This is a genomic window from Hyphomicrobium sp., assembly GCF_036780825.1.
In the GTDB taxonomy this organism is placed as follows: Bacteria; Pseudomonadota; Alphaproteobacteria; order Rhizobiales; family Hyphomicrobiaceae; genus Hyphomicrobium_C.
Map to the genome: position 1 here is coordinate 220,001 of NZ_DAIQCD010000001.1, position 55,797 is coordinate 275,797.

General features: G+C 61.7%; 55 protein-coding genes and 1 tRNA gene. 20 read left to right on the top strand and 36 right to left on the bottom strand.

The genetic code is table 11. The features are described 5' to 3' along the window. The coding region (locus V7P99_RS00910; RefSeq protein ID WP_333792932.1) for an OmpA family protein at positions 1-1,147 on the top strand (1,147 nt) is incomplete at its 5' end. A 122-nt stretch (positions 1,148-1,269) separates the two neighbouring features. Here the strand turns inward: V7P99_RS00910 and V7P99_RS00915 are convergent. From V7P99_RS00915 to ccoN, 13 genes are all read right to left on the bottom strand, one after another. After that, entirely contained in the window at positions 1,270-2,202 is a 933-nt protein-coding gene (locus V7P99_RS00915; RefSeq protein ID WP_333792933.1) for a ketopantoate reductase family protein, read from the bottom strand. Positions 2,203-2,277: 75 nt separating this feature from the next. After that, positions 2,278-3,003, bottom strand: a complete 726-nt coding sequence (locus V7P99_RS00920; RefSeq protein WP_333792934.1) for an SDR family NAD(P)-dependent oxidoreductase — start codon at positions 3,001-3,003, stop codon at positions 2,278-2,280. After that, positions 3,000-3,524: a DUF2478 domain-containing protein gene (locus tag V7P99_RS00925; RefSeq protein WP_333792935.1), complete on the bottom strand. Its 525-nt coding sequence runs from the start codon at positions 3,522-3,524 to the stop codon at positions 3,000-3,002. The genes V7P99_RS00920 and V7P99_RS00925 overlap by 4 nt, the downstream gene beginning before the upstream one ends. Before the next feature lie 112 nt (positions 3,525-3,636). Beyond that, positions 3,637-3,924 (bottom strand): DUF6522 family protein, encoded by a 288-nt coding sequence (locus tag V7P99_RS00930; protein ID WP_333792936.1) that lies wholly within the window; start codon positions 3,922-3,924, stop codon positions 3,637-3,639. A 1-nt stretch (position 3,925) separates the two neighbouring features. Further along, on the bottom strand, positions 3,926-4,096 hold the full coding sequence (locus V7P99_RS00935; RefSeq protein WP_333792937.1) for a hypothetical protein: 171 nt from the start codon (positions 4,094-4,096) through the stop codon (positions 3,926-3,928). Between the two features lie 123 nt (positions 4,097-4,219). Then, positions 4,220-4,423 carry a cbb3-type cytochrome oxidase assembly protein CcoS gene (gene ccoS, locus V7P99_RS00940; RefSeq protein WP_333792938.1) on the bottom strand — a complete coding sequence of 68 codons (204 nt, stop codon included), beginning with the start codon at positions 4,421-4,423 and terminating at the stop codon, positions 4,220-4,222. After that, positions 4,420-6,720, bottom strand: a complete 2,301-nt coding sequence (locus tag V7P99_RS00945) for a heavy metal translocating P-type ATPase (protein WP_333792939.1) — start codon at positions 6,718-6,720, stop codon at positions 4,420-4,422. The genes ccoS and V7P99_RS00945 overlap by 4 nt, the downstream gene beginning before the upstream one ends. Beyond that, the gene (locus V7P99_RS00950; RefSeq protein ID WP_333792940.1) at positions 6,693-7,478 is read right to left on the bottom strand and encodes a DUF2189 domain-containing protein; all 786 of its coding nucleotides are present in this window, start codon (positions 7,476-7,478) and stop codon (positions 6,693-6,695) included. Before V7P99_RS00950 ends, V7P99_RS00945 begins: the two co-directional genes overlap by 28 nt. Positions 7,479-7,492: 14 nt before the next feature. Then, positions 7,493-7,699: a hypothetical protein gene (locus V7P99_RS00955; protein ID WP_333792941.1), complete on the bottom strand. Its 207-nt coding sequence runs from the start codon at positions 7,697-7,699 to the stop codon at positions 7,493-7,495. Further along, complete coding sequence (gene ccoP / locus V7P99_RS00960; RefSeq protein WP_333792942.1) at positions 7,696-8,574, bottom strand: cytochrome-c oxidase, cbb3-type subunit III; 879 nt, start codon at positions 8,572-8,574, stop codon at positions 7,696-7,698. The genes V7P99_RS00955 and ccoP overlap by 4 nt, the downstream gene beginning before the upstream one ends. A gap of 1 nt (position 8,575) precedes the next feature. Continuing rightward, positions 8,576-8,746, bottom strand: coding sequence for a cbb3-type cytochrome c oxidase subunit 3 (locus V7P99_RS00965; protein ID WP_333792943.1), 171 nt, complete (start codon positions 8,744-8,746; stop codon positions 8,576-8,578). A 4-nt stretch (positions 8,747-8,750) separates the two neighbouring features. Beyond that, positions 8,751-9,482: a cytochrome-c oxidase, cbb3-type subunit II gene (ccoO, locus tag V7P99_RS00970; RefSeq protein ID WP_333792944.1), complete on the bottom strand. Its 732-nt coding sequence runs from the start codon at positions 9,480-9,482 to the stop codon at positions 8,751-8,753. Between the two features lie 3 nt (positions 9,483-9,485). Next, complete coding sequence (gene ccoN / locus V7P99_RS00975) at positions 9,486-11,147, bottom strand: cytochrome-c oxidase, cbb3-type subunit I (protein ID WP_333792945.1); 1,662 nt, start codon at positions 11,145-11,147, stop codon at positions 9,486-9,488. A 368-nt stretch (positions 11,148-11,515) separates the two neighbouring features. On the opposite strand from ccoN, the gene V7P99_RS00980 reads away from it, so the two are divergent. Together V7P99_RS00980 and V7P99_RS00985 are read left to right on the top strand one after the other, a co-directional pair. Then, positions 11,516-12,109: a glutathione binding-like protein gene (locus V7P99_RS00980; protein WP_333792946.1), complete on the top strand. Its 594-nt coding sequence runs from the start codon at positions 11,516-11,518 to the stop codon at positions 12,107-12,109. Between the two features lie 51 nt (positions 12,110-12,160). Beyond that, positions 12,161-12,340, top strand: a complete 180-nt coding sequence (locus V7P99_RS00985; RefSeq protein WP_333792947.1) for a hypothetical protein — start codon at positions 12,161-12,163, stop codon at positions 12,338-12,340. Between the two features lie 61 nt (positions 12,341-12,401). Here V7P99_RS00985 and V7P99_RS00990 read toward each other — a convergent pair whose 3' ends face one another. Next, a complete protein-coding gene (locus tag V7P99_RS00990; protein ID WP_333792948.1) occupies positions 12,402-14,177 on the bottom strand; it encodes an ABC transporter ATP-binding protein in 1,776 nt (591 codons plus the stop codon). 192 nt (positions 14,178-14,369) lie between these two features. Here V7P99_RS00990 and V7P99_RS00995 point away from each other — a divergent pair, with 192 nt between their 5' ends. Further along, positions 14,370-15,467 (top strand): glycosyltransferase family 4 protein, encoded by a 1,098-nt coding sequence (locus tag V7P99_RS00995; RefSeq protein WP_333792949.1) that lies wholly within the window; start codon positions 14,370-14,372, stop codon positions 15,465-15,467. 218 nt (positions 15,468-15,685) lie between these two features. Continuing rightward, positions 15,686-17,890: an amylo-alpha-1,6-glucosidase gene (locus V7P99_RS01000; RefSeq protein ID WP_442909842.1), complete on the top strand. Its 2,205-nt coding sequence runs from the start codon at positions 15,686-15,688 to the stop codon at positions 17,888-17,890. Positions 17,891-17,939: 49 nt separating this feature from the next. Here the strand turns inward: V7P99_RS01000 and V7P99_RS01005 are convergent, their stop codons facing one another. Next, positions 17,940-18,071: an aa3-type cytochrome c oxidase subunit IV gene (locus V7P99_RS01005; protein ID WP_333792951.1), complete on the bottom strand. Its 132-nt coding sequence runs from the start codon at positions 18,069-18,071 to the stop codon at positions 17,940-17,942. Between the two features lie 270 nt (positions 18,072-18,341). On the opposite strand from V7P99_RS01005, the gene V7P99_RS01010 reads away from it, so the two are divergent. The 8 genes from V7P99_RS01010 (at position 18,342) to V7P99_RS01045 (ending at position 25,673) form a co-directional block, all read left to right on the top strand. Then, positions 18,342-19,517 (top strand): zinc-dependent alcohol dehydrogenase, encoded by a 1,176-nt coding sequence (locus tag V7P99_RS01010; RefSeq protein WP_333792952.1) that lies wholly within the window; start codon positions 18,342-18,344, stop codon positions 19,515-19,517. A 15-nt stretch (positions 19,518-19,532) separates the two neighbouring features. Then, the gene (locus V7P99_RS01015; protein ID WP_333792953.1) at positions 19,533-20,057 is read left to right on the top strand and encodes a hypothetical protein; all 525 of its coding nucleotides are present in this window, start codon (positions 19,533-19,535) and stop codon (positions 20,055-20,057) included. 202 nt (positions 20,058-20,259) lie between these two features. Further along, complete coding sequence (locus V7P99_RS01020) at positions 20,260-20,757, top strand: c-type cytochrome (RefSeq protein WP_333792954.1); 498 nt, start codon at positions 20,260-20,262, stop codon at positions 20,755-20,757. Between the two features lie 46 nt (positions 20,758-20,803). Then, the gene (gene coxB, locus V7P99_RS01025; protein WP_333792955.1) at positions 20,804-21,781 is read left to right on the top strand and encodes a cytochrome c oxidase subunit II; all 978 of its coding nucleotides are present in this window, start codon (positions 20,804-20,806) and stop codon (positions 21,779-21,781) included. An 8-nt stretch (positions 21,782-21,789) separates the two neighbouring features. Beyond that, positions 21,790-23,736, top strand: coding sequence for a cbb3-type cytochrome c oxidase subunit I (locus V7P99_RS01030; RefSeq protein ID WP_333792956.1), 1,947 nt, complete (start codon positions 21,790-21,792; stop codon positions 23,734-23,736). Continuing rightward, positions 23,733-24,335, top strand: coding sequence for a cytochrome c oxidase subunit 3 (locus V7P99_RS01035; RefSeq protein WP_333792957.1), 603 nt, complete (start codon positions 23,733-23,735; stop codon positions 24,333-24,335). The genes V7P99_RS01030 and V7P99_RS01035 overlap by 4 nt, the downstream gene beginning before the upstream one ends. 4 nt (positions 24,336-24,339) lie before the next feature. After that, the gene (locus V7P99_RS01040) at positions 24,340-24,759 is read left to right on the top strand and encodes a hypothetical protein (RefSeq protein WP_333792958.1); all 420 of its coding nucleotides are present in this window, start codon (positions 24,340-24,342) and stop codon (positions 24,757-24,759) included. Beyond that, positions 24,750-25,673: a cytochrome c oxidase assembly protein gene (locus V7P99_RS01045; RefSeq protein ID WP_333792959.1), complete on the top strand. Its 924-nt coding sequence runs from the start codon at positions 24,750-24,752 to the stop codon at positions 25,671-25,673. Before V7P99_RS01040 ends, V7P99_RS01045 begins: the two co-directional genes overlap by 10 nt. Positions 25,674-25,892: 219 nt before the next feature. Here V7P99_RS01045 and sorU read toward each other — a convergent pair whose 3' ends face one another. From sorU to V7P99_RS01075, 6 genes are all read right to left on the bottom strand, one after another. Continuing rightward, positions 25,893-26,204 (bottom strand): SorU family sulfite dehydrogenase c-type cytochrome subunit, encoded by a 312-nt coding sequence (gene sorU, locus V7P99_RS01050; RefSeq protein ID WP_333792960.1) that lies wholly within the window; start codon positions 26,202-26,204, stop codon positions 25,893-25,895. A gap of 64 nt (positions 26,205-26,268) precedes the next feature. Continuing rightward, positions 26,269-27,468: a SorT family sulfite dehydrogenase catalytic subunit gene (gene sorT / locus V7P99_RS01055; protein ID WP_333792961.1), complete on the bottom strand. Its 1,200-nt coding sequence runs from the start codon at positions 27,466-27,468 to the stop codon at positions 26,269-26,271. A gap of 39 nt (positions 27,469-27,507) precedes the next feature. Continuing rightward, the gene (locus V7P99_RS01060) at positions 27,508-28,617 is read right to left on the bottom strand and encodes a 2Fe-2S iron-sulfur cluster binding domain-containing protein (RefSeq protein ID WP_333792962.1); all 1,110 of its coding nucleotides are present in this window, start codon (positions 28,615-28,617) and stop codon (positions 27,508-27,510) included. Continuing rightward, positions 28,592-28,966, bottom strand: a complete 375-nt coding sequence (locus tag V7P99_RS01065; protein WP_333792963.1) for a Rieske 2Fe-2S domain-containing protein — start codon at positions 28,964-28,966, stop codon at positions 28,592-28,594. The genes V7P99_RS01060 and V7P99_RS01065 overlap by 26 nt, the downstream gene beginning before the upstream one ends. 21 nt (positions 28,967-28,987) lie before the next feature. Further along, positions 28,988-29,470, bottom strand: a complete 483-nt coding sequence (locus tag V7P99_RS01070; RefSeq protein WP_333792964.1) for a hypothetical protein — start codon at positions 29,468-29,470, stop codon at positions 28,988-28,990. A gap of 80 nt (positions 29,471-29,550) precedes the next feature. Next, on the bottom strand, positions 29,551-30,798 hold the full coding sequence (locus tag V7P99_RS01075; protein WP_333792965.1) for an aromatic ring-hydroxylating oxygenase subunit alpha: 1,248 nt from the start codon (positions 30,796-30,798) through the stop codon (positions 29,551-29,553). Between the two features lie 488 nt (positions 30,799-31,286). On the opposite strand from V7P99_RS01075, the gene V7P99_RS01080 reads away from it, so the two are divergent. Continuing rightward, complete coding sequence (locus V7P99_RS01080) at positions 31,287-32,567, top strand: porin (protein WP_333792966.1); 1,281 nt, start codon at positions 31,287-31,289, stop codon at positions 32,565-32,567. A 369-nt stretch (positions 32,568-32,936) separates the two neighbouring features. On the opposite strand, the gene V7P99_RS01085 is transcribed toward V7P99_RS01080, so the two are convergent. Both V7P99_RS01085 and V7P99_RS01090 read right to left on the bottom strand, forming a co-directional pair. Further along, positions 32,937-33,845 (bottom strand): 3-methyl-2-oxobutanoate hydroxymethyltransferase, encoded by a 909-nt coding sequence (locus V7P99_RS01085; protein ID WP_333792967.1) that lies wholly within the window; start codon positions 33,843-33,845, stop codon positions 32,937-32,939. 434 nt (positions 33,846-34,279) lie between these two features. After that, a complete protein-coding gene (locus V7P99_RS01090; protein ID WP_333792968.1) occupies positions 34,280-35,023 on the bottom strand; it encodes a sulfite exporter TauE/SafE family protein in 744 nt (247 codons plus the stop codon). Between the two features lie 298 nt (positions 35,024-35,321). On the opposite strand from V7P99_RS01090, the gene V7P99_RS01095 reads away from it, so the two are divergent. Continuing rightward, entirely contained in the window at positions 35,322-36,425 is a 1,104-nt protein-coding gene (locus tag V7P99_RS01095) for a LysR family transcriptional regulator (RefSeq protein ID WP_333792969.1), read from the top strand. Between the two features lie 148 nt (positions 36,426-36,573). Here V7P99_RS01095 and V7P99_RS01100 read toward each other — a convergent pair whose 3' ends face one another. From V7P99_RS01100 to V7P99_RS01110, 3 genes are all read right to left on the bottom strand, one after another. Then, complete coding sequence (locus V7P99_RS01100) at positions 36,574-36,975, bottom strand: hypothetical protein (RefSeq protein WP_333792970.1); 402 nt, start codon at positions 36,973-36,975, stop codon at positions 36,574-36,576. A 78-nt stretch (positions 36,976-37,053) separates the two neighbouring features. Next, positions 37,054-37,356 carry a hypothetical protein gene (locus V7P99_RS01105; protein WP_333792971.1) on the bottom strand — a complete coding sequence of 101 codons (303 nt, stop codon included), beginning with the start codon at positions 37,354-37,356 and terminating at the stop codon, positions 37,054-37,056. Between the two features lie 205 nt (positions 37,357-37,561). After that, positions 37,562-39,238: a formate--tetrahydrofolate ligase gene (locus tag V7P99_RS01110; RefSeq protein ID WP_333792972.1), complete on the bottom strand. Its 1,677-nt coding sequence runs from the start codon at positions 39,236-39,238 to the stop codon at positions 37,562-37,564. A 477-nt stretch (positions 39,239-39,715) separates the two neighbouring features. On the opposite strand from V7P99_RS01110, the gene V7P99_RS01115 reads away from it, so the two are divergent. Genes V7P99_RS01115 through V7P99_RS01125 form a run of 3 tightly spaced genes read left to right on the top strand, consistent with a single transcriptional unit; the run spans position 39,716 to position 43,149 of the window. Further along, the gene (locus V7P99_RS01115; protein ID WP_333792973.1) at positions 39,716-40,771 is read left to right on the top strand and encodes a YeiH family protein; all 1,056 of its coding nucleotides are present in this window, start codon (positions 39,716-39,718) and stop codon (positions 40,769-40,771) included. A 48-nt stretch (positions 40,772-40,819) separates the two neighbouring features. Then, on the top strand, positions 40,820-41,815 hold the full coding sequence (locus V7P99_RS01120; protein WP_333792974.1) for a bifunctional 5,10-methylenetetrahydrofolate dehydrogenase/5,10-methenyltetrahydrofolate cyclohydrolase: 996 nt from the start codon (positions 40,820-40,822) through the stop codon (positions 41,813-41,815). Between the two features lie 59 nt (positions 41,816-41,874). Further along, positions 41,875-43,149 carry a bifunctional folylpolyglutamate synthase/dihydrofolate synthase gene (locus tag V7P99_RS01125; protein WP_333792975.1) on the top strand — a complete coding sequence of 425 codons (1,275 nt, stop codon included), beginning with the start codon at positions 41,875-41,877 and terminating at the stop codon, positions 43,147-43,149. Here the strand turns inward: V7P99_RS01125 and V7P99_RS01130 are convergent. The 8 genes from V7P99_RS01130 to V7P99_RS01165 all read right to left on the bottom strand — a co-directional run bounded on the left by V7P99_RS01130 (position 43,087) and on the right by V7P99_RS01165 (position 52,330). After that, the gene (locus tag V7P99_RS01130; RefSeq protein ID WP_333792976.1) at positions 43,087-45,666 is read right to left on the bottom strand and encodes a Gldg family protein; all 2,580 of its coding nucleotides are present in this window, start codon (positions 45,664-45,666) and stop codon (positions 43,087-43,089) included. The genes V7P99_RS01125 and V7P99_RS01130 overlap by 63 nt on opposite strands. Positions 45,667-45,677: 11 nt before the next feature. After that, a complete protein-coding gene (locus V7P99_RS01135; protein WP_333792977.1) occupies positions 45,678-46,406 on the bottom strand; it encodes an ABC transporter ATP-binding protein in 729 nt (242 codons plus the stop codon). Positions 46,407-46,445: 39 nt separating this feature from the next. Beyond that, positions 46,446-47,231 (bottom strand): ABC transporter ATP-binding protein, encoded by a 786-nt coding sequence (locus V7P99_RS01140; RefSeq protein ID WP_333792978.1) that lies wholly within the window; start codon positions 47,229-47,231, stop codon positions 46,446-46,448. Between the two features lie 110 nt (positions 47,232-47,341). Next, the gene (locus V7P99_RS01145; RefSeq protein ID WP_333792979.1) at positions 47,342-48,184 is read right to left on the bottom strand and encodes an ABC transporter permease; all 843 of its coding nucleotides are present in this window, start codon (positions 48,182-48,184) and stop codon (positions 47,342-47,344) included. A gap of 14 nt (positions 48,185-48,198) precedes the next feature. Then, on the bottom strand, positions 48,199-48,993 hold the full coding sequence (locus tag V7P99_RS01150) for an ABC transporter ATP-binding protein (protein ID WP_333792980.1): 795 nt from the start codon (positions 48,991-48,993) through the stop codon (positions 48,199-48,201). An 89-nt stretch (positions 48,994-49,082) separates the two neighbouring features. Then, positions 49,083-49,967 carry an ABC transporter permease gene (locus V7P99_RS01155; RefSeq protein ID WP_333792981.1) on the bottom strand — a complete coding sequence of 295 codons (885 nt, stop codon included), beginning with the start codon at positions 49,965-49,967 and terminating at the stop codon, positions 49,083-49,085. A 65-nt stretch (positions 49,968-50,032) separates the two neighbouring features. Then, positions 50,033-51,172, bottom strand: a complete 1,140-nt coding sequence (locus V7P99_RS01160) for a nitrate ABC transporter substrate-binding protein (RefSeq protein ID WP_333792982.1) — start codon at positions 51,170-51,172, stop codon at positions 50,033-50,035. 1,073 nt (positions 51,173-52,245) lie between these two features. Further along, a tRNA-Tyr gene (locus V7P99_RS01165) sits at positions 52,246-52,330 on the bottom strand. 241 nt (positions 52,331-52,571) lie between these two features. Between V7P99_RS01165 and rlmB the strand changes: the two genes are divergently transcribed. Further along, positions 52,572-53,435 (top strand): 23S rRNA (guanosine(2251)-2'-O)-methyltransferase RlmB, encoded by an 864-nt coding sequence (gene rlmB / locus V7P99_RS01170; RefSeq protein WP_333792983.1) that lies wholly within the window; start codon positions 52,572-52,574, stop codon positions 53,433-53,435. A 148-nt stretch (positions 53,436-53,583) separates the two neighbouring features. Here rlmB and V7P99_RS01175 read toward each other — a convergent pair whose 3' ends face one another. Next, entirely contained in the window at positions 53,584-53,901 is a 318-nt protein-coding gene (locus V7P99_RS01175; protein ID WP_333792984.1) for a hypothetical protein, read from the bottom strand. A 198-nt stretch (positions 53,902-54,099) separates the two neighbouring features. After that, entirely contained in the window at positions 54,100-54,474 is a 375-nt protein-coding gene (locus V7P99_RS01180; RefSeq protein ID WP_333792985.1) for a hypothetical protein, read from the bottom strand. A gap of 163 nt (positions 54,475-54,637) precedes the next feature. Here V7P99_RS01180 and galE point away from each other — a divergent pair, with 163 nt between their 5' ends. Further along, positions 54,638-55,618, top strand: a complete 981-nt coding sequence (gene galE, locus V7P99_RS01185; RefSeq protein WP_333792986.1) for a UDP-glucose 4-epimerase GalE — start codon at positions 54,638-54,640, stop codon at positions 55,616-55,618. Positions 55,619-55,797: the final 179 nt, after the last annotated feature.

Sequence of the window (55,797 nt, forward strand, 5' to 3'; positions counted from 1 at the left end):
AAAGAAGCAGGAGGCCGAGGCCGCCGCCCGCAAGGACGCCGAGCGCCAGAAGCAGCAGGCGAAAGAGCGTGATCCGAAGCGAAAGCAGGACGCGGATGCTGCACGGAAGGAGCCGCGCGCCCCAAGGACGTTCGATCGCACAAAAGCCGATCAGGAGTTCGAGCGGGCGCGCAAGGAGGCGCAGCAGAAGGGCGGCAACGGGCCGGCCGAAGCCTGGCGCCCCCAGGCCGTGAACAAGTTCGAGGAACTTCGCAAGGGACGCAAGACTCGGGAAGAAGGCTCGCGCAACATCATCACCGAGCCGGATAAGCGTGTCATCATTCGCGACGAGAAGCGCACGTTCATTCGCCATGACGAGACGGCGCGGCTTGCCGGCAAGGGACGCGAAGTCCGCCGCGAGAGGCAGAAAGACGGCACTTGGCTCGTCGTCACCGCCGGCCTCGCGGGCGCCTTGATCTATTCGCTCCAGGACGACGACGGTCGCGTGATGCGCCGCAGCCGCAGGGACAAGGACGGCCGCGAGCACGTGCTGTTCGACGATCGGCATTCTCGGCGCGGCGGCCATGGCCACGGACACGGCTACAGCTCCGTCTACATCGACCTGCCTGCCCCTGTGATCAGCATTCCGCGCGATCGCTACATCGTGGACTACGATCGCGCCTCGCCAGACGATCTTTACGACGCGCTGAATGCACCGCCCGTCGAGCGCCTTCAGCGCCATTACTCGCTCAACGAGGTACGGCAGAATTACTCCGTCCTCGAGCGCATGCGGCGGGTTGACCTCGATGCCATCAACTTCGCGTTTGCGTCCTGGGATGTCGGCGAGGATCAGTATCCCAAGCTCGAGCGTATCGCGCGTGCCATGCATCGGGTGCTGGACCGCTCGCCCAACGAGCTGTTCCTGATCGAAGGGCATACGGATGCGGTGGGCAACGAGATCGATAACCTCTCGCTCTCTGACCGGCGGGCGGAAATGGTCGCGACGATCCTCACCGACGTTTTCGACGTTCCGCCGGAGAACCTCGTAACGCAGGGCTATGGCGAAGGCTATCTCAAGGAGATGACCGAGGCACCGTCGCGGATCAACCGGCGCGTGGCCGTCCGCCGCATCACGCCACTCCTCGCCCGCGACGGCTGGGACGATTGATCAGGCTCTGGAGCCGTTCCGATTTCCGGGGCGGCTCCAGGCTTTTGTTTGATCGTGCTTCTTCTCGGACACTTTAAGTTGCACGGCTCCGCCATGAGCGGCTTCCCACATTTCCGGAAGTGTTACGCAATCGCCGCCGCCGAACGGCGCTGCTCGTAGGCCTGCAGATGCGTGAGAGCCGTGCGCAAAAGAGGGGCAGAAACGCCGTGCTTTTGCGCACGCGCCAGCATGTCGCCCAGAATATGCTCCGCCTCGGTCGGGCGGCCGGCCTCCACGTCCCTCAGCATCGATGAGGTGAAAGACGAGCCTCCGCGCGTCAGAAGATCCCGGTAGCCTTGCATGGCCGCCGCGCCCGGCTCTTGGCCTTCGTGCCGTGCAACCGTGCGGCACTCGTCCAAAAGCTGGAGAACGTGATCGGGACCGGCAGCAGTGGCCATGATGGCGCCGATGCTGGCGCGCATCAGGCAGGTGATCCCGGCGAACGTGGTCAGGAAAACGAACTTGTCCCAGAGATCCTGCTCAATGACCGGGCTCGCGCGCGCATCGACGGCGGTGGACTTGAGCCTTTCGGCAAATGCCTCCACACGCGGATCGGGTTCATCCGAAAGAGCGCCCACGATCACGGTCAGAAACGGAGTGAGATGCGCGATCGTCCCGTCATCGCGAAGATCGAGCGCGCCGTGCACGATGCCGGGCGTGATCACGCCCTTCTCCATGCAGCGGCCTAACGTCTCGAGGTGCGCAACCCCGTTGAGCAGCGGCACGACGCGCGTTCCGTCGTGAACCAGCGGCGCAGCCGATGCGAGCGCACCGTCGAGGCTGTGGGCCTTACAGGCGATAACGACGAAATCGGCGGGAGCGCACTCCGAAACGCTGGTGACGACAGTTACCGGGGCCTGGAAGTCGCCCAGTGGGCTTTTGACGACGAGGCCATTGGCGGCGAGTTGCGCAGCACGGCGCTCACGCACTAGGAACACGACCTCCGCGCCCGCCGAGAGCAACCTCGCACCGAGATATCCGCCGACTCCGCCGGCACCGACGATCACAACCCGCATGGCATCCGTCCCTTCCATGGCGCATGAACGCAGGCGCCTCCAAGAGAGCGCAAAAAAGAGGATTGTCTCCAGCGCTCAGAACGTCTCGCTGAAAGGCCTCAGGTCGAGCTCATGCGTCCAGGCGCTTCGTCCCTGGCGGTGCAGGCCCCAGTAAGTCTCGGCGATCTCGTCGAGCTCGAGCAATCCGCCCTCGCCTCTCGTCTTCACAAATTCCGGGAATGTTTGCTTCGCAAAGTCGCCGCTGATGATGCCGTCGATGACGACGTGCGCGACGTGGATACCCTCGGGACCGAACTCGCGCGCCAGCCCCTGGGCCACGGCGCGAAGCGCGGCTTTCGCCGCTGCGAAAGCAACAAAGGGCGATCTCGAGCGAAGCGACGCGGTGGCGCCGGTGAAGATCAGCGTTCCCTTTTTGCGCGGGCGCATGGCGCGGATCGCCTGCTGCCCGACGAGGAGCCCACCGAGCGCGTTCTGCCGCCACATCCTTTCGAAGTCTGTGGCGGTGATCTCTAGCGATGGGATTCGTGCATTGCTGCCTGCGTTGTAGACGACAAGCTCGAGCGTTTCAGCCACGCCGGGGCTGGCAAACAGAGACGCGACATCGTCAGGCTGCGTGATGTCCGCGACGATGGTTTCGGCGTTCCCTCCCGCGGCACGAATATCGTCTGCCACCAACCGCAAGCGCGCAGCGGTACGACCGACGATCACGACCTTGAGACCTTCGCGGGCGAAGCGGGCGGCCAGGGCCGCACCAAGGCCGTTGCGGGCGCCGACGCCAATGACGACAGCTGTACCGCTCACGGGGCTCGCGCTCCGACCGTTTCCCACCATGCCTCGATCGCCGCGGCGCTCGGCGGCAGGATTGCTGCATGCGGGGCGAAGCGGCGCCAGGCCGCACGATGGCGTTCCGAGACGGCAGTGAGAAGCGGCTTGCCGGCATCCATCGCGATCTCAAACGCGTGGCGCAAGCCGCCACCGCGTTCCGTCTCGAGCTTGCCGAACTTGCTCAGCACGACGACGTCGGCGGCCGCGATCTGAGCGAGCAAGCCCGCCCCTGCCTCCTCCGCGCCGGCTGCATCGATATGGCAAATGCGACCGGCCGGCAGGGTATCCAGGTAGATCGAATGGCTTTGCCCCGAAGCGATATCCCGCAGCTTGCCGGCGCTGCAGGTGCGGCCGGCAGCCCCGTGCGTTTCCTCGAGGAGCCCCGCAACGCGAACGCCGGCCAGACGCCACCGGTCGATAGCGATGGCAAACAGGTGCTGTGCGGCGGCGCTACCCAAACCTTCGACAGCAGCGATACGGGCGACGGTGGCCCCCATGATGTCTCTCGGCTTTTGATGTGATGCTTCGTGCGGAAGCTTACAGATATCGTTCTGCGATTGACCGGTGCCCTCACGTTCATGCGATCCGCGTTAAGGCTTGCACGCCCCTCTAGCCTCCCGACTGCTGTCGCTGGCGCGGCAGCGGCCTATCTCCAAAATCAACGGTCGAGTGCTGAAGGACATGGCCGGCCTTGTCGACTTTCAAACGGAGCCGGCGGTTGCGGTAGAAGAAGCTCAAGCGATACTTTCCTTCATCCTCGCCTTCTCCGCGCTCGCAGATACTGGTGAGCGTTTTCGTGCGCATCAACTCCTGCAAGTCGGATGCCGGGACGTTCAACAGACGGCCAAGAAGCTCGGCATCGATGACGATGTCGCCGTCGGCGATTTCAACTTGCATGTCAGCCTCGCCCGGAGTTGATCCAGCCCGGCGGATCGCTGGCGGGAAAGGACTCCCATGACGCTTCCGCTACGGCGTCCCAGTCCTCATCAGGCTCGCTCGCCGGCGCGGCGTCCGGCGTCTCGACGGCCTCGGTGAGCTCGGCGGGTGGATTTTTATGCGGCGATCCCATGGCAGTCTCCTGCAAGCTCCGCAAAGATACCTTGATAGTGGATCTTATCTGATCGCATTTCAATGGAAGGGCTCAAATCAATGGAGGCCTAACCGCGCGCTCTTTCCTGGCTGGCTCCATCGATCACGATCGCTCATCGCGCTCATCATCGGCCTCCGCGGGCATTGGGGCGGCACCGGCCCGGTCCCCATCCTCATCGACGAATATGCGCTGCGCTGCTCCCTCGAGATCGTCGTATTGCCCGCTCTTGAGCGACCAGAAGAAGGCCGCGAGCGCGGCTCCGCCCAGAAGAAGCGCCAAGGGCACGAGAAAAACGAGGCTGCTCATTCACCGGCTCCAACGCATGCGGGCGCGGCTGTGCTCTTGCCTTGAGAGTTGCCTGCGAGACGTGAGGCTGCTCTTCCCGGTTGCAGGCGCAGCGCGTTGGCGACCACGAGGACGGACGAAAGCGACATGGCGAGCGCCGCGATCAATGGCGTGACATAACCCGCCATAGCGATGGGCAGGGCGATGGCGTTGTAGGCCGCTGCCAGAGCAAAGTTCTGCCGGACCAGCCGACCGGCCTCGCGGGAGATGGCCAGTGCGGTCGGCACGGCGTCGAGGCCCTCGCGCAGGAACACGAAATCGGCTGCGTTGCGGCCGATGTCGGCGGCGGTGGCCGGCGCCATCGACACGTACGCTGCCGCGAGGGCCGGCGCATCGTTGATGCCGTCTCCAACCATCAGCACTTTGTGTCCCTCGGACGCAAATTCCTCAATCCGCCTAACCTTTTCCTGGGGCAGAAGTCCCGCCGCGAAGTCGCCGATACCGAGGCCGGCCGCTACCGCGGAAACGGCAGGGCGCACGTCGCCCGAGAGAACGGCCATGCGCAGACCAGATCTGCGCAGCGTCGCCACGGCCTCGCGCGCACCGGGACGCGGCGCATCCTCGAACGTAAAGCGCGCAACGAGCCGCCCGTTTCGAGTGAGCACGGTGCCGCTTTCCTCCGCCGGAGCACTATCGGCTCTCACGAGATCGTTGAGCGCCCATTCGGCGCGTCCCAGACGATAGAGACTGTCCCCGCTGAGGGCCTCGATACCGAAGCCCGGCTTCTCGGCCACATCCGCAAGGGCGATCTCTGACGCCGTATCGCGTTCCGCGGCGATGGCTTTCGAAAGCGGGTGGTTGGAGCGTGCTGCTAAGCTTGCAGCGAGAGACAGGTCATCTCCCGCAATCGCATCTCGGTTGACGAGCCTGGGCTTGCCGAGGGTCAGCGTTCCCGTCTTGTCGAACGCCACCATGTCGATGTCCGCCATCCGCTCGATGGCGGAGCCATCCTTCACCATGATGCCGCTCTCGAACAGGCGACGCGCGGCCACGACCTGCACGATCGGCACCGCGAGACCAAGCGCACACGGACAGGTGATGATCAGAACGGCGATGGCAATGGCGATGGCGCGATGCCAGTCTCCGGTGGCGAGCATCCACCCGGCCAGCGTCAGCAAGGCCATAGTGTGGACGACCGGCGCGTAAAGGGCCGCGGCCCGATCGGCGAGGCGGCGATAGCGGGCGCGTCCGCCTTCGGCAGCCTCCATCAGCCGCACCATCTCAGCCAGGAACGAGCTTTCGGCGCGCGCGGAGACGACGATCGTCAGCGGGCCCGTGAGGTTCAGCGTTCCCGCTTGCACAGGCGCCCCGGGCTCGACCTTTCTCGGCACGCTCTCGCCCGTTGCGATAGCGCAATCGAGATCCGAGACGCCCTCCTCGACGATACCGTCAGCGGGAATGCGGTCGCCGGCCGCGAGGGCGACCCGCATGCCAGGCTCGAGATGCTCGACAGGAATATGCTCGCGGCGGCCATCCTCGCGCAGCACGGTGGCGCCGCGCGGAGCCAAGCGCATCAGGCCACGCACGGCCACCCGCGCCCGCTCGCGCATCACGTGATCGAGCGTGCGGCCGATCAGAAGGAAGAAGAGCAGCGCGGTGGAGGCATCGAAATAGGCATGCGGGCCGTTATGGATCGTGTCGTAGAGGCTCAGCCCAAAGGCGAGCGACACACCGATCGAGATCGGCACGTCCATGTTGGTGCGCCCGCGCCTCAGGGCTGACCAGGCGGATTTGAAGAAGACCTGTCCGGAATAGAGGAGACACGGCAACGCCAGCGCGGCTGAGATCCAGTGAAACGCCTGCCGGGTCACTGGGTCGGCGCCAGACCAGACCGAGACCGAGAGCAGCATGATGTTCATGGCCGAGAAGCCGGCGACGGCCAGCGCGCGGATGAGCCGGCGAAGCTCGATGTCCTGCTCGCCGGCATCGGCCTCCATCAGGTGGCCGGGAAAGCCAAGGGTGTCCAGCGCGGCCAGGAGATCCGGAGCCTCGTCGCCGTGCCATTTCACGCGGACACGCTTACTCGACAGGTTGACGCGCGCCTGCTGGACGCCGGGGATCTTTGCGAGCCCTGCTTCGACCGTGCGGATGCAGCCGGCGCAATGGACGGCCGGGACCGAGAGCTCCACCTCGCGCACGCCCTGCCCCAGGTCGCGGCTCGCGATGCGGATCTCCTCGCGGGCAGCCGAGCCGCCGGCGCCCGAATGCAGGGCTCCGGCAGGGGCGCCGCTCACCTGATGGCTCTGTAGCTGTGCCATGTGGCATGACCCAGCAGCGGGAAGATGACGATCAGCCCGAGCAGCCCCGTGGCCAGCGCGACGACGGAGAGCACGAGCACGATGGCGCCCCAGGCCAGCATCACGGGCAGGTTGTTCCAGACCAGCGAGATGCTTGTGCCCATGGCGGTAAAGGCGTCGGTTTTCTCGGCGAGCAGCATCGGTATGCCGAACGTGCTGATGGCGAAGGAGAGAGCGGCGAACAGGCCGCCTACAGCCGTTCCGACCACGAGCATGGCCCAGCCTTCTGGCGTGGAGACCAGCATCGGGACGATGTCGTGGAGACCGGGGAACGGCCTCAGCCCGAAGAACAACGCATAAATGATCACCGCAGCGCGCATCCAGACAAGCATCAGCAGGCACAGGATCGCGCCAGTGTACCAGACCTGGGCGCCGGATGCGGCACGGACGAACACCATGCGCGCGAACCTGACGGAATGCCCCTCCTCGATGTCGCGGCTCTTCTGGTAGAGGCCGATCGCAACCAACGGCCCGACGACCATGAAGCCCGCGAGCGCGGGGAGCAGGATGTAATCGAGCTGGAGCACGAACAGGCCCCAGACGATGGCAAGCGATACCGCGAAAACCAGAAGCCCGTAGGCAAAGCTCGACAGCGGGTGTTGCCAAAGGTCTCGCCAGCCGGCCGCCAGCCATCCGAGCGCAGCCGACGCGGGCAGGTTGCGCCGCCTTTGCATCGCCAAAGGAAGCGGAGCGCTTGCAGTATTCTCGAGAGCTGCCATGGCCATTTTTCCTCTCAGCACGCAGACCGGGCGGCGCGGAACGTGCCGTCGTTGCCCATCGCCTTCGCGTGCGGCACGCAATCCGGCTGAGACACGAACGCAACATAGACGAGATGCACGTTGGCGGCGGCGAAGACAACCGCACTGGCGCCGGCGAGGAGGAACGCGGCGAGCCGCCAGTTGATGCGCAGCGGGCGCTTATCGCCGGCTCGAGCGCTCATCGTCCGTCGCCTCCGAGCGTGCCCACGTAGAGCGCGAGCAACTTGATATCGACCGGCGAGAGGCGCCCTTCCCAATGGGGCATGTGCCCCTGGCGTCCGCCGTAAATGGACGCGTACACGGACTGCGCCTCGCCGCCATAGATCCAGTTCGCGTCGGCAAGGCTCGGCGCACCCATCTCGTGCGTGCCGCCGCCATCCGCTCCGTGGCACGCTGCGCAGTTCTCCGCGAAAACGGCATCACCAGCCGAGACGCGTGCCTGCTCGGCCTCGCTGAGCGTCTGGCCGGACAGGGAGCGGACATAGGCCACAACGTCGAGGATCGCCTTACGGTCGAGCATTCCGCCCTGGCCAAAGGCCATCATCTGCGACGCGCGCGTCTCTGGATGGGTCGAATTGATGCCGACCCGGATCGTCTCGGCGATGGTGGCGGCATCACCGCCCCACAGCCAGGCTCCCGCCGCAAGGCTCGGAAAGCCCGGCCCGCCCGTTCCGCTGGTACCATGGCACACGGCGCAGTTGTCCGTGAAAAGCGTGCGCCCGGTCTCGCGCACGTGGTGCATCAGCGTGTCGTCGAACGCAATCTCCTCGAAGCTTGCGTTGGCGATGCGGTCGGTCCAGGCGGCGCGCGCCGCAGCAGCGTCGTTGACCTGCTGCGTGACAATCTGGCGTTGATCAATCCCGAGCAGGCCCTTGGTGTAGGTCACGCCGAGCGGCCAGGCCGGCATGAGAACCCAATAGACGATCGCGAACAGCGTCGTCGCTGCCAGGAAAAACAGCACCACGCGGGGTATCGGCGTATCCAGCTCCTGGATGCCATTCCAGTCATGGCCGGTCGTCATCCGGCCCGTGACAGGATCTCGCTTCTCGGTTCCCATCCTACGTCCTCGGCCGGTCGTCTTTATCCAGGATGCTCTTCTTCGCGCGATCGAAACGCTTCCGATTTCCAGGCCAGAGCGCATAAATCAGAACAATCACGAAAATCGCGATCAGATAAATCAAGCCCCAGCTCTTGGCGAAGGCAACAATCGTTTCATGATCGAAACTCATCGCCTCACTCCTCTGCGCTGGCGGCCTGTTGATGCGCCGCATCGGTCAGCCGCCCCAAGACCTGCAGATAGGCTACGAGCGCGTCCATCTCCGTGAGCCGCGCGGGATCGCCGTCGAAGGCGCGCACGTTCGTCGCCTCACCATAGCGCTCCGCGACACCAGCGGCACCGGGGCTATCAGGGCTCGCCTGTGCTGCGGCGTCGGCGGCGGCATTGGCGACCATCTCATCGGTATAGGGCACCCCGAGGGAGCGCTGTGCCGCGAGATGGCGGTCGAGGTCATCGACCCTCAGCCGGTTGCGCTGCAGCCAGCCGTAACGCGGCATCACGGATTCAGGCACCACGTCGCGCGGGTTGATCAGGTGGGCGACGTGCCAGGCATCGGAGTATTTCCCGCCGAGCCGAGCAATATCCGGGCCGGTGCGCTTCGAGCCCCACAGCATGGGGTGATCGTATTGCGACTCGACGGCGAGCGAATAGGGCCCATAGCGCTCCACCTCGTCGCGGAGCGTGCGGATCATCTGTGAGTGGCAAGCATAACAGCCTTCGCGCATGTAGATATGACGACCGGCAATCTCGAGCGGCGTGTAGACGCGCATGTCCGGCGCCTTCTCGACGGTCTCGTGAATCGTGAAGAGCGGCGCGATCTCCACGAGACCACCGATCGCCGACACGCCGATGATGGCGAGTACGAAGCCGATGGCGTTGCGTTCGAGCCTGCGGTGGAAGGTGGGCACGAGCTACTCCCCCGGTTGGACGGCGACGTCGGCCGCATGCGGCAGGGGCGCTTCAGCTCCGATCTCTTCCGGCGCAGCGCCCACGCGCGCCATGCGGATCGTCATTGCGATGTTGTAGGCGGCCACCGCTGCACCCGAGAGGAAGAGCAGACCGCCGACGGTACGGGCGATGTAATAGGGATGCATCGCCACGAGGCTGTCGATGAACGAGTAGGCGAGCGTGCCGCTGTCATTATAGGTGCGCCACATCAGGCCCTGGATGATGCCCGAGTTCCACATCGCGAAGACGTAGATGATGGTGCCGGCGAGGGCGAGCCAGAAGTGAACTTCCACCAGACGCGGCGAGTACATGCGCTCCTGCTTCCACATCCAGGGAACGAGCGCATAAAGCGAGCCGAACGTGATCATCGCCACCCAGCCAAGGGCACCGGCATGGACGTGGCCTACGGTCCAGTCCGTATAGTGGGAGAGCGAGTTGACAGCGCGGATGGCCATGAAGGAGCCCTCGAACGTCGAGAGCCCGTAGAAGACGGCGGCGACCATCATGAAGCGCAGGGTCGCGTCGTCGCGCACCTTGTGCCAGGCGCCGTTGAGCGTCGCCAGCGCGTTACCGGCCGACGCCCAGGAGGGCACCAGGAGCACGATCGAGAACGTCATGCCGAGCGTCTGCACCCAATGGGGCAGGGCCGTATAGTGCAAGTGGTGCGAGCCCGCCCACAGGTAGAGGAAGGTAATGCCCCAGAAGCTGATGATGGACAGGCGATACGAGAAGATCGGCCGCTCGGCGCGTTTCGGCAGGTAGTAGTACATCATGCCGAGGAAGCCGGCCGTCAGGAAGAACGCGACCGCATTGTGCCCGTACCACCATTGCACCATGGCGTCCTGGACGCCGGAGAACAGCGAATAGCTCTTGGCTCCCGTCCATGACAAGGGTAGCGCCAGATTGTTCACGATGTGCAGGACGGCCACGACCAGGATAAAGGCCATGTAGTACCAGTTGGCGACGTAGATATGCGGCTCCTTGCGCCGCTGCAGCGTGCGAATGTAGATCGTGAAATAGACCACCCACACGATCACCAGCCAGATATCGGCATACCATTCCGGCTCCGCGTATTCCTTCGACTGCGTTATGCCCAGGACGTAGCCCGTCACCGCCACGATGCAGAAGAGATTGTAGCCGATCAGCACGAACCACGGGCTGAACTGGTCCGGCAGGCGGGCCTGAGATGTGCGCTGCAGAACGTGGAAGGATGTGGCGATCAGGGCGTTGCCGCCGAAACCGAAAATAACACCGGTGGTGTGCACGGGCCTGATGCGGCCGAAGCTCGCCCATTCCGCATCGAACGTGAGATCCGGCCAAGCCAGAAGCGCCGCGACCCAGACGCCGAAGAACATCCCGACGACCGCCCATGCGATGGAGAGAACGATGCCCGCCTTGGTCGGCTCGTCATAATATTCGGCCAAACGACTAGGGCCGGGCTCCGCCTCATGGTAGCTGCGCAGAACGGCGAGTGCACAGAAAAGAGCGAACAGTACGATAATGACGCCGTGCGCTCCCACGGGATCGTTGCGCCCGGCGATCGCCAGAGCAAGGCCGCCTGCCAAAACGAAACTGGAAACGACGAGCGCGAGCAGGCGCTCGTTCGTGGTCAATGTCGAAACCATACCGCGCTCATTCTTGAATATCTTGAACGGATGAGCCGGTGCCGCTCACGCCGTCCCTCGTTACCCGGCGTCGATTAACATATATTTGATCTATATCTTATGCGGCATATGGACAATGAAATTTGGCCATGACCGTGGGCCGCTCGAGCCACTACGGCGGCCTCCCCCGCAGCGCGGAGATCCGATCAATCGGGACACGCCGGAGCCCCACGCCTCGACTGCAATATTACCGATGGATGGGCTGGTCTTGGGCGGGCCAAGTCGCTTTCCCGAAGAGGCGGAGACCAGAGGCGCGTCATGACGCGTGAAACCAATGTCGCATCGGCGTCGTTGGAACGCGTGAGTGGCCTCGAGCTAGGAGCAATGCCGTGATCCTATATTTCAGCCCCGGCGCCTGCAGCCTGGCTTCCCATATCGCCCTCCGGGAGGTCGGCGCGGACTTCGATCTCGACAGGGTGGATCTCAAGTCCAAAACGACATCGCAGGGACGAGACTATTTCAAGGTCAATCCCAAGGGATATGTCCCGGCCCTCGCGCTTGGAAGCGGGGAGATTCTAACCGAGAACGTTGCAATCCTGGATTGGATCGCGGCGACCTACGGCAAGCTCGGCTATGATGGAATTCTCGGACGCACACGGCTGCTTGAGGTTCTGGCCTATATCTCGAGCGAGCTGCACAAAAGCTTCAAGCCGTTGTTCTCGGACAGCTCGGAGAGCGAGAAGAACGAGGCCAAGGATTACATTAAGAAGCGCCTGCAGTTCCTCGCCGGGCGTATCGACGGAGATCACCTTCTCGGCAGCCGATTTACAGTGGCCGACTGTTATTTGTTCGTCATTCTGCGATGGGCCGAGACGTTCGGCATCGGCGTCCCGTCCGAGCTTGCGGCCTATCGAACGACGCTCATGGCGCGACCGTCGATCAAAGACGCGCTGCAGGAGGAAGGATTGCCGGCCCGCGTCTGACACCGCTGAAGCCGGAACGTAGCACACGTTGCAACAGGAAGAAGGGTATCGATGCTGCCCGACAAGCGTTCCACATCCGATCCACGCACGACGACTGGCGGGAGACGGCTGGTTATCGGCGGAATCATTGCCGTCGTCCTTGTGGTCGCCATCATGGCGCTGCTGGCCGGAGAGCCCAATCCGGAACTTGGCGAGAGCTTGCCGAATGCCCCGCCCCACGACATAAAATAAAATGAGATCGCGGGCTGACACATCCCCGACGTCACCTTTCAAACCTCTCCCAAACTCCCTGCTACTCGGCCGCGCTCACCGTGTGCATGCGGCTTAAACGCTCCAGCTCAAGATCGACGAGCGCTTTGTAGACGCCTCCCCTGCTCATGAGCTCCTCCGGATCTCCATCCTCGATCACCGCACCGCGATCGAGAACGATGATGCGCTGAAAATTGCGGATCGTGGTGAGGCGATGGGCGATGGCCAGCACGGTGCGGCCCCGCATGAGATGCTGCAGGGCTTGGCGAACGAGCTCTTCGGCGTGCGGATCCAAGGCGGAGGTCGCCTCGTCGAGCAGGAGGATTGGAGCATCCCGGAGGAAGGCGCGCGCTATGGCTATGCGCTGGCGCTGGCCGCCGGAGATCTTCGCGCCCCGATCGCCGACCACCGTCTCCATACCGTCGGGCAGGGCACCGATGAACGCTGCGCAACGTGCAGCTTCAGCCGCTTGCCAGATTTCTTCCGTCGTGGCACGGGGCCGGCCGTAGGCGATGTTCTCGCGCAACGTACGATGAAGGAGCGGCACATCCTGTGACACCACGCTCATCGTTCGCCGCAGGGCGAGGTCAGGAAACGTGCGCACGTCCTTTCCGTTGACCAGAACGGCTCCGTCCTCCGGCTCATAGAAGTGCTGGATAAGCGCGAGAAGCGTGGACTTGCCGCCACCGGACGGCCCGACAATGCCCACCTTCTCCCCGCTTTCAATCTTGAGGCTGATGCCGTTCAACGCCGGCGGGGAATTGGGATAGGAGAACGTGACGTTCCTGAATTCGATTTGGCCTGAGGTTTTCTCCGGCCCCGGCCCCTTCGCGTCCCTAAGGCCGTGGGGCTCGAGAAGCGTGTGGACCGCCTCGGAGAGCCTGGCCAAGTGCTGCATCACGTCGACAAGCGCGACGGCAAGATCACGGGTGGCGCTCAAGACAGCCATGCCGAGCGTACAGACCAGGACGACATCGCCGGGCGTTGCCTCTCCCTGGCTCCAGAGATTGATCACCCAGGCGAGAAGGCAGAACGTGAGGATCGACGTGACGACGGCATGGGCGATGCGCAGCCTTTCAAGATAGTAGAGGCTCCGCTTGCGGGCGATCATCTCCTTGCCGACGACGCCCCGCAGCCGCCGGTGCTCGAAGGACAAACGGCCAAACGCTTTTACCAGCGTCATGTTCGAGACGACATCGACCATCTGTCCGTCGACCGCTGCCGCCTCGTTGGCATACGCATGGAGCAGCGGACGGGCGCGCGAGGCGTAGCGGAAGATCACCCAGCCGATGAGCGCGCCGGCTATCGTCAACGCAACGGCCATGGCGACGCTGACGCTGGCGAGATACCCGATGGAGAGGAATGTGGCCGCCAGCGGCGGCAGCACGTTGAACGTAAACATCATCTCGCCGGTGAAGATGGCGTTCGACGTCGAGCTGACGCGGCTGGTGAGCGCGCCCGGCGAGCGGTTGCTGAAGTAGCTCGGCGCGTGGCCGGTAAGGTGGGAAAAGAGATCCTTCCTTACCCGTCCCGTCACGTCGACGAAGACGGAGTTGGCAATCCAGCTCGCGACGCGCCAGAGAAGATTATCGAGGGCAATCAACGTAGCGAGGGCGAGAAAGCCGATCCACACTTTGTGGTGGCTGCCGCCGGCAGAGAGCGCATCGACGAGGTACTTCACGCCATACTGGGTGGAGACCGAGCAGAAAACCGCCGCGACCACGGCCAATGTGATGGCTGCATGGGAAAGGGGATACGCAAGGACGTAGCGGCCGACAAACCGGTAAGGACGGCCGCGGTAGGCCGTCAGATCTCTCATGGCTGCACCCGCAGCAAGGGCCTTATATGACCGGGACCTTCACCAACGCCCCACTCCTGCATCGGTTCGGCGCCATCCTGTAGCGGAATGTCGCGCGGAGGCCAGCGACATGCAATGGGGCGTTCACACCCCAACTGACGGAACTTTGGCGTCGAGACGGCATTGCCTTGGGCATGATGTCCGGAGATAGCGATGCGTATTGCCCAGGTAGCCCCCCTCGCCGAGGCTGTTCCTCCAAGGTTCTACGGCGGTACCGAGCGCGTGGTGTCTTGGCTGACGGAAGCACTCGTAGAGAAGGGCCACGACGTCACGCTGTTTGCGAGCGGAGAATCCAAAACTTCCGCAAACCTTGTACCAGCCTGCCCGAAGGCGCTGCGCCTCGCCGGCATCCGTGACCATCTCGCAAGCCACATCGTTCTGGTGCGCGAGGTACGTCGCTGGGCGGAGCACTTCGACATCATCCACTTCCACGTCGATCTTCTCCATTACGCGCTTTTCGAAGACCTCGCCCACAAGACACTCACGACGCTTCACGGCCGGCTTGATGTTCCCGATTTCATGCCCGTCTATGAAGCCTTCTCGGATATGCCGTTGATCTCGATCTCCAACAATCAGCGCCTTCCCATGCCCTCGGACGTGACGTGGCACGCCACCATTCCGCACGGTCTTCCGGAAACCCTTATCCCTTTCCACGCATCCGGCGGCGACTACCTGGCGTTCCTCGGACGCATCTCGCCTGAGAAACGGCCGGACCGGGCCATCGAGATTGCCAAAAAAGCGGGCATTCCACTCAAGATCGCCGCCAAAGTGGACAGGGTCGACCAGGCCTATTTCGATCAGCTCATTGCGCCGATGCTCAAGCATCCATTGATCGAGTTCATTGGTGAGATCGGGGAACATGAGAAAGGCCCATTCCTCGGCAATGCGCGGGCGCTACTCTTTCCGATCGACTGGCCGGAGCCCTTCGGATTGGTCATGATCGAAGCCATGAGCGCAGGGACACCCATCATCGCGTGGCGCAAGGGATCGGTTCCCGAGATTGTCGAGCCCGGAGTTACGGGCTTCATCGTCGACACCATCGACGAGGCTGTCGCGGCAGCCCGGGAAGCCGACACCATCGATCGAACAGGTGTGAGAGACCGCTTTCTCGAAAGGTTCACGGCTGCGAGAATGGCGACCGACTATGAAGTCGCCTACGAGCGGCTCGCCATGTACCGGGTCAAGACGCCGTCTACCAAGGAGGGCATTTTTCTGCCGGCGGCGCGAAACATCGAGCTGGACGCGGTCTAGAGTGCTTCGCGAAAAGTGGGACCGTCATGGCGGCGCCATGCAAGCCAAGTGAAGCACGAGCAAACAAAGAGCTTAGAATCGTTCCCCGTTCCTCTTAAACCGGAACGGCTCTAGGCCTTATCTTTCAACATGGGAGGGGAGATGGCCGATTCCACGTGTACGCCCCATAATCATTCGTTCCCAACCGCAATGAACGCGCTCTAGCGGCGACAGGCGCCATGGGTCCAAGTGCCATGGATAAAAGCGCAGCATCAGATCCCCCCGGGCCGGAGGCGGGCGAGCCGGGCTACGGAGTTGAGGCGCACGTCTCGCTCGCGGCGCTGCCGCCCAAGGTTTTGAAGCACGGTGACGCCTTCGCGGTTCTCGACATGGAGGGAGACTGCGGCAAGTCAGCCTCGACGGCGGAGGGGATCTATTTCCACGATATGCGCCATCTCTCCCGCTGGCAGTTGACGATCAACCGCCAGCATCCGCTGCTTCTGGCATCGAGCCTCGATGATGATAGCGCGAAACTCACCGTCAGCCTCACCAATCCGGATATGGAGGACGAGGCGGAGGGCTTCCGCAAGGACACGATATCGATCTTGCGCAATACCTTCCTCTGGGCAGGGGCATGTTTCGAACGGATCGAAGTTCGGAACTTCGATTTGCAGGCACGAGACTTCAGCCTCGAAATCACATTCGGCGCCGACTTCATGGATCTTTTCGAGGTGCGCGGCCTCGAGAGAGCGGGGCGAGGCAAAGCCACGGCGCGGTCCGGCACCTCCGCGGCGCAGTTCGACTACAAAGGGCTCGATGGGATCACGCGCGCGACCACCATCCGGTTTGATCCCCCTCCTGCCTCGCTCACGGAAGATCGCGCAACGTTTTCCATCCGCCTCGCGCCTGGCGAACGCGTCATGATCGTTGCGAGCCTGCAATTCCGAGAATCGCAAGAGGAACCGGGTCCGCCGCCGCCCCATTTTCTCTCGGCCTATCGTCTGAAACGGCGCGAAGCGAAAGAGCTGACTGCGGGAGCGGTGAAGGTCGAGACATCGAACGGCCTCTTCAACGAGTTGATCCATCGCTCCAGCAGCGACATCTACGTGCTTCTCAGCAAGACGGCCGAGGGCGTCTATCCGCATGCGGGAATTCCCTGGTACAGCACGGTCTTCGGCCGCGACGGCCTGATCACCGCCCTGTTCATGCTCTGGGCCGATCCGTCGATTGCACGCGGCGTGCTGTTGTATCTCGCGGCCCGGCAAGCGCGCGATTTCGATCCCCCACGCGATGCCCAGCCGGGCAAGATCCTCCACGAAGAGCGATGGTGCGAAACGGCGCGCACGGGCGAGGTGCCGTTCGCGTCCTACTACGGCACGGTTGACGCAACGCCCCTGTTCGTGCTGCTCGCCGGGCGCTATCTCGCCCGCACGGGGGACGAGGTGACGATCAGGCGTATCTGGCCAAATATCGTCCGGGCGCTGGACTGGTGCGAGACCTTCGGCGACCCGGATGGTGACGGCTTCGTGGAATATATACGCGAAACGCCTGAGGGGCTTGCAAACCAGGGCTGGAAAGACAGCTTCGACTCGATCTTCCATCGTGACGGCGCACTTGCGCAGGGACCGATCGCGCTTGTCGAGGTGCAGGCCTACGTATACGAAGCTCGCCTGCAAGCCGCGATGATCGCCGACAGCCTCGGCGAAAGCCTGCGCGCCGGCGAGTGGCGTGCCAAGGCCGCCGCGTTGAAGGACCAATTCAATGCCGCATTCTGGTGCCCAGAGCTTGGAACATTTGCCCTCGCCCTCGACGGCGATAAAGCTCCCTGCCGGGTGAAGGCGTCCAATCCCGGACATGTCCTGATGACCGATCTCGCGGCACCGGATCGCGCCCATCAGGTCGGGGCTTCCCTGCTGGCGTCGGAGCTCTTTTGCGGCTGGGGAGTGCGGACGCTGTCCACCGATGCGGCCCGTTACAATCCAATGTCCTATCACAACGGTTCGGTATGGCCGCATGATAACGCCCTCATCGCTCTCGGCCTCGCCCGATGGGGCTTCAAATCTGCTTTGGACAAGATTTTCGAGGGCCTCTACAGCGCCCAGTCCTATCAGCCGGACCGGCGTCTGCCCGAGTTGTTCTGCGGCTTCCCACGCAAGCCGCGGCGGGGCCCGATCTCCTATCCCGTTTCCTGCTCACCCCAGGCTTGGGCCTCAGCGGCGATGTTTGCGCTCATTGGCGCTTCGCTGGGCCTCAGCATCGATTATGAGCGGCGGCGTATCGAGATTGAAAATCCACTGCTGCCGCGCTTTGCAGACGACCTGACGCTTCGCGGCCTCCGCCTCGGCAAGAGCCGCGCCGACATCCGCTTTGTCAGGCGGAGCGACAGCACGTTCGTCGACGTTCTCCGGACGGAGGGGGATGTGAAAGTGGTGCTGCGTGAGTAGAGAGGAGCGTTACGCGACGGACCACGGCAACGTCGCAAAACCCCACGCGTCACAGCAGCCAGATAGCTAGCACGATGAGGACCGCGGCGAACCCCGCCACCGTCCAGGAGATACCACGCACGAAACCCCGATAGGTCCGGAGATGATCCCGGAAGTCTCGTTCCGGGTTCATCGGCGTCATGCCTCGATCTTGCTTGGTTCTATCCATCCAACTCACCAGCGTGCAAAAAGCACCTACGGCGATCAGGCTATCCTGGCCGCACATGATCTCCTTTTGACGCCAACGTAGCGGCGATCAAACCGTTCCAAATTTTCCGGCGTGGGGGAGCAAATCCGAGCGGGAGGCGAAGATGCCGCCCGCATGAACGCGCTCAGGCGTTTCCGGCCGAGCCGTGGGAACGATTTGAGCCGCGGGGTATTGCGCGTCTATCAACGCTGGAGCGGCAGAACCATGAAAGCGATCGTCTGGCACGGCAAGGAAGACGTGAGATGCGACCAGGTCACCGATCCGGAAATCGAGGATCCCCGGGACGCCATCATCAAGGTTACAAGCTGCGCCATTTGCGGCTCGGATCTCCACCTCTTTCATAACTTCATTCCAGCCATGATGCCCGGCGATATCATGGGCCACGAAATGATGGGCGAAGTGGTCGAGGTCGGCTCAGGCGTCAACGGCCACCTCCGTAAAGGCGACAGGATTGTCGTGCCGTTCACCATCACCTGCGGCGAGTGCGAGCAGTGCAAGCGCGGAAACTGGTCGGTCTGCGAACGCACGAACCGCAGGAAGGACATCGCCGACAAGATTTTCGGGCACGGCACCGCCGGGCTGTTCGGCTACACCCATCTCACGGGCGGATACCCGGGCGGGCAAGCCGAATATCTCCGCGTTCCCTTCGCCGACAGCACGCATATCAAGGTCCCCGACGGCATGAGCGACGAGCAGGCGCTCTTTCTCGGCGACATCCTGCCCACTGGCTGGCAGGCTGCAAAGCAGTGCGACATCGAGCCGACGGATACCGTCACGGTGTGGGGTTGCGGCCCGGTAGGACAGATGGCGATCCGGAGCGCCATCCTGCTCGGAGCCGAACAGGTCATCGCCATCGACAGAATTCCCGAGCGGCTCAGCATGGCGGAAGCGGGCGGTGCGATTGCGCTCAACTTTGAGACCGAAAGCGTCGTCGATCGGCTGAACGAACTCACGGACAACAAAGGTCCGGACAAGTGCATCGACGCCACCGGCCTCGAAGCCCACGTGTCCTTCCATCAGCCCGACACGATCTACGACCGCACCAAGCAGATGCTCATGATGGAAAGCGACCGGGCCCACGTTCTCCGCGAAATGATCTACGTGTGCCGGCCTGCCGGCGTGATCTCCATTCCCGGCGTCTACAGTGGGCTCGTGGACAAGATGCCGATGGGCATTGCCATGAACAAGGGGGTGACGTTCCGGATGGGTCAGACGCACGTAAAGCGATGGACGGACGACCTCGTGCGGCGCATCGAGGACGAGGAAATCGATCCGTCTTTCGTGATCACCCACACGGCCGATCTCGAGAGCGCGCCCGAGATGTACAAGGTGTTTCGGGACAAGCGTGACAGCTGCGTCAAGGTCGTATTGAAACCCTAGCTATCAAGGATTTCCATGCAAAACCTAGCAAACCTGGTTCGCCCCGAGGGGGATCCGAAGATCGTCAAAACCGGCCCGTCCTCCGTCTATCCCGAGGAGCGACTCGCAAAATCGCTCGGGTGGGCCAGTCTAGGGCTTGGCCTGTTCGAAATTCTGGCCGCCCCACGCATCACGCGTACGCTCGGGCTTGAAGGTATGGAGCCGCTGGTGCGGGCGTTCGGCGCGCGTGAGATCGCGAGCGGTGTCGTCACCTTGTCCACGGAGAAGGAGGCTGGCTTGTGGAGCCGCGTGGCCGGAGACGCCATGGATCTCGCTGCCCTCTCCAATGGGCTGGCGCACGACAATCCCAAGCGGTCCAATCTCAAGCTCGCCATGTGCGCCATCGCTGGCATCGCGCTGTTGGATGCATTGGCCGCCTCGGCGGTCACCGCAAGAAAGCGCCGGCCGGCAACCCCGCGAAGCTATCGCGACCGAAGCGGATTTCCCAAGGGCTTGACGCGGGCCAAGCATGGATACGAGCTGTCGAGAGCGATGCATTGATGCCCACCCTGCCGAGCCCACTCTGCTGAGTTCCGGCGACGTCTCGGACTAGTCACCCGCGTCCCGCTCTCGTCGGCATGCGGACGAGCTACAAATAACGGACGGGCCGGAACCATAAGGTAATCCTCCCGTTAGGAACAACGAACCCGGATGCGGGCAGTCACCTCGACCTTGGCCAAGGAGCCAGCGGGAGACCGGTGCCATGATTTTTCTAAAGCATCTTACCTTGCTCCTGCTCCCGTTTGCGATCGCGGCGTGCGATCAGATCGACCGCACAGCGGCTAAGCAACAACCGACTACCGCACCGGCTTCGCACGCCGAAGCACCACCCTCTGTTCCGCTCGTGCCGCTTGCCCCCGGCGGCCAGCCTCCGCAGCACGTCGCCTCCCCTCAAGGAGCGCAAGTCGCGAACGATCCTGAGCAAATCGCGGCTGGCAAGCAGCTCTACTCGGCCATGAATTGCGTCGGCTGCCACTTCCATGGCGGCGGCGGCATGGGACCACCCTTGATGGACACCAAGTGGATCTACGGCTCGAGCATCGACAATATTGCCGCGTCCATTCGCGACGGACGGCCCAACGGGATGCCCTCGTTCCACGGCTTCCTGCCCGACGAGCAGATCTGGCAGCTCGCAGCCTACGTCAAGTCTCTGTCGGCCGATGCAGGCGCAGCTCGCCCAACGCCGACCACTACGCAATAGGGCCGCCATGGAGATGCTGCCACGGAGCGTCAGAGCCATTTTCATTATGGTCGCTCTTTGCGCAATGTCGGCACCCGGCATCGCCGCTACGCCTCTCAGCTATCTCAGGTCCCATGGAGCGCACGCCGATCCGGTGAAAACGCTGACATGGGCGCTGCTCGTCCTTTCCATCGTCGTGGTCCTCGTCATCACCGGCCTCGTGGTTTGGGGAATAGCGCGCAGCACGGCGGATCAAGGAGACGTCATAAGTCGGGAAGGCAACGGCTTGCGCTTCGTCACCGCCGGTCTCACCCTAACGGTCATCGCGCTGCTCGGCAGCGTCGTCTGGACGATGGTGGTGCTCGCCAGGGTGGGCTCCCCGCCGGCGGAGCCGAAGCTCACCCTCGACATTAACGGGCGACAGTGGTGGTGGCGTGTGCGCTACGAAAGCGATGAGCCTGGCCGAGTCTTCGTCACGGCAAACGAGTTGCACATTCCTGTCGGCGAGCCGGTGCGCATCAAGCTTAGCTCTCTGGACGTCATCCATTCGTTCTGGGTTCCGGCGCTCGCGGGAAAGACCGACACCGTGCCGGGGCAGGTCAACACCACCTGGATTGAGGCGGATGCGCCGGGCGTCTATTTCGGACAGTGTGCCGAGTTCTGCGGAGCCCAGCATGCGCACATGGGGCTTCGTATCGTGGCCGAGCCGCGCGACAAATTCGAGGCCTGGCTGAGAGAGCAGATCGCGCCCGCGGCCCAGCCCAACGACGCCGTTGCAGCGGCCGGCCAAGAGACGTTCGCGCGGCGCTGCGCCGCGTGTCACGCCGTGCGCGGCACGAAAGCGGGCGGCATCCTCGGGCCGGATCTCTCGCATCTCGCCAGCCGCGCGACGCTGGCGGCCGGCACCATTCCCAACACGGCTGGCCACCTTTCAGCCTGGATTGCCGATCCGCAGCATTTCAAACCCGGTACGCGCATGCCGGCCGTTCCGCTCACCGGCTCCGAACTCGAGCAGGTGCGCGCCTATCTCGCAACGCTCAACTAGGCGCCCTCATGGCCAGCTCCCTCGATCGCCGCACGCCCGCCCTCGCCGATGTCGACGAGGAACATCTTGCGACCAGGCTCCATCAGCTATGGGCCACAGCGCCCGGGTTCATCGGCTGGCTATCGACGGTGGACCATAAGGAGATTGGCAAACGCTACATCGTGACGGCCATGCTCTTCCTGCTCGCAGGCGGGGTCGAGGCGCTCATCATGCGACTTCAACTCGCTGGACCCGGCCAGCGGCTGCTCACGCCGGAGCAATACAACATACTCTTTACGATGCATGGAGCGTCTCTGATCTTCTGGTATGCGTCGCCCATTCTTTCCGGCTTCAGCAACTATCTCTGGCCGCTTCTGCTCGGTTCGCGGGACATGGCGTTCCCGCGTCTCAATGCGCTCTCCTATTGGATCTACCTATTCTCCGGGCTCATGCTTTATGCAGGCTTTGCGGCCGGCATCGCACCCAATACCGGCTGGTTCGATTACGTTCCCGTCGCCTCGAAGGCATTCAACACCGGACCCGGCATAGATCTCTATGCCATGGCGCTCATCCTGCTCGGGATCTCGACCACGATCGGGGCGATCAACTTCATCGTCACATTCTTGCGCACACGCGCGCCCGGCATGTCGCTCAACCGGGTGCCGATCCTGATCTGGGGCACGCTCACCGCATCGGCCGGCAATTTCATCGCGGTGCCGGCGGTCAGCCTGGCGTTCTTCCTCCTGTGGCTCGACCGCCGGTTCGGGACGCACTTCTATGACGTGCCAGCCGGCGGGCATCCGCTGCTCTGGCAGCACCTGTTCTGGATGTTCGGGCACCCCTGGGTGTACGCCATCGTTCTGCCGGCCATGGGTATGGTCTCCGACGCGCTGCCCGTCTTCTGCAGCCGGCCACTGGTCGGGTATACGATCGTTGCCCTTGCGACGGTGCTGACCATGGTGCTGGGCTTCGGCGTCTGGGTGCACCACATGTTCGCCACGGGACTGCCGATGCTCGGCATGTCGTTCTTCAGCGCCGCGTCGTTCGTCATCGTCATCCCGAGCGCGATCGCAGTGTTCGCCTGGGTCGCAACCATTCTCACCGGGCGCCCGCGCCTCTCCGTTCCATTTCTCTATTTCGCAAGCTTCATCGTCATGTTCGTGATCGGCGGCGTGTCGGGGTTCATGACCGCCGCGGTGCCCGTGGACTGGCAGCTTACCGACACCTACTTCATCGTCGCTCACATCCACTACGTTCTCATCGGCATCAACGTGTTTCCCGTGCTCGGCGGCCTTACCTTCTGGTTTCCAAAGATGACCGGCCGCATGCTCGACGATCGCACCGGCCGCTGGGCCTTCTGGCTGATTCTGGTCGGCTTCAATGTTGCCTTCCTGCCGATGCATCTCACCGGCCTCTACGGAATGCCGCGGCGCGTTTATACCTACAGCTCGCATTTCGGCTGGGATACGCTGAACTTCGTGACAACCGCCGGAGCCTTCGTGCTGGCCATCGGGGTTGCGGTATTCCTCCTCAACGTGGTCCGCAGCCTCAGGAGCGGGGCGCGCGCCGGTCCCAATCCCTGGAACGCGCCGACGCTCGAGTGGTCCGTTCCTTCCCCGCCGCCGCCTTACAATTTCGTGGTCATTCCAACGGTGGCGAGCCGCCATCCGCTTTGGGAAAAGCAACTGGACGAGACGGAGCATCTTTCCGCGCTTCGCACCGGCCCGGCGCTCGATCAGGGCCGCGAGACGCTGGCGACGACGCCCGTGGATGCTGAGCCGGACCTCGTGCTCAAGATGCCGGAGGACAGTCTGGCACCGCTGCTATTGGCACTGGCGCTCACAACGATCTTCGTCGCTCTGCTCGCAAGCGCATGGTGGAGCGCGGCGGCCGCAGCCGTTGCCGGTCTCCTGATCATCGCCCTGTGGCTGTGGCCTCGCCGGCGCCTCGCACAGATTGCGGAGCAAGCCCCATGACCGACACGATCGCCGTCCGCCTTCCCGCTCTTCCCGTCGGCCCGCTTGGCCGCCGCTCCCTGGGCTGGTGGGGGATGATCTGCACGATCGGCACCGAAGCCGCCATCTTCGTCTATCTCCTCTTCAGCTATGCCTATCTCGCGGTCCAGCCTCATCCCGAATGGCTGCCGGAAGGTCCGCCATCGCTGGCCCTCGCTCTCCCCAACACCGTGGTGCTCCTGGCCAGCAGCTTCACAGCCGCCTGGGCCGAAAGGCGTATGAAGGACGGCGCGGCGCGGCACACCGTGCTGGGGCTGATGGCCACGATCGGCCTCGGGACCCTTTTCGTCGTGGTCCAGTTGTTCGAATGGCACAACAAGACGTTCGGTATCACGAGCAGCTCTTACGGCTCGCTCTACTTCACGATCACCGGCTTCCATATGGCCCATGTCGTCGCCGGACTGCTGATGCTTGCCGCGCTCACCGTATGGACCTGGCGCGGCCTCTTCGACAGCCGCCGGAACGCTCCGATCTCCATCGGCGTGATCTATTGGCATTTCGTCGACGTGGTGTGGCTTGCCGTGTTCTTCGCCTTCTATATCTCGCCGCGCCTGGTATGAGCACATGACGCCCGGAACCGACATCGCAGAGCAGGCCCATCCCGCGCCGCATCGTGCGCATGCGAGCACCAGCTCGCTTTCCTATGCGCTCGCCGGCGGCCCCGCGGCGTGGTTCCTTCATCTCCTGGTCAACTACGGGCTCGCCGATCGGGCATGTGCGGGAGAGGCTACCCTATCGGCATGGAGCCTCGTCGTGGTGGTCGATGCTATTGCGATCGCCATCGCGGCCGGCGCGGGCGCCGTAGCCTATAGGCTGTTCCAGCGGACGCGGACCGAGAAAGAAGGCGGCACACACGAACTCGTCGAAGCCGGGGAAGGCCGCACGCGCTTTCTTGCCATGTGCGGCCTGCTCGCGAGCGCGTTGTTCCTGATCGCGATCATTTTCGATCTCGCCGGACCGTTCCTGGGGCTACCATGCGCTTAGCGTTCGCCATGCTCGCGCTGCTTCTGTCCGGACGCGTTGCGTTCGCCCATGGGATCGGCGGGACGGTGGCGGGCGGCCCATCTTCGGCGCCGATGGTCCTCGCCTGCCTTTTCGGCGTAACGACGCTTCTCTATGCCACCGGCATCCTGCGCATTCGCCAGCAGGCGGGCCTGCGTATCGTTGCGCGTGGACAGTCGTTGGCATTCGGCGCAGCCATGACTGCTCTGGTCCTCATCCTGCTGTCGCCGTTGGATGCGTACGCCGACGCCCTGTTCTCGATGCACATGATCCAACACCTGATCTTGACGCTCATCGTGCCGCCGATGCTGGTCTGGAGCCGTCCGGCCCTCGTGATGCTCTGGGCTTTTCCGCGCAGCGTGCGCAAGGAGATCGGCTCGGCTTGGCGCGCCGGAGGCTTTGACCGCATAGTCGGCCGCCTCATGCATCCGGTGGCAGTCGGCCTTCTCTTCTCGAGTACGTTCGCCTTCTGGCATCTGCCGCGGCCCTATGCGTGGGCGCTCAACAACGCATGGGCACACGCATTCGAGCATGCCACGCTGTTCGTGACGGCGCTCATGTTCTGGAGCCTTGTCATCGAACCTTCTGGCCGCCGGCGCATGGGGGTCGCAGCAACGATGACCTTCGTCGCGGGGAGCGCAGTCATCAGCGGCTTGCCTGGCGCGTTGATGCTGCTTTCGCCGGAGCCGCTTTATCCGATCCACGAGGCGGGCGCCGCGCAATGGGGCCTTACGCTGCTCGAAGATCAGCAGCTCGCGGGCCTCATCATGTGGATCCCCGTGGGGCTCCTGTATCTCGTACCCATCACGTGGCTGTTCGTGAGACTGGTTGCCGATCCCCAGCCCCAATGGAAGGGATCCCGTCCGCCACGCCGGCCAGATCGCTTGGCGGCGTAACAAACAGCTGCCCATCAGCGAACGGCGCTATGCTGTTTTGTGGATCGGGCTTCGATTTAGAGTGCTTCCGGAAAAGTGGGAACCGGTTTTCCGACGAGAAGCACGAAGAAACAAAAACCTAGAGCCGTTCCGTTTCCACTTAAACCGGAACGGCTCTAGGACGCCCATCTGTTCTTCCGAAAGCGCCCGGCGGCACACGCACGGAAAACTCGCGGCGGTTTATTTCGTGGTGACGGTCGAAACGTAGATCCCGAGGGCATCCACCTCTTCGTCGGACAGCGTGTCATAGGGCGGCATGGCGCCCATTCCGCCCCTCACGACCTTCTTGACGCGTTCCAGGTCGGGCTTCAGCTCGTCCAGGTTCGGACCGATCGCACCCTCAGCCGCAGCGTCGGAGAGCGTGTGGCAGACTGCACACGGAGGAGAGGCCGCGCCGGTGAAAAGCTGCTTGCCAAGCTCTTCCGGCGCTTCGGCTGCAAAGCTGTCCCCAGTCACGCCCTGTGCCAGGATTAAGGCGGCAATCGCGGGCATCCGCCCAAGAAATCGTGAGATCGAATTCATTTCGTATCTGGGTTCTCTCGATAGGATCAAGCCTTCAGGTGATCGTGACCGTGACTGCATGAGACCGCCAGCCGTTGTGCCCATACCCGCGTTCGTTGACCTCCATGACCTCGGGCTGCTGCGTGCCGGACGAATCCGTTCCGCGGCTCGCAAGCACGACTTGGCCGGGTTTGAGCTCGGCCGATAGAACGAAGGTGCGCCACGCGTAGGGTCCGAGATCGGGCCCCACCAGCCGGGCCGGACGCCAGCTCTCACCGCCATCCGCCGAAACCTCAACAGACTTCACGCCACCCTCGCCTCCAAAGGCGATGCCGTGAATCTGCACGCGTCCGCTGGCGGCGGTCGTCACCGGATCCCGGACCCATGACTTGATGGGCATCTTCCACATGGACGGGAATCCCGCGCCCCCTTTCTCGCCCATGGGACGAACGCGGTAGCTGCTCGCTTGAATCCGCGCCTGGGATTCCTGCTCGGTGAACGCAAGCTTTGTGATGTACTTGATGTTGTTCACGCCGAAATAGCCGGGAACGATCAACCGCAGTGGTCCGCCGTGCGCGAGCGGAAGCGGCTTGCCGTTGGCCTCCCAGGCTAGAATTGCAGTCTCCATCGCCTCGAGGGGAAGCGATCGCTCGACGACAAGGGTGTTGGGATCCAACCCTGCCGGAATGGGCTCCCCGCCGGTGCCGGTCATGAATTGGCTGCCGGCGACAAGGTCGCCCAGCGCCTCGACGACGGCACGAACAGGCACGCCGGTCCAGAGAACGCAGCCGGCCGCACCGACAGTCCAGGCCGTACCGCTCGGCTTGTGATCGAAGAACCCGCGGCCATTTCCGGAGCACTGCAGGACGGACGCGACCGTTTCGACGCCGATGGTCTTCAGCTCGGCCACGGTCATGGTCCGCGGCTCTTTCACTCCCTCTATCGAGACTTGCCAGGCGTCGGGATTCTCCGTGATCGCCGACGGCGGGGGGGCGACGTTGTTCCGGACGAACAGCTCATCGAGCGGCGTGATGATGCTGCGGCCAGCGTGCTCTCTCTTCGTCTCGATCGTGTTGGCGCTATGGACGATCAATGCATCGTCGTTCTTCCAATGAAGATCCTTGGGAAGCGGAGACGGAACCGCAGCGGCACCAGCCTCCTGCGCGAAGCTGCGCGCCCCCAGGCCGCCAGCCGCGACGATACCTGCACCCCCGAGAAGGAGGCTTCGGCGCTGGATGTTCAAGCTTTTGAGCATGGTTCCCTCCAGGTGCCCTTTCCTCCGGTCACCGGCCTATCAACTGAACTTGTCGTAGCGAATGGAGGCCGGCGTCAGTTGCCCCTCGACAATGAGCGTGCGGAGCACAGCATCCACCATCGGCGGCGGCCCGCCGATGAAGGCCAGGTCGTTGTCGTATAGGCCGCTCATTGCAGCCGACATGGCCTCGTGCACATAGCCCTTTGCGAGACGGATCGATGGAAACTCGGGATGAACGGCGGCCGGTGGCTCGTCATTCGAGAGGGCGAGTGTCACCTCAAGATTCGGGCCGGCCCGCTGCACATAGTCAGCAAGCTCCTCGAGATAGAAGCCGTCCTCCATCTTCTGCACGCCGAAGAACACGCGTCCACGATATGATGCGAAATGCTCGGTTTGTGTCGCCCGCTCGAGGATGGCCATCATGCCGGCGATCCCTGATCCGCCGCCGGCAATAATGAGGTTCCGACGGTCGGAAAGTCCGAGCGTCGCCCGCCCCAGCGGACCGAACAGCTCCACCTTGGCACCGTCCACCTCGCTCTCGAACAGCCAGTCGCAAAAGCCGCCGCCGTCCTTACGCTTCACCACAAAGACGATTTCGTCGGTATCCGGCGCGTAGTTCACCATGGAGTAGGCACGCGCGCCAATAACGCCGCCTACGCTGACGAGCATGAACTGACCGGCCTCGAACGACATCTCGCGTGCGAGCGATATCGTGAACTCGATAACGTCTCGCGTGAGACGGCGGCTGCTGGTGATGATGCCGCGGTTTGACATCGGTGCGTCATTAGTAGGCGTCTGGGCCACCGACTTCGACGGAACGCGAACCAGGCAGTCCGATGTCGCCCGTGCTTGGCAGAGGAGGATATCACCCTTGTCTTGCTTGAGCTTCGCGAGCGCCGGGGCATCGGCCCAGCCGACGCCGACGTTGCCCGTCATGGTACGTCCCCGGCACGTTCCGCACGTTCCCGTCGCGCACTCGTAGGGCAACGTCACGCCCTGTCGCAATCCAGCGCGCAGCAGGGTCTCTCCCTCGTCGCACTTGAATTCGAAACGCCCCGTCGGCGTTTCGATCGTGACGTTGACGGCTTTGTCTGCTTCGGGAGTGTCGGAGGTTTCCGGACGCTCAGCCCTGGCTAAAGAAGAACTCATCGTCTGACTCTTCCTCGCTTTCGAAGTCGTACAGGAGTTCCTCTACGACATTCACGTATAGTCCCCCGTCCGCTTGCTTGGTCTCGTAGACCTTGAGCGGTTTCTCAGCCTCGGCGCGCAATTCCAGCGTCTTCAGATCCCATGCCCACAGGTGCTTGGAACACGTCAGGACGCAGTTCGCGACGATGCCTGACGCGTCCAACGGCTCCTCCATGTGCGGACATACCGGAGGTATGGCGCGGAAGCCCTCGCCGTAGTTGACGATGAGGATGTTGGTTCCGTCGACTTCGAAGACTTTTGCGGTGTTCACCGCGACCTCATCGAGGCCGCAGACCTTTTTCCACGTCATGCCCACTCTTCCCCTGTCAAACTAAAGTGGCCAGTGCGATCCCTTGTCGAGCCGCCGGTTCTCGAGCTTCAGCTCACGCTTGAGAAAGATGCCCGTGCCGTTCTCGATCTTCAGCGTGTCAACGTAGCGGCCAATGAGGAAGAGACGGCTATCTCCGGCGTCGATATGCGAGTTCGTACCGTCGTAAAGGTTCTGGTAGATGATAACGGAGCTGAGGGCCGTGGCCGTCTTGTTGTCGCTTGACGGCTCGATCGAATAGACCGTCGTGTGCCGATGCAGGGGCGAGTGATCCGTATTGTGCTTCGGAAGGAGCTCGATCAGATGCGCAAGATCGCTCTTGTTGGCCGACATATAGGTCATGTCATAGTTGATCTCGGGGCTCCACGCCGTGATCGAGTACTCGAACGACTCGTCGCAGCAATCTAGCCAGTCGTTCCACTTCTGCTCGTCCAGGAGCATCGTGGCCTTGTAAACGGCGTCGCGAACAATTTCCTTGGTCGACACTGTGCGTCTCCTCATAGCTCTTCGTGTGGAAGGCAGGCGGCAAAGCGCCTGCCTTCCTTGTTTTTATGTTGTGGCTGGACTTATTCCGCAGCGACCGTTGCGGGCTCCGCGTACGGCTTCTCGGGATCGCTCGGCAGCCTGTTCAGCCACCGCCCCCACTCGTCGTAGTAGTGACGCATGCCGTTCTCGTCGTGGATCGTCTGGTTTTCCTGACGGCCGTGGAGGATCCGCCGCGGCTCGGCGCCGGTCTTCATCGTGTTGCCCTGACCCTGCACGCCGATGAGATCCTCGTGAAGGTTCCGGCCGAATGGTCCCCAGATCGAGTTGTGGTGCTTGATGCGAGTCATACGATCTTCGGCAGAGTCGCTCTTCAGACCCAGGCCGCGGAACTCGATCATCACCTTGTTCGGTCCGAGCGGGGTGACGACGTCGCAACGCAGAGCGGATCCGCGCAGGTTGAAGTTCACGCCCGGGAACAGGTCGATCATGTACCACTGGTTAGGCGGAAGATGCGGGAAGGAGAGCGAAGCACGGCTCTCGAAGCCCTCATACTTCTCATAATCGACGGTGAAGGTTCCCACGACGACGTGCCCGTGATCGAACGCCTCGTTCTTGCGAGCGAAGTAGTCCTCGTTAAAGCCGGTCACGCGGTTATGGTAGTGCATGAAGTCGTGATAGAACTCAGCGTTGGTGTCGTGCCAAAGCTTGTAGTTCGTATCGACGATAGCCTTGTGATAGTGGAACACCTCCATGGGCTCGGCGTCGAGGGTTTTGCGCAGGCACTCGAACGGCTTGCCACACCACTCCTCGAGATCCATCGCCTGGTCGTTGAGATTGACCCAGACGAAGCCGCCGAACTTCACTTCGCAGCGAAGCCTGCGGAGGCCGACGTCCTCTTTGCAGAGGCGATCCTGATAGCCTTCCTTTTCACGGGCGACATAAACGCAGCTGCCCTTCATGTCGAACTGCCAGCCGTGGAACATGCAGGTCATCCGCTTCGGGTTACCTGACGGCTGCCCTTCGAGGAAGCTGCCAGCCGGACGCCGCTCAATCATCATGCCGCGATGCGGGCAGACGTTGAGGAACGCACGAATCTGATTATCCGGCCCGCGACAGACGATGATCGGCTCACGCGCAATCGACGTGGTGCGGAAGTCATACGCCTTGGGCAACTCCGACTCGTGACAAACAGGGATCCACGTCCCCTTAAAGATCTTTTCAAGTTCCTCCTCGAAAATCTGCTCGTCGGAGTAGATGCGGCTATCAACCCATTCCCCGGCCTGCAGTGGCGGGTTTGCCATCCATTGGCTGTGATTCTTCGCTGCCACAGCGATATCCTCCATGTGTCATAGTGAAGTTGTGCTCGCCTGGAAAGCGGCTGCTGTAAGCATAGCAGGCGCTTTTGCGTTTGTGGCCGACGGCGGCAATTAAAGTTCGTTATCGCCAGATAGACAAGACGATGCCATTGCGCGCTCAATATTCATATACGCAACCTCAGCATCTCGATGCAAGTCACTATAATTGCACGTAAAAACGTGACTTATGTAGCATGCGACTTTCAACGCGTGTCGCCGCCAATGAAATTCGTATTTATATATAGACGGTGCCTATAAGGCCGGCATGCCATATCCCAAGCTGGATTGTTCTGACATATGTCCGCCGACGCACATCGACCTAGCTTTGTGCATTAGAGTTTTTTTCTATTCGGCAATTGAACAAATGCTATTTTTCAGATGAACGATGACGTTAATAATCTTCCTATTGCATGAGTTAAAAAAACAATCACGCGCACGAAAAGAATTCAAGGGAGGGTATCTTGAGCATTGCAGCCAAACGTGGAGCGGGCGTCCTCCGGGTGCTGTCCGTGCTGACCGTCGGTGTCGTAGTGTCGACGCACTCAGTCGCCGCAGCGGATTTCGGGGGAGACTGCTGCGCGGACCTGGAAGAGCGCATCGCGGAACTCGAGGCGACCACGGCCCGCAAGGGAAACCGGAAGGTCAGCCTCACGATTGCCGGGCAGATTGCGCATCAGATCACCTACTGGGACGACGGCGTCGAATCGAACACCTACGTCACCGGTGCCGGAAGCCCCACGCATCTGCGCATGCAAGGCATTGCGCAGATCTCGCCCGGCTGGTCTGCTGGCTATACGCTTCATCTCGAGCTCTTCGGCCGGCAGCGCTATTGGGTGAGCCAGGACACCCCTGCCCCCTTCGACACCGATATAAATATCCTCAAGTCCCACTGGTTTTTGCAGAGCGACAGGCTCGGCAAGCTGTCGCTCGGCAGAATCGCCCAAGCATCCGACGATGCTCCGATCCTGATCGATTCCTCGGGCTCTGCAGGGCCGGCGAACTGGGTCGTCCATGACGGCTCGGGTTTCTTCCTGCTCCATCAGGGCGAGCGTATCGGCATGAGGTGGGGCGACATCGCGTTCTGCCACCACATCGAAGGAGGGTTTGGCGGCGATTGTAACGGCGCGACTACAAATGCCGTTCGCTACGATACGCCGACATTCCACGGCTTCGTGGCCTCTGCGAGCTGGGGACAGGACGATTTCTGGGACACAGCGATCAACTACGCAGGCACGATTTCCGACTTCAAGGTCCAGGCTGTTGCCGCCTACTCGGAGAACAAGGACGTGCGCACGAGTCCGATTCCGCGCGAGTCCAAGTATCTCCAGCTTGGCGCCTACCTCGAACACTTGCCCACCGGCCTGTTCGGCTATGCAGCCTACGGAGCCGAGTGGAATGATCACCCGACGGCAGATGGCAACGCGATACCGAAGGGAACACAAGAGTACTACAAGGCGGGCTTGCGCAGGAAATGGCTCCCGCTCGGCCACACTGTCGTCTACGGAGAATACAGCGTGATCGACGACATGATGAGCGAGCGTCTGATCGATTCCGGTGCCACAGGGTCGAGGTTCACCCGTGCGGGTGCGGGGATCGTGCAGGAGATCGATGCCGCCGCCATGAGCATTTGGCTGAAATATCGCCGGAACACGGGCGACATCAAAAACTTCAACGGGATGGCAGGCCAGCTTGATGTCGATAGCCTCGACTTCATTGGCTCGGGGGCCATCATCCGCTTCTAACAGAGCCTTCGTCTCGAGAAGAAGACCGAGGCCGGACCCATTGTCCGGCCTCATTATTTTTTCGACCACGGCATCGCAAGCTATGCGCCACGACAGACCTGCCTGGTCCCGCGTGGAGATAAAAGAGATCAAACTTCATCGCTCGAGACCAGACGCTGCTGATGATTGCGATGCATCGCCGGCTGACAGCTTGGGATCTGCAAGGCCCGCCGGGTGGGATAGATCTACTGGCTAACGCCGCGCACGATCGGACGGTGCTTTACAGCCCATGGGATTTCCAACGCGTGATTGGCTGGAAGGCCAAATAAAAAAAGGTCCGAACAGAGTTCGGACCAAGTGGGCTGGGGATGGGGAACGAAGGAGGAAGAGTTACGCGGGTTCTTTCACCCCTGATTTAATCTCGTCGACTTTCTTTTCCCATTTAACCGCCTTCGCGAACTCCAGCAGGTCGTCGTTCTCCATGAACACGGTCTCCTTGGGGCCCGGATAGGACCGAGAACGCACGTCGTTCATGTAGCGGGTCAAGACGTCTTCCATGACGGGGATGAGGTCGTGATAGATCCGCGAGTGACGCGGAACGTGCTCCTCCCAGAGATGGAACAGGTCGGAGGAGATGATGTGCACGCCGTGCGCACGGTTGCCTGCCCCAAGGCTGATGACGGGCACAGGCAGCGTCTCCGCGAGGTACTCGGCGATCTCCGATGTGGTGACTTCGCACATGATCGAGAAGCAACCGGCGTCGACCATCGCCTTTGCGTCTTCGACCAGCTCTAGGGCCCGCTTCGCCTTCTTACCCTGAGCGGTGAACCCGCCAAGCTGCGGCATACGCATCGGCGTAATGCCGATATGGCCCTGAACAGGAATACCGGCGCGAACGATCGCCTCGATATTCTTGGCGTGGTACTTGTTGCCCTCGCACTTCATAACCTCGGCGTTGGCCTCGGCAACAAACCGGCCGGCGTTGGCGACCGCTTGCTCCGGGGACACGTGAAAGCTCCAGTACGGCATGTCGATCATGCGCAGTCCGTATTTGGAACCGCGATCGATGGCCTTGGCCATCATCATGACCTCATCGAAGCTCACGGTTACCGTGCTTTGATGACCGAACAGGATCATGCCGCCCGTGTCAGAGACGCAGAGGATGTCCACGCCAAGCCGATCCGCGACCACGGCCGTGCGATAGTCATAGGCGGCCAATTGCGTAATAGCCTCGCCCTTTCGCATCTTGGCCATCAGCGTATTGATCGTAACTTTCTTTCTAGGTTTACCTTCCGCCATGACTCTCCCTCGTGGGCTAGAATTATCGAGTCTGCCCCTTTGTCAGGAGCAATCACCGTGCGCGATATCTCGCCTGCATCGGCGCCACTAAGAGACATGGGATTGTCGGCGGGGTAAAATTAGGATTTTGAATATATAGAATGTTTTTTCGCCTAGTATGACGACGCGGATACCTCGCCATGCGTGCCAGGGTATACTTTTAGTGTCCTAAAACATCTGCGCCGTCAGGCAAACATTCGAACACGTATTTGCCCGATGGAAAAACACCGTACCGTTCTAACGTCCGGCTTCAGAACACGTTGCTGACGGAGATATCGAAGGTGCCGTGCGTGCGTCTCGCAATCAGGGCTACTCATAGCCAGAGCTTCGGCATAAACGCCGCCGAGATTTACGCCCCGTGATGCCGCGCCGGCTCACAGTGCGCGCGCGTGATCTCAGAACGCCATGCGCGCGGACACATCAACGACGATGCCGAAACCGACGGCAACGAGCAGATACGAGACCACCCGTTTCAGCGACTCTTGAGAAACTGCGTGTGCAATATAGGAGCCGCCCCAGCTACCAACGGCGAGCGCGATGGCGAGCGCGATGCAGGTCGCCGCATCGGGGAGCAGTTCGATGTTGGTGGCGGTCGCCGAAAGCGAGATCGGCAGCTGAATCACCTGGCTTAGGCCAATGCTCCACAAAATCGGTTGCTGGAGCCAAACCATGATTGGCACCAGAAGCAGCGGACCACCGGTGCCAGTGATTACTGACCCGTAGCCGGTGACGAAGCCGATGGCCCCGATCTGACGCGACGATAATGCGCCGGAGATCCCGGTTTCGCGCTTGGAGCTACCGACCAGACCATAGAATCCGGACGCCACGACGACAGCGCCCAAAATACATTTGAGCATGAGCTCGGGCGTAACGCGCACCGAGTACGCGCCCACGACTGCGGCCGGCAGTGCTGAGAGGACCAGCGTTCGCGCTGTCGACCATTCGATTGCGCCGTGCCTCTGATAACGCAAGGTGCCGACGATGCCGCTGAAGCCGAATCCTATCAGCGCCGCACCGATCGCCGTGCGGATGTCGAAGCCGACAAGATAGGTGAGAGCCGGCGCGACGATCACGCCTCCGATGCCGACGCTGCCGATCAGAACTCCGGCGATCAACCCGATCCCAATGATAGTGAGCATGAAGTAATCCGACGCCTCGTTTCCCCTACCGCACGATAGGCCACAGCGGCTGCGTCGATATAGTCGCGAACTTCTATAGGGGAATACGCCGCATAGATCCGCTTACGGATTCATGCCGTGCGGCAGCTGCGCAGAACAGCAACTGGACCGCTCTCATGACGGCGGATCAACTATGAACCGGACAATCGACATATAACTACGTTCAATCAAATGGCACCTTTTAATAGCTACAATTTAATAGATAATGTTGTGAGGCACCCTCGCAAAGAAGGGGCATGCATCGGGAGGATGATGTTCTATGTTCCTGAGACAATTCAAGTATATGATCGCGGTGGTGGAAGAGCGCCACTTCGGACGCGCGGCCGAACGCTGCCATGTGACGCAGCCAAGCCTCTCCACGGCCATCAAGCAGCTCGAGCTCGAAATCGGAGCGCCGATCTTCCTTCGCGGACGCGGCCAGCGGTTTCAAGGCCTCACCGCCGAGGGCAAAAAAGTGGAGCGGTGGGCGCGCGCGGTCCTGGCACACTGTCAGGCCATGCGCGAGGAAATTTCGTCGATGTCGAACAACCTCAAAGGCTATCTCCGCATCGGAGCCATGCCATCGATGTCGCCCGTTCTTCCATCGCTGTTAAGCCGCGTCAGCGAGAAGCATCCCGGCATCGTGATCGACATCTCGTTCATCGGCAACGAGAAGATGCGGCTCGGGCTGAACGAGTTCTCCCTTGACGCGGCGTTCACCTACATGGAGGCTTCCGATATGGGCCGGCGCAACACGCAGTCGGTCTACAGCGAGAAGCTCAGCCTGCTGGTTCCCGACACGGAGGAATTCGCGCAGCGGTCAACGATCACTTGGCGCGAGGCATCCGAGCTTCCGCTCGCCATGCTCAGGCCCAAACTGCACGAACGCACCTTCGTCGATGGAATATTCGCGAAGACGGGCTGCACGCCGGAGCCGAAAGTGATCTCCGAATCCATTCTGCACCTGATGTTCCAGGTTCAGCATGCCGGGCTCTGCACCATCGTTCCATCTCACTTCGCGACCTTGCCGGGGACGCGCGCTTTGAACCTCGTAGATCCGGTCGCCACCCAGGAGATCGCGCTTTTCTGGGCGGAAGGCGAGGCCGTGCTTCCGATGGTCAAGGCCCTGGTGTCGATCATCAAGCAAATGACAGCGTCCGGCGAACTGGCTAACCAGCTCAACAACAGACTGCAACATCCGATGAACGGCGGCAGCCTGGTGCGAGCTTCCCCGATGCCCAAAGCCGAGAAGCCGGCGGCAAAGCCGCAACGCCGGAAGTTGCCCTCCTCGACGGCAAAACCTCCAAAGCCGTTCGGGGGTACAAGCACCCAAAAGCCCAAGCGGCGTGACGATGAAGCACTCGAAGGGATGGGTGCAGGTTGAGGCGGGTCGGTCGGCGCCATCGTATGAAACGATGGCGCCTTCTCTCAACGATCTAATAAAAGAGCCGCCCGAATAGATATCTATTCGGGCGGCTTTTCGTTCCTTGCCGGTGGGTACGTAGGCGCAGCCCACCTCACGCGATCAAACTCTAGCCGGCGTGCGTTCTCTCGATGATGTCACGAAGGCGAGCCGCAATGGCCGGGCTCGCAATTTCGTCTTTGCTCGAGGGAACCGTGACGATCTGCACGACGTCTGCCGAGCCCACTTTGAAGGACCCGTTAACAACATAGTGCGGGCCCACCTTGCCTTGCCGAAGCGGGCAAAAGCTGACGCGAACCGGATCGGCGCCTTCATGCTTCTCGTTGGGCTCAATCAAGGCTTCGATCGAGAAGTCACGCGAGCACAGGGTCAGAGCGGGGTCCTTGCCGTGTCCTGGGATCTCGCGCGCCAGATCCTTCATGAGGTTCGTCGCTGCCACGAACCACTCGAGGATCTCGCGAAGCTCCTCCTCGCGAAGCTCCGGCGAGTATTCGACACTGTCGCCGATCATGGGAGACGGAATCGCGTAGGGCAGATCTTTGGAGAAACGCTTTTGATCGATTCCGCGGTGCAGGAGCTCTACCAGAACTCAGGCCTCGACGTGCGCCGGCGACCGCCCCTCCATATGGAGCTGATGATCAACCGGATTGCCGTTCTCAAGGAACTGCAGCGTAAGCTCGGGAATTCTGAGCTCCATCTGCAAGCCGTCAACGATCTCATCCGTCACGAACGCGTTCCGCGCCTCGTTCCAGTGCAGGATGACATCGTCGGCGCCGCTGACATTCCTGAAGCTACGCACCATGCGCACCAGCCATTGCACGGCATTGTGAGCCTGGGAAAAAGCATCACTCAGTGAACCGTCGGGCTTCTGCACTCGTTGTGTTGCAGTCATTTTTCTGCTCCATCTCGATGGGTCGAATCCATGGTCTTCGGGTCAATCCGAAAACGTGTCCCATCCGGTCGATTGTAGTGCGACACGCCCGTGCATAAATACGGCACTGCAATTTCCTAAATAGGACACGTCTATCTCTTCCGAGGGCGGCGCCCCCGCAGAGTATGTTCACCCCATCGGACGACCCCGCCCGATGGGGTCTGCTTTAGAAGAGCCCCTGGATGTTTCCGGCCTCATCGAGCCGGATGGTGTTGGCGGCTGGCACCTTCGGCAATCCAGGCATCCTCATGATGTCTCCTGCGATGGCGACGATGAACTCTGCGCCAGCGGAGAGGAGGACATTCTGGATCTCGATCGTATGGCCGGTCGGGGCACCCTTTGCGTCGGGGTCAGTCGAGAAGGAATATTGAGTCTTCGCGACACAGATCGGGAAGTGCCCATAGCCGCCCGCTTCGAACTCCTTGATGCGCGACCGCACCGCGGGGGTCGCCGTTACCGCCGCGGCGCGATACAGCTCCTTGGCGATCCGCTCAATCTTGTCCCAGAGCGGCAGCGCATCCTCATAGAGCGGCTGGAACGTGGCACTGCCCTCTTCCGCGAGCGAGACGACAGCTCGCGCCAGGTCCTCGGCACCGGCGGAGCCGTCAGCCCAATGCCGGCAGGGAATCGCCTGCACGCCATATCCTTTGCAGAAATCGACGACCGCCTGCATCTCCTCATCCGTGTCGGAGGTGAAGTGGTTGATCGCGACCACAGCCGGTATGCCGAACTTCTTCACGTTCTCGAGATGCCGGCCGAGATTCGACAGGCCGGCCTTAACCGCTTCAACGTCCGGCTTGCCAAGCTGATCCTTGCTGACGCCGCCATGCATCTTGAGGGCACGGATGGTGGCCACGACGACCGCAGCCGCCGGGCTTATGCCCGCCTTGCGGCATTTGATATTGCAAAACTTCTCCGCGCCGAGATCCGCGCCGAAGCCCGCTTCCGTGACAACATACTCCCCGAGCTTCAAAGCCGTCTTCGTGGCCACCACCGAGTTGCATCCATGGGCGATGTTGGCGAATGGGCCGCCGTGAACGAATGCCGGGTTGTTCTCGAGGGTCTGCACAAGGTTCGGCATCAATGCGTCTTTAAGGAGAACCGTCATGGCCCCTTCGGCATTTAGCTCCCGGGCCAGCACGGGCTTCTGGGCGCGCGTGTAGCCGATGACGATGTTGCCGATACGCTGCTCCAGATCCTTGAGATCATTGGCGAGGCACAGGATCGCCATGATTTCCGAGGCGACCGTGATGTCGAAGCCCGACTCTCTCGGATAGCCGTTCGGCACGCCTCCAAGTCCGGTGACGATGGAGCGGAGCGCACGATCGTTCATGTCGATCACGCGCCGCCAGACGACACGACGGGCGTCGATGCCGAGATCATTGCCCCAGTAGATGTGGTTGTCGACCATCGCCGACAACAAGTTGTGAGCGGCGGTGATCGCGTGAAAGTCGCCTGTGAAATGGAGATTGATGTCCTCCATCGGCACGACCTGCGCGTAGCCGCCTCCGGCAGCGCCCCCTTTCATTCCGAAGCACGGCCCAAGAGATGGCTCCCTGATACAGACGATGGCTTTCTTGCCGATCCTGTTGAGAGCATCGCCAAGGCCGACCGTGGTTGTTGTCTTTCCTTCTCCCGCGGTCGTCGGCGTGATTGCGGAAACCAGAATAAGTTGGCCGGTCTTCCTATTCTCGAGAGAGTCGATAAACGGAAATACGACCTTTGCTTTCGTCGGCCCGTATGGAATCAACGCGTCCGACGGAATTCCGATTTTGTCGGCCACTTTTACGATGGGCTTTGCCTTGGCGTTACGCGCGATCTCGATATCTGACCGAACGGTCATGGGAATAACTCCTCAGTCGGCCAATCCAGCGGGATATTGGCCGTTCATTTCGCGTTGATGTTTTATGTCGCGTCGACTGCCGACATAGCAGATGCCGGACGACGATTGGCTGCCGAGCGTAATTTATCACGCCAAGCGGCCGCACCATGCATATCGGAAATGATGCTGTAAATTAATTTCCTACTATTCAATCATAGAGGCGTAATCTCGCCGATCGAAGTTTGGAATATGCTTATAGATACTTCGTCGGGATTCGGGATAGCTGCCATCGATTTAATAGAAGCAATCCTCAAATAGAATCCCTTCAATTCGATTGCTACCTTCGCACCGAGGGTAGGAATCGAAACTTCAACGCGCGGAAGTTTTGAGGGCCATATTGACCAGCGAGCCAATGCCCAGGGCATTGGCCGATTGCTCCTGCCTGACCAAAAAAACATCACAAATTCGGATGCGCGAACGCATCCGGGAGGATCAGGCATGGATGCAGTCGTATCGGCGCGGACAAGACGCGCCAAATCAGTACCAAAGTATTGGCAGCTCGCTCCCGGTTTCCTCCTGGCCTTATCCGTCGCCGCGATCTCCGTCCTCCTCGCGCCGCATATGCCCGCCGCACTTCCGTTGCCCGCCATGGTGATCGCTCTGATCATCGCCATGGCACTGCACGGCGTGACGCGGAACGCCGCGTTCGAGCCCGGCATAGCGTTATGTGCCAAGCCGCTGCTCAGATGGGCCGTTGCTCTGCTGGGAATGCGCGTTGCTCTGGGCGACATCATCGGGCTCGGTGCACCGGTCGCGATGGCCGTCGTCGCAGCGATGATCGTGACGATCGTGGCCGGCGTGGCGATCGCGAAGGCGCTCAAGCTGAATACATACTTCGGCCTGCTGGTCGGCTCGGCTACGGCCGTATGCGGGGCCTCGGCTACTCTCGCCACCTCTACGGTGCTTCCCTCCTACAAAGGACGGGACACGGATATCGCGTTCGTGATCGTTGGCGTGAACCTGCTCGCCACCGTTGGAATGCTCGCGTTCCCGCCACTCTGCATGATGCTCGGGTTCGACGACCGCACCACCGGCATCATGCTGGGCGGGACGATCCATGACGTCGCTCAGGTGGTCGGCGCCGGCTATGCGGTTTCCGAAACGGCCGGGAACTCCGCTGCCATCGTGAAGCTATTCCGTGTTTTCCTTCTGCTCCCTGTCGTCCTAGCCATTAGCTGGTACGCAGTGAAGCTCTCCGGAAACCGCCGTGAGGCGCGGGTTGCGGTTCCTGTCTTCGCCATCGTCTTCCTCGTCCTCTGCATTCTGAACAGCATTCTATCGACGATCGACGTCATCAGCGTCCCTTACGACTTCGCGAAGAGCGTCGTGGTCGAGCTCAGCACGTGGGGGCTGCTGCTGGCCATCGCTGCGATCGGCCTCAACACCTCGCTCAAAGCCATCGCGGAGCTCGGATGGCGCCACATTGTCATTCTCATCGGAACCGCGCTCGTCATTCTCACCGCAATGACCGCGCTCCTGATGCTGCTCTACTAACCGAGGCTATGACGGCCTCATCACCACGTCTGACAAAGTGAGATCGCCATGCAAACCAGAGAACAGCTCATCGCGCCGTTGTCGGCTCAGGGCTGTAGCCAGGAACTCGATGGACGTGCGCTCGCGCGCCGGCTGTTGGATCAGGTTACGGCACGTGCAGCCGATCTGAGCGATCAAGGGTGGCCGCCCGTGCTGGTCTCCATCAGCATTGGCGATCGTGCGCCGACAGCGCTTTACGTCCGGAACCAGAAGCGGCACGCCGAACGCTGCGGGATCTCGTTCATAGAGCGCAATTTCCCGGACACGGCGACGTTTTCGGAGGTGCAGACGACAATTCACGCCTTGAACGCCGATCCCCGCATCTCGGGAATCGTGCTCCAGAGGCCAGTCCCTTCCCATCTCGAAATCCGCGAGCTGCAGATGGCCATCCATCCACTCAAGGATGTCGAGGGCATGCATCCGGCATCGATCGGTGACATCGTCTATGGCGGAGCGGATCTTGTGCCCTGCACCGCGCTGGCGGCAGTGGAGCTGCTGCGTGAGACCGGACTGCAGTTCGAAGGACTCGAGGTGACGGTCATCGGCCATTCCGAAATCGTCGGCAAGCCGGTGGCCTTTCTGCTCATGGCGGAAGGCGCAACCGTCACCGTCTGCCATCACCTCACCCGCAGCGTTGCGGCCCACTCCAAAGATGCCGACGCGGTGATCATCGCGGTGGGCAAGCCGCGCCTTCTGACCGGAAACATGATCAAGCCCGGCGCTGCAATCATAGACATCGGGATCAACCAGATCGAGGAGAACGGAGAGCTGCTCGTCGTCGGCGATGCGGACTACGCCTCTTGCCGCAACATTGCGGGGTGGATCACGCCGGTGCCCGGTGGCGTTGGCCCTGTCACCGTCGCCATGCTGATGCGGAACGTCATTGCTGCGGTCACGCGCCAGAGCGCGCTCTATATTCGCAAGTTCGACGCCAGCAACAGCTTTCAGACCGCCCACGCCTACCGCCCCGCGCAGGGCGCAGTTACGGCGAGTTCGATGTCGTGACACCCATCCCGCGCCGGGCGCGCCATAGAAATCCGGCGTCCATCTTGAGGCGCCTGGAGATGCTCTTTCCGACCAAGATTGCACTTGGTCTCGACCGCATGACCGCGCTACTGGGAGCTCTGGGCAATCCTCATCTGTCCTTGCCCCCGGTGGTCCATATCGCGGGGACCAATGGCAAAGGCTCGACGCTCGCGTTTTTGCGATCGATGCTTGAAGCCGCCGGGAAGCGCGTTCATGTCTATACGTCGCCGCACCTCGTTCATTTCAACGAGCGTATCCGCATCGCCGGATCTCTGATACCCGACGACGAGCTCGTCGAGCTGCTGGAAGAAGTCGAGGCCGCGAACGCGGGCCGGCCGATAACGTTCTTCGAGGCCACCACGGCGGCCGCCTTCCTCGCGTTCGCGCGCCACGACGCAGACTTCACGCTCGTGGAGTGCGGCATGGGCGGCCGTCTCGATGCGACGAATGTCGTCCCGAACCCGATCGTAACGGCCATTACGTCGATCTCACTCGATCACATGGCCGATCTCGGCGAGACCGTGAACCTGATCGCCCGCGAAAAGGCGGGCATCCTTCGCCCTTCTGTACCCGCGGTCTTCGGTCCTCAATTGAACGGCGCGATGACGGCTTTGGCCGAAGAAGCGACCCGCGTCGGCACGCGTCCTTTCACCTTTGGAACGTGCTGGAGCGTAGAGCCACAGGAGAACTGGTTTTTCTACCGTGGAAAGCAGGAGATATTCTTGCCCTCTCCTCCGCTCTCCGGCGCTCATCAAGTCGTCAATGCCGGCATGGCCCTGGCGATTCTCGATCAGATCGACGGTCTCAGACTGAAGCAGGCCGAGTACATTCGCGGTGTCATGCATGTCAAGTGGCCGGCACGCTTGATGTCGTTGCGTTTGATTTCGTACGGTCAGAGGCGTCTCCCGGCACGCGTCGATCTCATTGTCGACGGCGGCCATAATACGGGCGCCGCTGAAGCGCTCGCGAGGTGGGCACAGACCCTCGATACAAAGCTCGACGTCGTGATCGGCATGCTGAACACGAGAGATCCCCGCGAGCTGATCGGTCCCCTGGTGCCATTTATACGGCGGCTGCGCGGCGTGGCCATCGAAGGGGCCGACCAGTCGCATCCGGCCGCGGCCATCGTCGCGGCGGCGCGCGATGTCGGGATCTCCGATGCTCATACCGCTCCGAGCGTGACCGACGCTGTCGCCACTCTCGCCGGCGCATCCAACGCGCACGCCCGCCGCATACTGGTCTGCGGCTCCCTACACCTCGCTGGTAACGTTCTCGCAACGCTTAAGGCGCCTGTTGCTCAGCCAGCCGAATAGCCACCACTGGCACAACACAAGCAGCGGACCTGCCGCCAGGTTTGCAAGCGTCAGCCTGCGCCCAAGATCCTCGGCCGTTTGACGGATCTCTTTCCTGAGATCACGCAGCTCACGGCGGAGCGGCAGCAGATCCTGGCGCAACGTTTCGACCTGACGCTTGATCTCCGGCGACAGCTGATCGAACGTTTCCACTCCTGCTGCCGCAGGGATCTTGGAGATGGTGCTCTCAACAGCTGCAATGCGCGTCTCGATCTCTTTGCTCCGCGCGCTGCTCGTCTGGCTCGCAGCCTGCACGAGATCGGCAACCCGCGTGAAGGAGCGCCGCGTGGGTGCGCGAGACCGGACGCCGATCAAAGATCCGTCTCCCGCGGCGGCCTCGACCATGTTCAAAAATAGCGTCGCGTTATCGTTCAGTGGTACGCGCTGCGGTCCGCCATCGGTTTGAAATGCAAAGTTATCGAAGATCCAGTCCACATCTGCCACAGCGAAGACCCGTGCGGACGGCTCGGATGGCCCGATGGCGGCGCCGTCATCGGTGGAGCAGCCCGCATCGAAGGCGCTCTGAAGGTTACCACGTGCCGTCGCCGCGATGACGAGCGGGTCGCCGCCAGGACGCGCCTCGAACCGTCCCGCGTTAATCTCGGCCGTGGACGCGGCGAAGCCGGTGCGTGGAAGCACTCCGGCCGTCGCCGTCGTCCAGACCAGCGGAGCGGCGGTCTGGCTCGTCAGCGCCCAATGCCCGGGCTCGGGGAATAAAAGCGTCCGCAATCCCGCCGTCACACTTTCTCCAGAGGCGAGTTGCCCCGCACCTGCCGTGAGCCAGAACGGATAAGGGAACTGACGCCCGCCAGTATCGGCGACAGGCGTCGCAAGGGTTTCATCGCCCACCACATCCGAGAACTCGTAGCGCAGCCCGTAGCGGAGAAGAAGATCCGATATGTCGTTGATCTCCTCCGACGGCTGAGGCGTCACTTCGTTGCTCGAAGGGAGGGATCTGACGTGGGGATCCACCAGCACCACGAGCCCCTTGCCGTCCATCACGTGCCGATCGATGGCGCAGAGCATCTTGCTCTTGAGCAGTGTCGCGTCGATGACGATCAGCGCATCGATGCCCTCAGGCAGGCTTTCGTCGAACAGCGGAATGACCGCGACGTCGTAGGCCCGCTTCAGCTCTTCGATGACCGCGAGAGAGCCGGACCCGTCCCTGGCGTGCCGCGGCAGCACCAGCGGCGAGAGCACCCCGACACGCGGCGTCTTCGTCCGTCCGAGAGACGCGAGCATGAGCGCGACGTCGTATTCGAGAAGCCTTTCGCGGGACAGGTCGAAATAGGCGATGCGCGACTGGCGCTCGCCGCTCCGCACCGTAGCGCCGAGCATGAACGAGTCGCCCGACGACATGGGCACAAGCGCCACGCCGGCCCTCAAGGCCGTGAACTCCTGGTCGCTCTCGGGTGTCGGCACGTGCTTATGAAGTTGCAGTCTTCCCTCGGACCGCGACGCCATGGCCTCGAGCAGGCCCGTCACGCGGCGCGCGTGCTCCCGGATCGAGGCCGGGACATTGACGGCGCCCGCGCTCCAGTAAAGATCGATCACAGTTCCCGTTGGAACCCGATCTATGACCTTCTTCGTTGCATCGTCGAGCGAGTACTCGCGTTCATCCGTGGCATCGAATGCAAGGTCATGGCGATCCGCGCTGGCGATCGCGAACGCACAAGCCAGCACAACGGGCAACATCTTTCCGATGCCAAAGGCCGCCTGGCGTGTCGCGAGGCTGGCGCCGCACCGGAGCTGGAGCACCATCGAAGCCCCCCAAAGCGCGAGGACGGGGACCGCCATGAAGTAGATCAGCGCGGCAAGCTCGATGCGCCCGCTGGCGATGCGGTCGAACCAGTATTTCGGCGACACGGACTCGAACAGTCCGAGCAAGACGACCGCGTGGTCCTCGGGCAAAAGGCGCGCCATCGCATCCCAGCCGAGTGCGACCAGAATGAACAGCACGGCAAGGGCCGAGACGAAACCGCCGATCTGATCCCGGAACATCGATGCTGAAAAGAGCGCGACGGCCAGGAGAGCAGCCAGGAAAAGCACGCCGCCGAAATAGACGGCAGCGACCCGTCCCCAATCGGGATCGCCGAGATAGGCGATCGTCAGCGGGAACGGAAATGTCAGTGCAAGGGTGACGGTGAGAAGGCCGCAACGGGCAAGCCATTTCCCGGTCACGATCGAGCTTTGCCGCATAGGCAATGTGGAGAGCAGCTCCAGCTCGCGGTCACCGCTTTCCTCGCTGAGCGCGCTCATGGCAAGCGCGGGCACAAAGATCAGTGCGACCCACGGCAGAAACGTCGCAAGCAACGCGGGCGATGCCGTATCGCCCGAGTAGAAATCTGCGACGAGGAAGATAAGCGCCGAGAGCGCAACCAGGAATGTGCCTTGGAAGACGAGGATCAGGCGATTGGCGGTCAAGGCGCGCCACTCGTGGCGAAGCACTGCAAGCGTCCCGGCGCCCCAGGTCCGCACGCCCGGCCTCATCAGGCGTCTAACCGCTGCTTGCCGGCCGTCAGCGCGATATAAGCCGGACCCAGCCGGCCATCAGCAGAAAGCAGCTCGGCGCACCCAGCATCCGCGACCAGCCGCCCGGACTCGATGACGATAATCCGATCGCAAAGCGCCTCCGCCTCTTCCAGGATGTGCGTCGAAAGCAGGATGGTCCGAGATTTCGCAAGCGTGCGGATCAGGGCACGGAGAGCGATCTTCTGATTGGGATCGAGGCCGTCCGTCGGCTCATCGAGCAGCAGGATCTCGGGATCGTGAATTAGGGCCTGGCCAAGCCAAACACGCTGGCGCCAGCCTTTTGAGAGCTCCCCACACCGGCGCCTGAGCACGGACCCGAGGTCCAACTGCGACGTGATGTGCCGAATGGCGCCGTCGCGCTCGCGCCCCCATGAGCCCCGGCCCTCCGCTGCCAGCATCAAAAAGTCATGAACACAGAGGTGCTGAAAGCCGTGGACCGCCTCCGGCAGATATCCGACCAGCGATCGGGCGCCGATGGGGTCCGAGACGGCGTCGCGGCCGCACAGTTTAACAACGCCGCCGTCGGGCCGATAGTAGCCGGAGAGAAGCCTCATCGTTGTGGATTTCCCGGCGCCGTTCGGACCGAGAAATCCAACCAACGATCCCCTCTCAGCGGTGAAGCTGATGCCGTCCACAACGCGCCTGTGGCCGAACGCTTTCGTCAGACCAGTAACTTCGATGGACATGTTCCCGCTTCGATAGCACTCGGCACCAGGGCCGCCACGCTACGCCATCGCGCGCGTCTGGGTGAAGCTCTTCATCGCCTCTTCGTGCAAGATCTCCATAGCCTCGCGTTTTATTTCATATGCCTCGGGCGAGTTCAACATCGAGAGCTTCCGGGGCCGCGGAAGCGGGATGTCGATGATCGTGCGCACGGAGGCCGGCCGGTTGCTCAGCACGACGAGCTTGTCGGCCAGGAAGATCGCCTCCTCCACTTCCGAGGTGACGAACAGGTTCGTTCTCCGGTTCTCCTCGAAGAGCTTCAGAAAAAACTCCTGCATCAACGGCCGGGACATTGCGTCGAGGCCGCGGAACGGCTCGTCCATGATGAGCAGCAGCGGCTGGTTTATGAGGGCTCGCGCGAGCTCGGCGCGCCGCTGCATGCCGCCCGAGAGCTGGCTCGGATACTTATCCTTGAAGTCTCCAAGCCCAACCTTGACCAGCAAATCATCGGCGATCTTGTTCAGCTCGCGATTTTTCATTTCGCGACGGATCTTCGGGCCAAAGCGCAGGTTCTCCCGCGCCGTCTGCCAGGGCATCAGGGCCGTCTCCTGAAAGACGACCATGCGATCCCGGCCGGGCTTATTGACCTTGCTGCCGTTGAGCAGGATCTCGCCCTTGTCCGGCGTCTCGTAACCCGCCACCAGGTTCGCGATTGTGGACTTTCCGCATCCCGAAGGCCCGACAATGGCGGTGAGTAGGCCCGGCATGATCTCGAACGTGAGATCCTTGACGACTTCTTCGCGGTCCCACTCCTCTCCAAAACCCTTGGAGACGTGGTTCAGGTTCACCCTGCTCCTGCCCGCGGTCTGCGTTGCAGACTCGGGGGTTATCGACGTGACCGACATGGTTTGTTCCACCTTGTATCGCTCAATGATGTTCTGGAATTGCTGCTCACGGCCTAGAACTTGCGCGTCCACGGCATGCACAGGTCACCAATCTTGCGGATGACGGCACTCGACAGATAGCCCGCGATGCCGATGGAGATCATTCCGACGACGACCTGCTCGAGCGAGCCGCCGATGTAGGAGCTCCAGATGAAGAAGCCGAGGCCGCCGCCGCCCGAAATCATCTCCGCGGCAAGAACCACGTTCCATGTGATGCCCATGCCGACGGCGGCTCCCGTGAAGATCGAAGGAAGCGTGCCGGGCAGGATCACGCGGGAAAACAAGGTCCAGTTGGTGGCACCCATCGACAGCGCAGCCTGAAGATAACGGCCGTCGATCGAGCGTGCGCCGCCAAGAACGTTGATGACGATCGTGAAGAATGCGCCAAGGAACGTGACGAAGTAGATCGAGAGCTCGTTCGTCGGCCAGAAGATGAGCGACGCTGGAACCCACGCAAGGGGAGGAATCGGCCTCAAGATCTCGAACGGAGGAAAGGCCAGCTCACGAAACGTCTTGTTGATCGCCAGGGCCAGCCCGAACGGGATGCCGATCACCATTGCAATCATGAAGCCGACCACGACGCGCTGGATGCTCAGCACCCAGCTTTGCCAATAACCCGGCGTATTGATCACCTCCGAAGCCGACGCTGCCACCGCGCTCGGAGCCGGGATCTTGCCGATAAAAGGAACGGCCACACCAAACCATTGCTCAGCGTTGGATCCGATCTCCCAGACCAGCGTGAACACGATGAGCGCCAGAATTCCCCGGCGAACCGAGATGTCGGTCAAGCGGCGGCGCAGGTTGGCGGCCATAGCGCCGAATGGCGTATTTGTAGCGGTGATTGCTGCGTTGGACACGATCGCCCCTCCCCTTAGGCAAGCTCGCGCTCGCCGGCCTGGAATGCCTTAATGGCTTCCTCGTGCACGGCTTCGCTTGTTTCTTCCACGAGCAACCGAAACTCGTTCGACGAGAGAATGCTGTAGTCCCTCGGACGAGGCAGGTTGATGTCGACGACCTTCTTCACGCGGCATGGCCGTGTCGTCATCACATACACCCGGTCGCCGAGGAAGATCGCTTCCTCGAGATCGTGCGTGATGAAGTAGATGGTCACCTTCGTGCGATCGTACATTTCGAGCAGAGACTCGTGCATGATCGACTTGGTCAGCGCATCCATGGCCCTGTACGGTTCGTCGAGAAGCAGAACCTTCGGATGGTTGATCAAGGCGCGGACGATTTCGGCACGCCGCGCCATGCCCGACGAAACCTCGCCAGGGTATTTGTCGGCAACGTTTCCGAGGCCGGCTTCCGCAAGGCTCTGGCGCGCTTTATCGAGCGCCTGGGCCTGGGACATCTTGCCTTGAACTACAGGTCCGTAGGCGACGTTCTCCGACAGCGTCTTCCAGGGAAACAGGGCGCCGTTCTGAAAGACGACAATCCTGTCCGCACCCTGTTCGGCAAGCGGCTTGCCGGGACCGCAAAGCAGCTCCCCATCAAGCCTTATTTCGCCGGACGTAATCGAGTGGAACCCGGCGAGAGCATTGAGGAGTGTCGTCTTTCCGCAGCCGGAAGGGCCGACAATCATGCATACCTCGCCACCGGCGATCTCCATCGAGCAGTCATCGACGGCTTTGACGTTGACGCCATACGGATCGTAGATCTTGGTCACGTTGCGGATGCTAATCGCACCGGGACGAGAACCATTCGTGCTGTTTGTCATCGTTTTGCTCATTCGCTTCGACAGCAATGGAGGAAGGATCAGCGGCCCTGCATCGCAAGCGCCCGCACATGCCACTGCATGAGGCGATTGCCGATGGCGCGCACAATTCCGGAGCTCAGCCAGCCTACGAAGCCGAGCGTGAGCATTCCGATGACCATCGGAACGGTGGTGCTGTTCACGTAGGACATGAGGATCAGATAGCCGAGCCCGAAGTCTCCGGAGACCATCTCCGCTGCTACGAGCGAGAACCAGGCGACGCCGATGCTGATCTGGAGCCCGGTAAAGATGAACGGCAGGGCGCCGGGCACAACGACGTGGCGGAATACGTGCCAACGCGACGAGCCGAGGCAACCGGCTGCACGGAAGTAGGATTCATCGATCGATTGCACGCCGAGCATCGTATTCAGCGCAGTCGCGAAGAACGCTGCCAGCGTGGCAAGAAAGATAACTGGTGCCTCGAACCCCGGGAACATCGGAATGGCAAGCGGAACCCAAGCCATAACGGGAATGGGACGCAGCAGCTCGAGGATGGGGAACGTGTAGTCTTTTATCGTTTTCGACCATCCCATCAGCAAGCCTACGGGGACTCCGAGGCCCGTCGAAATAATGAAGGCGATGAGAATGCGCCGGCAGCTCACATAGATGTGCTCATAATACTCCGGCACGTAAATCGAGAGTCCCTGCCGCGGGTCCGTCGAAACCCAATCCTTGATCACCGTTATTGGCCCGGGCATCTTTTCGAAGCGCGGCAGCTTCAGCCCTTCACAAAGAAGCCAGTAGATGGCGATCCATAGCGCGATGCCCGCGAGCATGAGGTACGGAGATGGCGAAGCCAGCACCTTAACTGTCCGGTGCCACACCCGCGCCGCGCCTGATGGCGGCGGCGGCGCGCCAGCCATAGTGCCAGAGATGGAAGCGTTCATGCCAAGAACCCCCAAGTTTTTTCCGAATAAGGCATGTCAATCGATGGGATGAAGGCGAGCGGCGATCAGTAGTTGCCTGCGCTCGTCACGGGTTGGGCTTTGATCAACCCGACTGGGCTTGCCAGTCCCCGATCCTCAAGCACTTGACGCGCGATGCTATCGTCGACGCTGTTGGCGCGGATCGTCGGAGACGAGGCCGGCTTGGACGGCAGGGAGTGAAGGAATGCAGTTGCATCGTCGATCAGCGTGCGAACCCGCTCGTTCACGACAAAATCAAGCTGCAGCTTCACCTCGCCGCCACCCTGCTCGCTGGGTGACGCTCCGTAGAGTGCATTCCAAATCGTGGCTCTATCGATTTTTTCCGTCTGCGCCTCGACCATGTCGATCACTTCAGAGGCGTTAGCCAGATCGGCCAGAAAGAGCTGGGATTCTAGTTCGGATTCCATCCATGCCCTGACGACGTCCGGGCGCTGCTCGATGAGATCATTGAGCATGATCAGCAGGCCACCGTCGATGACGTTGAAATCCTCACCACTGGAGGCCCTGCGCGCCAAGCCCATTTGCTCGATCTTGCTGGCGGTGGGTTCCCAGACAACCGCCGCGTCGAGCTTGCCGACACGGAAGTTGGATGTGATGACCTCAATGTTCTGATTGAGATAGCGATACGGTTTGATGCTCGCCTTCTCGAAGGCGAGGCGGGCAAAGCGGTCCGTGCAGGAGCCTTGCGGAAGCGCGACGATCTTTTCGTCCATCCACGCGACGGCTTCCCTCCCGGACTTAAACTCCGGGGCTTCATTCCGAACGAGGAAAACGTTGCACTGCTGCTTGGATGTGCCGAGGACGCCGACGATGCGGATATCGGTGCCGCCACGGCTGGGTTCCGACTGGAAGGTGGCGACGATGCCCGGCATGTCGCCGACATAGCCGATATGCTGCTTCTCACCCGTCATCGAGTTGACGATCACGGCGCCCTGAAGCCCTACCTGGAAGCTCGCCGTCGACCCTTCGGGGAGATATTTCTTCCAGAACTTCTTTCCGTTGTTTACGACGCCGGACCACGCTTCGGTGTAATAGGGCTGATACCCCACAACGAGATTTATTTTCTCATTTTCTTTTCCGAAACTAGCGGCCGTTGCCGCGCCCGGGAAAAAAGCGAGCATCATCGCTGAAGCGATAATCCTGCCGGATCGCTTTCCCAACTCCATGGATATCCTCCGCTGTCGCCCGTTCGGTTTTTTTACCGTTAGTAATTATCCCGATCCCATTATGGGATCGGGCCGACTTGAGCTGCTCAACGCCAAACTTTCAGAATGCGCCGAGACGACGCATCTCCAGTTCAACAGTCTGATGATATCCTTCTCTGGATGTTTGCCTGTGTAAAATAGTTGTCTTGGATTGTCTCATAGCGCTCCGCTTCTGATTGGTGTGTTTCGCCTCGCTTCCATCTTCATCCGATTGATATTTCCGCTGAAATTTCGCTCCTATTCCATTGTACTCCATGCGGAATGCAGCTGACGCGACGTTTTTATATCGTCATATTCGTTGAATTAATCACTGTACGTACTTCTGCGATACATGTATTGATGGATGCGAACGGGCGGGTCCCAGAATGCGTGCTTTACAAGGTCACGCTGCTTCTGCTCATTTGTCGGAGGTATGTTTCGCTGCGACGCACAATACATACGTAAGCACCCTATTTTTTCCGCCGAAAAGATCATTTTCGGAGATCGTCATGGTGACAGCATCGCGTGCCGTCCTCAATGGAAGATCCGGGTGCCTTGGCAAAAGGTCTATTCGCGGGAATATGATCGCGATATCCAGTGGGCTTAGGTGATTTTAACTACGTACAAGCCCATATTGCGGCATTGATTTACGCATTTTCCGTCATATTTTTTCGGATTCCGGCGCCATAGCGGGCTCACGCACCTGAACATGCGGGTCAACAGTGACGCGGTTGAGATGGGCACAACAGACGGCCCCGTCTTTAGGCTGTCCATGCCTTGCCGATCCATCTCCATGCCGCGAGGCCGGCGACGCCGCGCGCAAGACCTCGCTTGGCGCATCTCGCGACCCAATACGTTCGCGAGAGCGTCTTTCGATCCGAGGCACCGCATCGGACACTTCGTTCTTCAATGAGATCAGGGATTCACGCTCCAGACGGGAGGGCGTAGCCGACGCCCAGCGCATGAACTTGCCGGATGGCACCTCGCGCCGGCTGCGTTTCACGCAACCGGGCGATCTTCTCTGAACAATTTCAATCGAGTAAAAGCGAAGGAACTGGTGGAGGGAGCTGGATTCGAACCAGCGTAGGCGAAGCCAACGGATTTACAGTCCGTCCCCTTTAGCCACTCGGGCATCCCTCCGTGACCAATCCTCGCGTCAGCCGAACGAAGCGCTTGCTTGCCGGCTAAATAAAAATCGCCCTGCGCTCGCCGAGCGGCAGGGCAACGCTTGCCCTTATCGTAATCCATCCTCCGGATGTCAATTGGAAAAGCGCAGAAAAACCCGTATGGGATCGGGCCCGGGCGGTGGGCGCCTCTCGTCGGTCCAATGGGCCGCGCGCCCGCCCCTGGAGAAGGCGCGATCCGAAGGCATGAAGGCGGGATGACATCGGGCTCAGAACGAGAAAAACGGCGCAGCAATAAGCGCTCCGGCCGTGGCACGCACGCATTCCGTCACGGGCGGCGTGCGCCGGGACGTGACGGCAAGCAAGTAGCGGAGGCGGCAAGCGGCAGCGACGGGCTGGTCCGGCTTTTCGGAAGCCATGCCGTCGAAGCCGCGTTAAAGAATCCGCTTCGTCCGGTGGTGCGGCTGCTCGCGACCGAGAATGCCGAACGGCGCCTAGCTGAGGTCATCGCCGCGCGGGGAGTGACAATCGATCGAGCGACGCCCGGCGACCTCGATCATCTGCTCGGCGCCGACACCGTGCACCAGGGCCTGCTTCTCGAAGCCGAGCCTCTGCCCGAGCCAAGCCTCGACGAGCTCGTCGCGCGGGCCCGGGAAATGGGACCGATCGTTCTGCTCGATCACGTCACTGATCCACACAACGCGGGCGCCGTGCTTCGCTCTGCAGCAGCTTTCGGCGCGGCCGGGCTCATCGTGACCCGACGCCATAGTCCGCCGCTCAACGGCGTGCTGGCCAAGGCCGCGTCGGGTGCGCTCGACCAGGTTCCGGTGCTTCCGGTACAAAACCTCGCTCGAACGATGCTCGAGCTCAAGGAAATCGGCTTCCAGCTTCTCGGACTGGAAGGAACAGGTGACGCTTCCCTTGAGGATGAGTCATTCGCCGGGCTTACGGGGCTCGTGCTCGGCGCAGAAGGGAAAGGCCTGCGCAGTCTCACGCAGGAGTCCTGCGACCGTCTGATTTCGATCACGACAGCCGGGACGCTTGCAAGCCTTAACGTGTCCAATGCGGCAGCGATCGCGCTGCATTGGGCTGCCCATCAGCGCCGAGGCGGCTCCCAATAAAAAAGGGCGGCGCCGTGTCGGCACCGCCCTCGGGATGGTTCATGGATCCCAGAGCGCGTTCACACTTGATGGATCTTTTTTTTACTGCTTCACGTCCTCGGTGGGTGCGCGTTCGCGCCCGCCCTCAAACGCTCAGGCGCTATTGCGATCAATCGCAATAGGTGGGGCGCCAGCAGGTCCAGCGGCCGCCGCGGCAGACGCGATCACCCCAGCTATCGATGAAGCAGCGACGGTTTTTCCAGCCGCACTCCTCGGGCCCCGGATAGCACTCGCCTCGCGAGCGGTAATAGTAATCGCGATCCCGCGAGTGCGCGTAGGCGCCGAGCAGGCCGAGGCCGATGATGCCGGCTGCGACGCCCGCCGCAACGCGCCCGCCCCGTCCCGCCTCGGCAGGCTGGGTCGAAGAGACGGCGGCGCCCGCCACCAGCATCAGCGCCATCAGGCCGTGCACGAATTTCTTGATCATGGGGCTCTTTCTCCCATCACTCGTAAACCGGATCTATTCGCATCGGCGGCCGCCGCAGAGCGGGGCAGCGCCGTCGTGCTCAGAGATCACCACATGCCCAATGAATAGGGCGTGAACGCGGTCGTTTGTTGCCGAGAAGACGCCGAAAAGCCGCTATGAAATGGGCAAAAACCGACCCATTCATCAGCGGCTTTCTGCTCACCAGTGGTGATGGCGATGGTGGCCGTGGTGGCGGTGATGCCACTTGCGGTGGACGTAGTAGCGCTGCGGATAGCCCCAAGCCCGGTAATAGGGCGGCAGCGATGCATACGGCCGATAATGATAGCGCCGATAGCGCAGCTCACGGGTGGGGCGCCAGTGACCCGAGTTGTAGTAGGGATAGTAGCCTCGCGGCGAGAATTCGTAACCGTAGGGATCGAAGCGCCAGTCAGAGCGGTAATGCTTGTGATAGAATCCATAATGGTGCGCATGCGCGCCGTGGTGATGGTGGCGGCGATGGCCGGCTTCGGCGGCGGCCGGTATCAGCGCCAGACCGATGGCGGCCGCGAGCATGGCGACGACCCGTGAACGCATCTCGATATCCTCACAATCGATCTTAGTACATCTCGCTATCATCTTAGTCACAAACACATAATATTACTTTAATGTCAGCGAGCCCGAACAGCTCCCATGCAAAATCCGGCCATCCGTCCTCAAGGGCACTCTTTTTCAACTCCTTCATGGTAAACGGCGTGCCATGACCATACTCGTGACAGGCGGCGCCGGATATATCGGCAGCCATATGGTGCTGGCGCTCCTCGACGCTGGTGAAAAAACCGTAGTTATCGACAACCTCTCGACGGGATTTCGCGGTGCGGTGCCATCCCCTGCGGTTCTCATCGAGGGCAACGTCGGCGATCAGGATCTCGTGCGGCGCATCATCACCGAGCACGGCGTGCGGGCCATCATCCACTTCGCCGGTTCCATTGTGGTGCCGGATTCCGTTGCCGACCCGCTCGGCTACTATCTGAACAACACCGTCAACTCGCGCGCCTTGATCGAAGCGGCCGTCCAGACCGGCGTGCGCTCCTTCATCTTCTCGTCGACGGCCGCGGTCTATGGAAATCCGGAGCAAATCCCGGTCAAGGAGGATGCGCCGCTGCGACCCGTCTCGCCCTACGGCACCTCGAAGTTGATGACCGAGATGATGCTGGCAGACACGGCCGTGGCGCATGACTTCCGCTACGTGGCGCTGCGCTATTTCAATGTGGCGGGAGCTGATCCTGCCGGCCGCGCCGGCCAATCGACGCCGCGCGCGACGCACCTCATCAAGGTCGCCTGCGAGACAGCGCTCGGCAAACGCGCCTCCATGGACGTATACGGCACCGATTACGCGACGCCCGACGGCACCTGCGTGCGCGATTACATCCACGTCACGGATCTTGTGACCGCACATACGGCCGCTCTTCGCTACCTCGAGGCGGGCGGCGCATCTGACATCTTCAATTGCGGCTACTCATCAGGCTATTCCGTTTTCGAGGTCATCGATGCCGTGAGGCGGGCCGCGGGCGGGCCTTTCCCGACCACCCTCGCGCCGCGTCGACCGGGCGACGCAGAAGCGATCGTTGCCGAGTCAGCGAAGATCCGGGAACGGCTCGGCTGGGTGCCCGAGCTCGCAGATCTGGATCTCATCGTCGGACATGCACTCGCCTGGGAACGCACGCTCGGTGAACACTGAGGCGGCGACCTGCGCCTTCAGCTTGCCCTTCAGCTCGCACGTGCCAGGCATCGGTGCATTCGGCGCGGCTGAGGGGTGTTCCCTTGAAAATTTTGTGTTATTCGTCCCACACATCGTCAGATATGCCGGCATAGCTCAGCGGTAGAGCAGCGGTTTTGTAAACCGTTGGTCGGGAGTTC

Coding starts and splice junctions, on each gene's coding strand:
- V7P99_RS01090 (WP_333792968.1), bottom strand. CDS start 35,023: ATGCTCACTATCATTGGGATCGGGTTGATCGCCGGAGTTCTGATCGGC.
- ccoP (WP_333792942.1), bottom strand. CDS start 8,574: ATGGGAACCGAGAAGCGAGATCCTGTCACGGGCCGGATGACGACCGGC.
- V7P99_RS01115 (WP_333792973.1), top strand. CDS start 39,716: ATGGATGCAGTCGTATCGGCGCGGACAAGACGCGCCAAATCAGTACCA.
- V7P99_RS01155 (WP_333792981.1), bottom strand. CDS start 49,967: ATGAACGCTTCCATCTCTGGCACTATGGCTGGCGCGCCGCCGCCGCCA.
- V7P99_RS01000 (WP_442909842.1), top strand. CDS start 15,686: ATGGGTCCAAGTGCCATGGATAAAAGCGCAGCATCAGATCCCCCCGGG.
- V7P99_RS00985 (WP_333792947.1), top strand. CDS start 12,161: ATGCTGCCCGACAAGCGTTCCACATCCGATCCACGCACGACGACTGGC.
- ccoN (WP_333792945.1), bottom strand. CDS start 11,147: ATGGTTTCGACATTGACCACGAACGAGCGCCTGCTCGCGCTCGTCGTT.
- ccoS (WP_333792938.1), bottom strand. CDS start 4,423: ATGAGCAGCCTCGTTTTTCTCGTGCCCTTGGCGCTTCTTCTGGGCGGA.
- V7P99_RS01175 (WP_333792984.1), bottom strand. CDS start 53,901: ATGATCAAGAAATTCGTGCACGGCCTGATGGCGCTGATGCTGGTGGCG.
- V7P99_RS00990 (WP_333792948.1), bottom strand. CDS start 14,177: ATGAGAGATCTGACGGCCTACCGCGGCCGTCCTTACCGGTTTGTCGGC.
- V7P99_RS00965 (WP_333792943.1), bottom strand. CDS start 8,746: ATGAGTTTCGATCATGAAACGATTGTTGCCTTCGCCAAGAGCTGGGGC.
- V7P99_RS01005 (WP_333792951.1), bottom strand. CDS start 18,071: ATGACGCCGATGAACCCGGAACGAGACTTCCGGGATCATCTCCGGACC.
- V7P99_RS01035 (WP_333792957.1), top strand. CDS start 23,733: ATGACCGACACGATCGCCGTCCGCCTTCCCGCTCTTCCCGTCGGCCCG.
- V7P99_RS01125 (WP_333792975.1), top strand. CDS start 41,875: ATGCTCTTTCCGACCAAGATTGCACTTGGTCTCGACCGCATGACCGCG.
- V7P99_RS01065 (WP_333792963.1), bottom strand. CDS start 28,966: ATGACGTGGAAAAAGGTCTGCGGCCTCGATGAGGTCGCGGTGAACACC.
- V7P99_RS01160 (WP_333792982.1), bottom strand. CDS start 51,172: ATGGAGTTGGGAAAGCGATCCGGCAGGATTATCGCTTCAGCGATGATG.
- V7P99_RS01030 (WP_333792956.1), top strand. CDS start 21,790: ATGGCCAGCTCCCTCGATCGCCGCACGCCCGCCCTCGCCGATGTCGAC.
- V7P99_RS01020 (WP_333792954.1), top strand. CDS start 20,260: ATGATTTTTCTAAAGCATCTTACCTTGCTCCTGCTCCCGTTTGCGATC.
- V7P99_RS00995 (WP_333792949.1), top strand. CDS start 14,370: ATGCGTATTGCCCAGGTAGCCCCCCTCGCCGAGGCTGTTCCTCCAAGG.
- V7P99_RS01180 (WP_333792985.1), bottom strand. CDS start 54,474: ATGCGTTCACGGGTCGTCGCCATGCTCGCGGCCGCCATCGGTCTGGCG.
- V7P99_RS01045 (WP_333792959.1), top strand. CDS start 24,750: ATGCGCTTAGCGTTCGCCATGCTCGCGCTGCTTCTGTCCGGACGCGTT.
- V7P99_RS01015 (WP_333792953.1), top strand. CDS start 19,533: ATGCAAAACCTAGCAAACCTGGTTCGCCCCGAGGGGGATCCGAAGATC.
- V7P99_RS01100 (WP_333792970.1), bottom strand. CDS start 36,975: ATGATCGGCGACAGTGTCGAATACTCGCCGGAGCTTCGCGAGGAGGAG.
- galE (WP_333792986.1), top strand. CDS start 54,638: ATGACCATACTCGTGACAGGCGGCGCCGGATATATCGGCAGCCATATG.
- V7P99_RS00935 (WP_333792937.1), bottom strand. CDS start 4,096: ATGGGATCGCCGCATAAAAATCCACCCGCCGAGCTCACCGAGGCCGTC.
- V7P99_RS01135 (WP_333792977.1), bottom strand. CDS start 46,406: ATGTCCATCGAAGTTACTGGTCTGACGAAAGCGTTCGGCCACAGGCGC.
- sorU (WP_333792960.1), bottom strand. CDS start 26,204: ATGCCCGCGATTGCCGCCTTAATCCTGGCACAGGGCGTGACTGGGGAC.
- V7P99_RS01040 (WP_333792958.1), top strand. CDS start 24,340: ATGACGCCCGGAACCGACATCGCAGAGCAGGCCCATCCCGCGCCGCAT.
- V7P99_RS01105 (WP_333792971.1), bottom strand. CDS start 37,356: ATGACTGCAACACAACGAGTGCAGAAGCCCGACGGTTCACTGAGTGAT.
- V7P99_RS01110 (WP_333792972.1), bottom strand. CDS start 39,238: ATGACCGTTCGGTCAGATATCGAGATCGCGCGTAACGCCAAGGCAAAG.
- V7P99_RS00955 (WP_333792941.1), bottom strand. CDS start 7,699: ATGAGCGCTCGAGCCGGCGATAAGCGCCCGCTGCGCATCAACTGGCGG.
- V7P99_RS00945 (WP_333792939.1), bottom strand. CDS start 6,720: ATGGCACAGCTACAGAGCCATCAGGTGAGCGGCGCCCCTGCCGGAGCC.
- V7P99_RS01095 (WP_333792969.1), top strand. CDS start 35,322: ATGTTCCTGAGACAATTCAAGTATATGATCGCGGTGGTGGAAGAGCGC.
- V7P99_RS01120 (WP_333792974.1), top strand. CDS start 40,820: ATGCAAACCAGAGAACAGCTCATCGCGCCGTTGTCGGCTCAGGGCTGT.
- sorT (WP_333792961.1), bottom strand. CDS start 27,468: ATGCTCAAAAGCTTGAACATCCAGCGCCGAAGCCTCCTTCTCGGGGGT.
- V7P99_RS01060 (WP_333792962.1), bottom strand. CDS start 28,617: ATGAGTTCTTCTTTAGCCAGGGCTGAGCGTCCGGAAACCTCCGACACT.
- V7P99_RS00930 (WP_333792936.1), bottom strand. CDS start 3,924: ATGCAAGTTGAAATCGCCGACGGCGACATCGTCATCGATGCCGAGCTT.
- V7P99_RS01085 (WP_333792967.1), bottom strand. CDS start 33,845: ATGGCGGAAGGTAAACCTAGAAAGAAAGTTACGATCAATACGCTGATG.
- V7P99_RS00950 (WP_333792940.1), bottom strand. CDS start 7,478: ATGGCAGCTCTCGAGAATACTGCAAGCGCTCCGCTTCCTTTGGCGATG.
- rlmB (WP_333792983.1), top strand. CDS start 52,572: ATGACATCGGGCTCAGAACGAGAAAAACGGCGCAGCAATAAGCGCTCC.
- V7P99_RS00925 (WP_333792935.1), bottom strand. CDS start 3,524: ATGGGGGCCACCGTCGCCCGTATCGCTGCTGTCGAAGGTTTGGGTAGC.
- coxB (WP_333792955.1), top strand. CDS start 20,804: ATGGTCGCTCTTTGCGCAATGTCGGCACCCGGCATCGCCGCTACGCCT.
- V7P99_RS00915 (WP_333792933.1), bottom strand. CDS start 2,202: ATGCGGGTTGTGATCGTCGGTGCCGGCGGAGTCGGCGGATATCTCGGT.
- V7P99_RS01010 (WP_333792952.1), top strand. CDS start 18,342: ATGAAAGCGATCGTCTGGCACGGCAAGGAAGACGTGAGATGCGACCAG.